The 57,671-nt window shown below is 54.7% G+C and carries 40 protein-coding genes and 1 tRNA gene (2 of these 41 cut by a window edge); 29 read left to right on the top strand and 12 right to left on the bottom strand.

The window, feature by feature from the left end; translation table 11 throughout:
- The 11 genes from PSR63_RS21065 to acpS all read left to right on the top strand — a co-directional run.
- Nucleotides 1-499 carry the 3' end of an anaerobic glycerol-3-phosphate dehydrogenase subunit C gene (locus PSR63_RS21065; protein WP_274327646.1) on the top strand. The gene continues 2,483 nt to the left of window position 1, outside the view, so only the last 499 of its 2,982 coding nucleotides appear in the window; its start codon lies beyond the left edge, outside the window; the stop codon is at nt 497-499.
- Nucleotides 496-741: a MoaD/ThiS family protein gene (locus PSR63_RS21060; RefSeq protein WP_274327645.1), complete on the top strand. Its 246-nt coding sequence runs from the start codon at nt 496-498 to the stop codon at nt 739-741. Before PSR63_RS21065 ends, PSR63_RS21060 begins: the two co-directional genes overlap by 4 nt.
- A gap of 9 nt (nt 742-750) precedes the next feature.
- The gene (locus tag PSR63_RS21055; protein ID WP_274327644.1) at nt 751-1,194 is read left to right on the top strand and encodes a molybdenum cofactor biosynthesis protein MoaE; all 444 of its coding nucleotides are present in this window, start codon (nt 751-753) and stop codon (nt 1,192-1,194) included.
- A gap of 4 nt (nt 1,195-1,198) precedes the next feature.
- Nucleotides 1,199-2,206, top strand: coding sequence for a GTP 3',8-cyclase MoaA (gene moaA, locus PSR63_RS21050; protein WP_274327643.1), 1,008 nt, complete (start codon nt 1,199-1,201; stop codon nt 2,204-2,206).
- Nucleotides 2,207-2,353: 147 nt separating this feature from the next.
- Entirely contained in the window at nt 2,354-3,514 is a 1,161-nt protein-coding gene (locus PSR63_RS21045; protein ID WP_274327642.1) for an aminotransferase class V-fold PLP-dependent enzyme, read from the top strand.
- A gap of 83 nt (nt 3,515-3,597) precedes the next feature.
- The gene (locus tag PSR63_RS21040; protein ID WP_274327641.1) at nt 3,598-4,029 is read left to right on the top strand and encodes a YkgJ family cysteine cluster protein; all 432 of its coding nucleotides are present in this window, start codon (nt 3,598-3,600) and stop codon (nt 4,027-4,029) included.
- A gap of 338 nt (nt 4,030-4,367) precedes the next feature.
- A complete protein-coding gene (locus tag PSR63_RS21035; RefSeq protein ID WP_207398727.1) occupies nt 4,368-4,808 on the top strand; it encodes an HU family DNA-binding protein in 441 nt (146 codons plus the stop codon).
- A 123-nt stretch (nt 4,809-4,931) separates the two neighbouring features.
- A complete protein-coding gene (locus PSR63_RS21030) occupies nt 4,932-5,150 on the top strand; it encodes a hypothetical protein (RefSeq protein WP_105356031.1) in 219 nt (72 codons plus the stop codon).
- A 196-nt stretch (nt 5,151-5,346) separates the two neighbouring features.
- Nucleotides 5,347-6,264: a dihydroorotate dehydrogenase gene (locus PSR63_RS21025; RefSeq protein ID WP_274327640.1), complete on the top strand. Its 918-nt coding sequence runs from the start codon at nt 5,347-5,349 to the stop codon at nt 6,262-6,264.
- Nucleotides 6,265-6,400: 136 nt separating this feature from the next.
- Nucleotides 6,401-7,384, top strand: a complete 984-nt coding sequence (trpS, locus tag PSR63_RS21020) for a tryptophan--tRNA ligase (RefSeq protein WP_274327639.1) — start codon at nt 6,401-6,403, stop codon at nt 7,382-7,384.
- Nucleotides 7,385-7,400: 16 nt separating this feature from the next.
- On the top strand, nt 7,401-7,811 hold the full coding sequence (acpS, locus tag PSR63_RS21015) for a holo-ACP synthase (RefSeq protein ID WP_144974444.1): 411 nt from the start codon (nt 7,401-7,403) through the stop codon (nt 7,809-7,811).
- Between the two features lie 55 nt (nt 7,812-7,866).
- On the opposite strand, the gene PSR63_RS21010 is transcribed toward acpS, so the two are convergent.
- From PSR63_RS21010 to PSR63_RS21000, 3 genes are all read right to left on the bottom strand, one after another.
- Entirely contained in the window at nt 7,867-10,071 is a 2,205-nt protein-coding gene (locus PSR63_RS21010) for an ABC transporter permease (RefSeq protein ID WP_274327638.1), read from the bottom strand.
- A complete protein-coding gene (locus PSR63_RS21005; RefSeq protein WP_274327637.1) occupies nt 10,068-11,204 on the bottom strand; it encodes an HlyD family secretion protein in 1,137 nt (378 codons plus the stop codon). Before PSR63_RS21005 ends, PSR63_RS21010 begins: the two co-directional genes overlap by 4 nt.
- A 105-nt stretch (nt 11,205-11,309) precedes the next feature.
- Complete coding sequence (locus tag PSR63_RS21000; RefSeq protein ID WP_274327636.1) at nt 11,310-12,734, bottom strand: right-handed parallel beta-helix repeat-containing protein; 1,425 nt, start codon at nt 12,732-12,734, stop codon at nt 11,310-11,312.
- 207 nt (nt 12,735-12,941) lie between these two features.
- On the opposite strand from PSR63_RS21000, the gene PSR63_RS20995 reads away from it, so the two are divergent.
- On the top strand, nt 12,942-17,867 hold the full coding sequence (locus PSR63_RS20995) for a PVC-type heme-binding CxxCH protein (protein ID WP_274327635.1): 4,926 nt from the start codon (nt 12,942-12,944) through the stop codon (nt 17,865-17,867).
- A 3-nt stretch (nt 17,868-17,870) separates the two neighbouring features.
- On the opposite strand, the gene PSR63_RS20990 is transcribed toward PSR63_RS20995, so the two are convergent.
- From PSR63_RS20990 to rpe, 3 genes are read right to left on the bottom strand one after another with little or no spacing between them, the layout of a single operon-like run.
- Nucleotides 17,871-18,974: an alcohol dehydrogenase catalytic domain-containing protein gene (locus PSR63_RS20990; protein WP_274327634.1), complete on the bottom strand. Its 1,104-nt coding sequence runs from the start codon at nt 18,972-18,974 to the stop codon at nt 17,871-17,873.
- A gap of 22 nt (nt 18,975-18,996) precedes the next feature.
- A complete protein-coding gene (locus tag PSR63_RS20985; RefSeq protein WP_274327633.1) occupies nt 18,997-20,073 on the bottom strand; it encodes a galactitol-1-phosphate 5-dehydrogenase in 1,077 nt (358 codons plus the stop codon).
- 60 nt (nt 20,074-20,133) lie between these two features.
- Nucleotides 20,134-21,819 (bottom strand): ribulose-phosphate 3-epimerase, encoded by a 1,686-nt coding sequence (gene rpe, locus PSR63_RS20980; protein WP_274327632.1) that lies wholly within the window; start codon nt 21,817-21,819, stop codon nt 20,134-20,136.
- A 233-nt stretch (nt 21,820-22,052) separates the two neighbouring features.
- Between rpe and PSR63_RS20975 the strand changes: the two genes are divergently transcribed.
- From PSR63_RS20975 to PSR63_RS20965, 3 genes are all read left to right on the top strand, one after another.
- Nucleotides 22,053-22,820 carry a DeoR/GlpR family DNA-binding transcription regulator gene (locus tag PSR63_RS20975; RefSeq protein WP_274327631.1) on the top strand — a complete coding sequence of 256 codons (768 nt, stop codon included), beginning with the start codon at nt 22,053-22,055 and terminating at the stop codon, nt 22,818-22,820.
- A 175-nt stretch (nt 22,821-22,995) separates the two neighbouring features.
- Nucleotides 22,996-23,757 (top strand): glycosyltransferase family 25 protein, encoded by a 762-nt coding sequence (locus PSR63_RS20970; protein WP_274327630.1) that lies wholly within the window; start codon nt 22,996-22,998, stop codon nt 23,755-23,757.
- A gap of 175 nt (nt 23,758-23,932) precedes the next feature.
- The gene (locus PSR63_RS20965; protein WP_274327629.1) at nt 23,933-25,549 is read left to right on the top strand and encodes a right-handed parallel beta-helix repeat-containing protein; all 1,617 of its coding nucleotides are present in this window, start codon (nt 23,933-23,935) and stop codon (nt 25,547-25,549) included.
- Between the two features lie 58 nt (nt 25,550-25,607).
- Here the strand turns inward: PSR63_RS20965 and PSR63_RS20960 are convergent.
- A tRNA-Ser gene (locus PSR63_RS20960) sits at nt 25,608-25,691 on the bottom strand.
- Nucleotides 25,692-25,910: 219 nt separating this feature from the next.
- On the opposite strand from PSR63_RS20960, the gene PSR63_RS20955 reads away from it, so the two are divergent.
- Together PSR63_RS20955 and PSR63_RS20950 are read left to right on the top strand one after the other, a co-directional pair.
- Complete coding sequence (locus PSR63_RS20955; protein ID WP_274327628.1) at nt 25,911-27,191, top strand: hypothetical protein; 1,281 nt, start codon at nt 25,911-25,913, stop codon at nt 27,189-27,191.
- Between the two features lie 667 nt (nt 27,192-27,858).
- Nucleotides 27,859-28,539, top strand: a complete 681-nt coding sequence (locus PSR63_RS20950; protein ID WP_274327627.1) for a hypothetical protein — start codon at nt 27,859-27,861, stop codon at nt 28,537-28,539.
- Between the two features lie 306 nt (nt 28,540-28,845).
- On the opposite strand, the gene PSR63_RS20945 is transcribed toward PSR63_RS20950, so the two are convergent.
- Entirely contained in the window at nt 28,846-29,700 is an 855-nt protein-coding gene (locus tag PSR63_RS20945) for an outer membrane beta-barrel protein (protein WP_274327626.1), read from the bottom strand.
- A gap of 172 nt (nt 29,701-29,872) precedes the next feature.
- On the opposite strand from PSR63_RS20945, the gene PSR63_RS20940 reads away from it, so the two are divergent.
- The 11 genes from PSR63_RS20940 to ychF all read left to right on the top strand — a co-directional run bounded on the left by PSR63_RS20940 (nt 29,873) and on the right by ychF (nt 49,191).
- Nucleotides 29,873-30,526, top strand: a complete 654-nt coding sequence (locus tag PSR63_RS20940; protein WP_274327625.1) for a hypothetical protein — start codon at nt 29,873-29,875, stop codon at nt 30,524-30,526.
- Nucleotides 30,527-30,794: 268 nt separating this feature from the next.
- A complete protein-coding gene (locus PSR63_RS20935) occupies nt 30,795-32,522 on the top strand; it encodes a GspE/PulE family protein (RefSeq protein WP_274327624.1) in 1,728 nt (575 codons plus the stop codon).
- Between the two features lie 342 nt (nt 32,523-32,864).
- Nucleotides 32,865-33,965 carry a type IV pilus twitching motility protein PilT gene (locus PSR63_RS20930; protein WP_274327623.1) on the top strand — a complete coding sequence of 367 codons (1,101 nt, stop codon included), beginning with the start codon at nt 32,865-32,867 and terminating at the stop codon, nt 33,963-33,965.
- Between the two features lie 60 nt (nt 33,966-34,025).
- A complete protein-coding gene (locus tag PSR63_RS20925; RefSeq protein ID WP_274327622.1) occupies nt 34,026-35,750 on the top strand; it encodes a GspE/PulE family protein in 1,725 nt (574 codons plus the stop codon).
- A 72-nt stretch (nt 35,751-35,822) separates the two neighbouring features.
- Entirely contained in the window at nt 35,823-37,217 is a 1,395-nt protein-coding gene (locus tag PSR63_RS20920; RefSeq protein ID WP_274327621.1) for a type II secretion system F family protein, read from the top strand.
- Between the two features lie 162 nt (nt 37,218-37,379).
- Entirely contained in the window at nt 37,380-38,327 is a 948-nt protein-coding gene (locus tag PSR63_RS20915) for a type II secretion system protein (protein WP_274327620.1), read from the top strand.
- Between the two features lie 13 nt (nt 38,328-38,340).
- Nucleotides 38,341-39,312 carry a type II secretion system protein gene (locus PSR63_RS20910; protein WP_274327619.1) on the top strand — a complete coding sequence of 324 codons (972 nt, stop codon included), beginning with the start codon at nt 38,341-38,343 and terminating at the stop codon, nt 39,310-39,312.
- Nucleotides 39,309-40,490, top strand: coding sequence for a prepilin-type N-terminal cleavage/methylation domain-containing protein (locus PSR63_RS20905; protein ID WP_274327618.1), 1,182 nt, complete (start codon nt 39,309-39,311; stop codon nt 40,488-40,490). Before PSR63_RS20910 ends, PSR63_RS20905 begins: the two co-directional genes overlap by 4 nt.
- A gap of 27 nt (nt 40,491-40,517) precedes the next feature.
- Nucleotides 40,518-41,840: a type IV pilus modification PilV family protein gene (locus tag PSR63_RS20900; protein WP_274327617.1), complete on the top strand. Its 1,323-nt coding sequence runs from the start codon at nt 40,518-40,520 to the stop codon at nt 41,838-41,840.
- 136 nt (nt 41,841-41,976) lie between these two features.
- Complete coding sequence (locus PSR63_RS20895) at nt 41,977-47,901, top strand: hypothetical protein (protein WP_274327616.1); 5,925 nt, start codon at nt 41,977-41,979, stop codon at nt 47,899-47,901.
- A gap of 198 nt (nt 47,902-48,099) precedes the next feature.
- Nucleotides 48,100-49,191: a redox-regulated ATPase YchF gene (ychF, locus tag PSR63_RS20890; protein WP_274327615.1), complete on the top strand. Its 1,092-nt coding sequence runs from the start codon at nt 48,100-48,102 to the stop codon at nt 49,189-49,191.
- Here ychF and PSR63_RS20885 read toward each other — a convergent pair.
- The 3 genes from PSR63_RS20885 to PSR63_RS20875 form a co-directional block, all read right to left on the bottom strand.
- Nucleotides 49,181-51,646: a transglutaminase TgpA family protein gene (locus PSR63_RS20885; protein WP_274327614.1), complete on the bottom strand. Its 2,466-nt coding sequence runs from the start codon at nt 51,644-51,646 to the stop codon at nt 49,181-49,183. The genes ychF and PSR63_RS20885 overlap by 11 nt on opposite strands.
- Nucleotides 51,643-52,890: a DUF58 domain-containing protein gene (locus PSR63_RS20880; RefSeq protein WP_274327613.1), complete on the bottom strand. Its 1,248-nt coding sequence runs from the start codon at nt 52,888-52,890 to the stop codon at nt 51,643-51,645. Before PSR63_RS20880 ends, PSR63_RS20885 begins: the two co-directional genes overlap by 4 nt.
- Nucleotides 52,891-52,956: 66 nt before the next feature.
- On the bottom strand, nt 52,957-53,898 hold the full coding sequence (locus PSR63_RS20875; RefSeq protein WP_274327612.1) for an AAA family ATPase: 942 nt from the start codon (nt 53,896-53,898) through the stop codon (nt 52,957-52,959).
- A gap of 501 nt (nt 53,899-54,399) precedes the next feature.
- Between PSR63_RS20875 and PSR63_RS20870 the strand changes: the two genes are divergently transcribed.
- On the top strand, nt 54,400-55,500 hold the full coding sequence (locus PSR63_RS20870) for a GNAT family N-acetyltransferase (RefSeq protein WP_274327611.1): 1,101 nt from the start codon (nt 54,400-54,402) through the stop codon (nt 55,498-55,500).
- 2 nt (nt 55,501-55,502) lie between these two features.
- Here the strand turns inward: PSR63_RS20870 and PSR63_RS20865 are convergent, their stop codons facing one another.
- Nucleotides 55,503-57,671 carry the 3' portion of a tetratricopeptide repeat protein gene (locus PSR63_RS20865; protein ID WP_274327610.1) on the bottom strand. It continues 840 nt past the right edge of the window, so only the last 2,169 of its 3,009 coding nucleotides appear in the window; its start codon lies off the right edge, out of view; its stop codon occupies nt 55,503-55,505.

Raw genomic sequence — 57,671 nt, 5'->3', positions numbered from 1 at the left:
TTTGAACCTGTTAGATTCGGATGACGCCAAGATCGTCGCCGAGAATACCCGCGAAGCGTGTGAATTCCTGTGGGACCTCCACCACCATGGCGAGTTAGAACTCGACTTGAAACCCATGAATCTTACGGTTGGTTTCCACGTCCCCTGTCACTTGCGAGCGATGCACGACGCCTCGTACGGTCAACGAATTCTGCAATTGATTCCCGGCCTCTCCGTACGTCCGATCGAAAAAGGTTGCTCAGGCATGGCTGGTACCTTTGGGCTGACACGCAACAATTTCCGTAGCAGTTTGAGAATCGGCTGGGATCTCATCGTTGCGATGCGCGGGAAGCAGATACAAATCGGCTCCACTGAGTGCAGCGCCTGTAAGATGCAAATCGAACAGGCCGGTAACAAGGCGGTGGTTCATCCGATCAAACTTTTGGCCAAGTCATATGGCGTTCTTGAGCCAGATACCGATCTGTTCTCTCCCTCCTCGCAAGACTTGTTTGTGACATGAGAATACGCGTCAAACTATTTGCCTTGACCCAAGATCTGGCAGGATGCGAGGAAGTATCACTTGACCTGGAAGAACCCGTCACGGTTGGTGCAATTCGCAAAAACCTGGGTGAATCGATTTCTGCCTTGGAACCAGTCCTCCCCAGCTGCGCTTTCGCGGTGAACAATGAATATGCCGGCAATGCCGTCGAGGTTCAGGAAACCGACGAAGTCGCCTGCCTGCCTCCGGTAAGTGGAGGGTAACTTTCCAAAATGGTTGAACTTACCCAGCAGTCGATTGACGCCTCGGCGGTCACCCAGACAGTGACTTCGCCCAACTCAGGTGCCGTGGTCTTGTTTCTGGGAACGACACGGCAGTTTACCGATGCCAAGGAAACGGTCACGCTGACCTACACGGCTTATGTTCCCATGGCCACCAGCGAGATGGAAAAGCTCGAGGCCGAGGCCAAAGCGCGCTGGCCCATTGACCAATGCGTCCTCATCCATCGACTCGGCGAAGTCCCCATCGGCGAAGCTAGCGTGGCGGTGGCAGTTTCGACACCCCACCGGCGAGATGCATTTGAGGCGGCAAGCTGGCTGATGGATCGCCTCAAGGAGCTCGTCCCGGTCTGGAAAAAAGAGCATTGGGCCAGCGGTTCGACCGATTGGGTTCACCCCGGATTGGTTCAGCGGTCGGACGAAAATACGTTACAATAGAAGCATGTCTATCGAACCGAACACACCGCTGATCGACCGCTTCGGGCGCGTGCATACCAGCCTGCGAATTAGCGTAACCGATCGCTGTAATATTCGCTGCTTCTACTGCATGCCGCTGGAGAATGCTCGCTTTAAGCCTCGTGACGAGTTGCTGACCTTTGAGGAAATGACGCGTGTTGTACGTGTCGCAGCAGGTCACGGAATCAGCAAGTTGCGACTGACCGGTGGAGAACCACTGGTTCGGTCGAACCTTTCGCAGCTCATCCAAATGCTCAAGGCGGTACCTGGAATCCAGGAAATTGCCCTGACAACCAATGGCATTCTTTTGCCGGATCAGGCCGCGGACCTCAAGTCAGCCGGCCTTGACCGATTGAATATCAGTCTGGATGCCCTCAGTGAGGAACTCTTCGAGCGAATCACACGCCGCCAAGGCGTGCAGAAGGTACTCGATGGAATTGCCGCCGCGAAATCGGTCGGTTTTGAAAATGTACGCTTAAACGCGGTAGCGATTCAGAATCTCACAGAGTGCGAAATTGTCCCGCTGGCCAATTTTGCGCGTGAAAACGACCTCCATTTACGCTTTATTGAATTCATGCCGTTAGATGCGGATCGAGCCTGGGACAAAAGCCAGGTCCTTTCCGGTCGACAGTTGCGTGAGATGATTGCCCAGGAAGTCGCGCCGCTGCATGATCTCGACCGTGAGGACAAAAGCCAACCGGCAGTCGACTATGAATATGCCGATGGTCGACAACGCGTGGGATTTATTAACAGCGTGACCGAACCCTTCTGCGGCACGTGCAACCGACTGCGAATCACAGCAGAAGGGCAATTGAGAAACTGCCTGTTCGGAAGCGAAGAGTGGGATGCTCGACAAGTTCTACGCACAGGGGGAACCGATGCCGACTTGTCAGCACGACTACATTCCTGTGTCCAGGCCAAGAAACCATCACACGGAATGGACTCCCCCGAGTTTGTTCCGCCAGAGCGAGCTATGTACCAAATCGGGGGATAGGAAGACACTCTCGGATTTCACGAGTCGCAATGCGGCAAATGCAGGATGCGATTTCCACGGATGACCGAGTTTTGAAAACGTCACACGGCCTCCCCAACATTGCGAAGCAATCGGGGGTTCACGGGCCAATAAGGAAATGAAAACACGGTGGCAAGAGAACGAATCTACCTTGATAACGCAGCAACAAGTTGGCCCAAGCCTGCCAGCGTTGTGGAAGCCGTACAGCATCACATGACGGAATTGGGAGCTTGTGCCGGCAGAAGCGGCTATCGTGAGGCCAATGAGGTCGAACGACTGATCGGGGATACGCGTAAACAGATCGCATACTTATTTGGAACCCATTCCCAAGAACACGTCATCTTCGGCTACAACGGCACCGACATGCTGAACCTGGCCTTGCACGGGTTCCTGAAACGCGGCGATCACGTTATCACCACCACGGTCGAACACAACTCGATCCTGCGTCCCCTTTCGACCATGCGCAAGACGCTCGAAATCGAGCTCACCCATGTCGAGGCTGGCGAAGATGGCCGCGTGTCCGTAGAAGCCATCGAAAACGCGATCCAAGGCAACACGCGTTTGATCGCCATCACGCATGTTTCCAACGTGACTGGCGCGATTCAGCCAGTCGAGGGAATCTATCACGTCGCCAAGAATCGCGGTGTACGCATGCTTGTCGATGCAGCCCAGTCGGCGGGTCATCTCGACCTGAACCTGGGAGAGACACCGATCGACATGGTGGCTTTTTCCGGGCACAAGGGACTGCTGGGTCCGCTAGGGACAGGCGCCATGATCCTCCAACCGGAAGTGGCAGAGTTGTTGCAATGCCAACGCCAAGGCGGGACTGGCACCAAAAGTGAATCGGACGAGCAGCCCAACGAACTACCTGCCAAGTTCGAAAGTGGCAATGCCAACGTCACCGGTATTCTGGGACTTCGTGCCGGGGTCGAATACATCCGCGAGCAAACGGTTACAGCCCTGCATCGCCATACGATGCAAAATGTCAGCCGCCTGATCGAAGGTCTGCAATCGATGCCCCAGGTACGCATTCTGGGGCCGCAGAACCTGGAACATCGCACGGGCGTTGTAAGCATTCAGGTCGAATCGTTTGACCCGCACGAACTCGCCACAGCACTCGATTCGGCCTTCGGCGTGCAGTGTCGAGCAGGACTACACTGTGCCCCTCTCATGCACCAGCACCTGGGCACGTTGGGCTCGGGCGGTACACTGAGATTCAGCCTGAGTATCTTCACCACGGCCGAACAAATTGATCGCACGCTGGAAGCAATGCAGGCAATCGTGCGATAGCAGTTCGGCAAAATAATGGCCGACCCAAGGTCGCATGCCGGCCAAGCCACCCACGGACGACTTTCAAAACAGCACCAATCGCCATGAGTAAGAAACCCGATCAAAGTAAACCTTGGTACCAGGATGGGCTTCAATTCGAGTGCACCCAGTGCGGTGGATGCTGCACCGGCGGCCCGGGTTATGTCTGGGTGAATGCGGCCGAAATCCAAGCCATGGCAGACTTTGCAGGCATGACCGTCGAGCAATTCGAGTCGGTTTATGTCCGAGAAGTCGGTCTACGAAAGAGTTTGAAGGAATACTCAACTGGCGACTGTGTTTTTCTCGATACCGAAAGCAAGGGCTGTACCGTTTATTCCGCACGGCCCCGACAGTGCCGTACTTGGCCATTTTGGGACTCAAATATCAAGACGCCGGAGGATTGGCAGGCTACCTGCGATTTCTGCCCCGGCAGCGGTAAGGGGCGTCTCTACAGCCTCGAAGAGATCCAGGACCGAGCGAGCGAGATCCGAATTTGAGGAATTTTCGGGTCCAACTGGCCAGTTTGGATTGAAGATTTACCGATTATTCCGTCGATAACGATTGCACGGAGACCGGTACGTTCGAACGGCAGGGGCTGAAAAGTCTTGATTTACGCTTGAAATTACGGTCTCCGAGACCTTGGATCTTTGAAAATTGGATAGTTCGGAGAAGCCTGAAAAAGGGCAGAAGTCAAGTTGCTTGCGTCGCGTTAAATCTGCGCAAGTCCAGAATGAGCTTGACTCTAGTGCTTGTGGCACTTACACTTGGAGCAATTGCTGACGGAAGTCTGGAAAACTTACGACAACTCAATTCATCCTCGTGTGGGAGTCGCCTCGTGACCAAAAAAGAGATTGTGAAGACGATTTCTGAAGAGATCGGGCTCACACAACTCAAGACGAAAGAAATCGTCCAGAAGACATTCGATGCTATCGTGACTACCCTCGTCGAGGATGGTCGCATCGAGCTACGAAACTTTGGCGTTTTCGAGGTCAAGAAGCGTGCCGCTCGCAAGGCCCGCAATCCGCGTACGGGTGCAAAGGTTGATGTCGACGAAAAGTACGTCGTCACCTTCAAGCCTGGCAAGGAGATGGAAGAACGGGTTCGACAGCTGGAAGAGAAGGACCGACAGGGCCGACTCGAAGCCGAGCAACAATCGGCACCACCCCAGCAGCAGCCCTACTCCCCTCCCCAGTCGAATGACTCGCCCGGTTACCCATCGGCTTATCCTAGCCCGCCGAACCCACCGAGCTCTGGCCCGGGTGATTACGGTAGCTAAGCTGGGTGGCCGCTACGCGAAGTTAGGCCTCTCCGAACTCTCCAAGATTCAATCCTTGGTCGATGGACAAATGAACGCAAACGGTCAGGATGACCGCTTCATAAGTTTCACGGAGGAAATGAGATGCGTAACTTCATCATCGCTTTGCTGCTTGGATTCGCCTTGATGAGCAACACTGGTTGCTTCTTGCCCATTTACTCGGCCGACCCAAGCGTTCGTACGACCGAATTGATCTACACTTCGGAAAATCTGCGACACGTTCTGGAAGAATGGCAACGCATCTGGTTCCTCGACCAGCCTAGCCACTTGGCTCCATATCGTACCCACGGCGGCATCATCTAACGCTGCCCTGCACCGAACACTCCGAAACCGTGAAACGAGACACCACCGGTCTGCCGCTGCGCAGGTTGGTGGTGTCTTTTCGTTTACGCTCTGCCGATTCGCCCTCGTTGCGAGATCCTTCCTACCCCGATACGATTGGCTTAGCTTTCCGCGGTAAAATCCGCTTTCGATTGAAATCCTTCGCCAGCGAAAACGCATGTCTGTTGATCTTGCCGTTCAGTTGGGGCGACTGACGCTCCCCAATCCTGTTTTGGTCGCCTCCGGTACATTTGGCTACGCGAAGGAAATGGCGGGCATCGTCGACTTGGCCAAGCTCGGCGGAATCTTGCCGAAAACGATCACTAGCAGCCCTCGTCCTGGCAATAAGCCCTGGCGTACGGTCGAAACCACGGGCGGGATGCTCAACAGCATCGGGCTCGATAACGACGGTATCGACTATTTCATCGCCAATCACTTGCCCTACTTAGGTTCGCTCGGCTCTCCGTTGGTCGTCAGTATCGCTGGCAAAACGAAGGAAGACTTCGTCAGTATGGCTTCCCAACTGGGGGAACACGCCCAGGTCGCCGCCATCGAATTGAACATCTCGTGCCCCAACGTCAGTGGTGGTATCGACTTTGGAACCGACCCCGCCACCTGCGAGAAACTCGTAGCGGAAGTCCGAGCAGCTTGCCCTCATCCGATCATCGCCAAGCTAACGCCCAATGTCACCAGTATCGCCGCAGTCGCCAAGGCAGCCGAAGCTGGTGGGGCCGATGCTGTTTCAGCAATCAATACCGTGCAAGGGATGGCGATCGACTGGAAACGTAAGAAGCCCATGCTGGGCAACGTGATCGGTGGCCTTTCAGGACCAGCCATCAAACCGGTCGCCCTGCGATGCGTCTTTCAGATCGCGAAAGCCACGAGTGTGCCGATCATTGGCATCGGCGGCATCAGTTCGTTGGACGATGTGATGGAATTTCTGGTTGCCGGAGCCACGGCGGTACAGATTGGTACAGCCAATTACTTCGATCCGACGCTCTGCAATCGGGTCGTGACCGAATTGCCGGGGGCACTCAGCACCCTGGGAGCATCGAGCGTGAAAGAAGTGATCGGTACGATACAACTGCCTTCGTAGCTCACACACGCATTTCTCCGGATCCGTGATAACTGCGGTCCCCTTCTCCGGCCCCCGGGGTGACACTTTCCCCATTTGTCCGTCATAATAACCCGCTGGTTTTGACTTTGTTCCTTCCAGTAATCTGACAAGATCCATGCGTGTTCTTTCCGGTATTCAGCCGACAGGACGTCCCCACTGGGGCAATTATTTTGGTGCGATTCGGCAGTATATCGAGCTGCAAGGAAACGAGCAGTCGTTCTACTTTATCGCCAACCTGCATGCCCTGACGACGGTTCGCGACCGCGAGAAGCTCGAGCAGGCCACCATCGATATGGCTCTCGATATTCTGGCTCTCGGCTTAGATCCCGATCAGGCAACGCTGTTCGTGCAGTCGGATGTGCCGGAAATCAGCGAGCTATGCTGGATCCTTATGACCGGTACCGGTATGGGCCTCTTGGAACGCTGTGTCAGCTACAAGGATAAGAAGGATAAAGGGCTCAAAGCCGACGCGGGCCTCTTCACTTACCCTGTGCTGCAAGCTGCGGACATCTTGGGCTACGACTCCGATGTCGTCCCGGTCGGGCAAGACCAGGTTCAACATATCGAGGTCACGCGAGACATCGCCCAGAGTTTCAATCATCAGTTCGGCGAAGTCTTCGTGCTACCAAAGCCACAGGTGCTGGATGCCTCGGCGAAGGTCCCTGGCACCGATGGCGAGAAAATGTCTAAGAGCTATGACAACACCATCGAGTTGTTCGAGCCGCCAAAGCAGGCCCGCAAAAAGATCATGCGGATCGTGACTGATTCGCGGCCGATGGAAGATCCGAAAGACCCTGAAACGGATCACCTGTACCAGCTGTACTCGCTGTTTGCCGAGCCAGAACCGCTGCAGGAAATGGCCGATCTCTACCGCAAGGGCGGCTTCGGCTACGGACATGTGAAGAAGGCCTTGGCGGAAGCAGCGGAAGCCTACTTTGCTGAAGCCCATGAGCGCCGCGCCGAGTTGGTTGCCAACCCAGCTCGCTTAAAGGAAATTCTCGGGGATGGTGCCCAGGTCGCACGAAAGAAAGCCCGCGAAGTACTTACCCGGGCTCAAGAGGCCTCTGGCATTTCTAGCTGGCACGCGAAACTGAAGTAGGCAGGCAACAATACCCATGGAAATCATCGGAATCGGAACCGACATCATCGAGTGCCTGCGGATCGCCCAAATGATTGAGCGTCATGGTGAGATGTTCATCAACCGGGTCTACACTCAGCATGAGATTGAATACTGTAGCGAGCGCAAGGCGGCTACCCAGCACTACGCTGGCCGCTGGGCTGCTAAGGAGGCGGTTCTCAAAGCGATTGGCACCGGCTGGATCAAAGGGATCACCTGGCGCGACGTAGAAGTTGCCAATCAGTTCGGCGGCAAGCCGATCATTCACCTGTATGGCGGAGCGTTGGATTCTGCCAAGCGACGCGGGATTGAAGAAGTTCAAATCAGCATCAGCCATTGCCGCACGCATGCGGTTGCCTATGCCCTGGCCCTGGGTGACACCTCTCAGCTGAGCAATCCGCGGCCCTAAGATTCTCAGAGACATCTGATAGAACCCGTTGCACACGACTGAGCACTTGTATGCATTACAGTCGTTTTTGGAATCTCATGACACTTCCTGAAATGACGGCCAGCCCGCAGAGGGTTAATCCCAACACGGAAGGAATCAGGTCCCAAAAATCAGCGGCCCGCAGGACGATGCCGCGAAGTATTTCTATGAAGTACGTTACGGGAATCGCGAACGTGATGATGTAGATGGGCAGCGGCATTTCACTCCGCGGAAACATGAACCCCGACAATAGAACCGAGGGTAGCATGATAATGAACGCAAACTGAACGGCTTCCAACTGCGTCGTTGCCACGGTGGAAACAAACAGCCCTAGGCCCAGCGAGCACACCATAAATAGCATCGACAATACAAGCAAAAGAATAATGCTGCCGTTCACGGGGACCCCAAACGCATAAATCATCACGGATAGCACGATCAGCAGTTCGACGAAGCCGATCATTGCATAGGGGAAGAGCTTTCCCAGCAATAGTCCCATGCGACCGACAGGCGTAACGAAGAGCTGTTCCAGTGTTCCATGCTCGCGTTCCCTTACGATCGCGAATGATGTCAAAAACAACGTCACCAATTGCAAAATGATCCCGATCAATCCCGGTACGAAAAAGTGGGCACTGTCGAGATCCGGGTTATAGAGCAGTCGCGTGCGAGTATCGATCGGCAATGCGATCTGACCGTTTTCGTCGCGAGCCGGCGCAACACTGAGGGTCTCGGCAACGTTCTTTGCCCTTCCCATGGAAAGGTTGAGCCCGAGTAGCTGAGCGGTGCTTTGGGCCGTGGTTGCGACCTGCGAATCGCTTCCGTCGATCAGGACCTGAAGTTGAACCTGCTCTCCACGCAATAATCGGTCGGAGAAGTTTGGAGGGATCTTCAACCCAACCTTCGCTCTTCCCGACGTGAGTGCTCGATGAAATGACTCGACATCGTACACCCGCCGTTCAAGTTGAAACTTGCGTGTATTTAGAAACGCCGCGACGACCTCGCGAGCTTGCTGTCGACCATCGAGATCCAGCACCACCATGGGGATGTTTTCAATTTCCGTGTCGATCGCATACCCAAAAATAATGGTCTGCATCACCGGAACAACCAACATGAAAAACAGAGTGATCGGTTGTCGGCGGATGTGAAAGAACTCTTTCATCAAGATTGCCCACAGCCCAAATAAGGTCTTCCCGGGCTTTCGTTTCACCGACGGCTTAGCTCCGGAAGAGGCTTTGACTTTGGCTTCACTTGGTTCACTTGAGAGTCCTTCTTCAATTTCTTCCTTTAACTCATCTGCCCCCTCCTTCTCCGCATTGGCTGTTAGCGTAACGAAAACATCTTCCAGTGAAGGGGGAATCGGTCGCAGTTCAACTTCCTGATCGGCTAGACCAAGATGCCCCTTGAGCTCGTCAGGCGATACACTTTCGTCGATCAACACATGTAGCGTCTCACCGAAGAGGGTTGCATCCCGAACACCTTGCTGTTGTCGTAAATTGGCCAGGTGTTCAGTTGCGCGAGGCACACGCAATTCGTACCTTTTTGTCCCCTCGGGTGTGATCTGCGGCAGTGTCTTTAACTCATCAGGCTTCCCGAGCACCAACAATCGCGAAAGGTAGAGATACCCAACCTCAGTGCAGCGTTCCGCTTCATCCATGTAGTGCGTAGTGACAACCAGCGTGACGCCACGACCCGAGAGTTCAAAGAGCAAATCCCATAGGTGCCGCCGAGCCACCGGATCGATCCCAGCGGTCGGTTCATCCAGGAACAACAGGTCAGGCTCGTGAATCAAGGAACATGCCAGCGCGAGTCGTTGTTTCCAACCACCCGAAAGCGTCCCGGCTAATTGATTCACGAAGTCGTTGATGCCGGTCAGGTCCATGACCGCCTTCTTCCGCTGTTCGAGTCGCTCGGAGCTGAGCCCATAGATACGGCCGTAGAACTCAAGATTCTCTCGAACGGTCAGGTCGGCATACAAGCTGAAATGCTGGGACATGTATCCGACCCGCGGCTTGATGCTCTCCGAATCGATGTAGGCATCTTTACCAAGGACCATCGCCCCGCCATCACTCGGCGGCAAAATCCCCAGAAGCATGCGGATAATTGTCGACTTGCCGCTTCCATTAGGGCCTAGGAGACCAAAAATGGCTCCTCGTTTGACCGCAAAACTGACATTCCGCACCGCGGTAAAATCGCCAAATCGACGTGTCAGCTCTTGGACATCGATGACCACATCCGTGTCGTTCATTGAGCATCCTCAATCGGAGCGAGCGACACATTAACGGTCATCCCAGGACGAAGTCGACCGACCTTCTCGTCCAGTTCTACCTTCGTGCGAAACACGAGTTTCGAGCGATCTTCCAGCGTTTGAACGTTGCTCGGTGTAAACTCGGCCTGACGCGAGACGAAGACAACCTCACCGAGGTACTCCTCGTCCGGCAATCCATCGACGGTCACACGCAGCTTTTCGCCAACTTCTACTGCGTGCCGGTTCTGTGGAACGTAGCAACGCACCCAGAGATTCTCTTGATCGAGGACCGAAAGCACCGGAGCGCTGGCCCCGACGAGATCGCCTGGTTGCAGATCGAGTGCTTCGACAAATCCATTGACGGAACTAACAATCTGCAATTCCTTCTTCTGCTCACGAATCACTTCGACCGATGCCTGGGCCGCGTCGCGAGCTGCCTTTGCCTCGGCAATGTCTTCCTTGCGAGAGCCATTCTTAACCAGTTCGTAGGCAGCCTTCGCTTCGGCCAGTTGCCCTTCTGCTTCGCGGATTTCTTCTTCCCGCGTTCCAGCCTCAAGCAGGTCGAGTTCTTGAGTACGAACACCAGCTTCGGCAATTGCCGCTTCCAATTCCTTGCTGGCCGAATCGAATTCCTCCCGTGAGATGGTATTCTTTTCAAACAATTCATTGCGGCGGGTAAAGTTCTGCTTCGCGAGAACCAATGCCGCATCCGCGACTTCTACGCGTCCACGAGCCGCTTTGATCTCTTGCTCTCTTGGGCCTGCTTTCAGTTTGTCGAGATATGCTTGAGATTGCTGGTATCGTGCTTCAGCCTGGGCAATTTCCTCGACGCGAAACCCAGCCTTCAAGCGTTGGTAATCGGCGTCTCGCTGAGCAAGCACATCAATCGCCTCTTGCTCTCGCTGAAGCAGATCAAACGGCTCGAGCTCGACAAGAAGCTGCCCTTTCGAGACAGGGTCTCCCTCTTCCACGAGTACCGACTTCACGCGGCCGCCGATACGAGACCCAATTCTTATCTCGTCGGCTTCTAGAAAGCCTGAGACTACGTTCGGCTCAGGCACAAACTTGCTATACGCGACCAATCCGCCCAGGACGATAATCACCAGACCAATCACCAGGAAGCGGTATATCATCGATACCCATCTTTTGTGCGTAGGAAGTTAACTCATGGAGACCACTAGGCTTTCCTACCATTCTACCGAGTCCTACGCGCCGGTCACGCGGACAGTATCGAAGCATCAAGGAACGATCTTAACTTCGCGTCCACCGACAACGACCATTGGCTCCCATTTTTTGTCGCCCGTATCCCGATGACGCAGCAGATTGCCGGAAATCAAGCAATCTTCCAGGTTCTTCAAGAAGATCCCCGCATTAGCGCAATCAAGCACTGTACAGCCCGTTACATGAAATCGCCGACATGCGTCCAGCATGATTCCGGCCTCTGCGCGAAGCGTTTGATGAACATGCAGACCGGTAACCGTACCGCCATCACAGTTGCGAAACAGAACCGCGTTATCGCACGTGTCTACATCCCGGTACGGTGGATTCCGACCCAGGACGTTGGGGCCGACCACCACATTCATGCTATCTTCCACGCGAAGATTGAACTTGTAACCGCTGGAAATCGTGTTTCCGTTGATGATAACATCACGGGCTTTCTGGATGTCGATATTCGTTTCGACATCACTCAGAATATTGTTGGCAATCGTCACCAACCCCCAGCAAGACTCGCCTTCTGGGCTGGCACCAACAAAGCGAACATTAGCGGAACCTGGTCCACCAGAATGCTGGATCGTGCAACCGGTAACCGAAACTTCGGCCGTTCCATACTTCGATCCGTCACTGTCGATCAAGACATTCTGAACGTTTGCCTCGATGTCACAGCCACTGATGTGGATATTGCGAACATTTCCACCTTTCGAGACAAACCCACCGCCATCGTTATAGCTAATGTGGCATGCCGAAAGGTTGATCTGATGAAGGTTGACGTTGTCTAGAAATACGCCCGCGCCGTGGTTTTTATAAATGTGACAGTCGGAGAGGATCACGTTTCGGTTACGGTCGACTAGATGAATCGCGTGGCGAGTTTGACGAATGACGACACGCGAAATCGTCAACTTCATCGTTCGCACGGCCTCGATTCCGTCGGCCTCATCGTGGGTGCCGATGATTTCGATCCCATCGACAAGCGGCATGCGTTGATTTTGCCACACGTTAGGCTTAACGGTCTTAGGCGATGCCGTCCCCTCATGCGTTCCCACGAACCGAATAGCCGGCCCCGGTCCGGTCATCATGATGCGTGCTGTTCCGTCACCAACAATCGAGGTCACACCTACTTTATCCAAGTCGACGATCAGCGGTTTGCTAATCCGATACGTCCCTCGCGGCAAACGAATCGCGGTCGAACCAGCGTTGATCGCATTTTGAATTGCTTCGGTGTCATCGTTCACACCATCGCCACCGGCGCCAAATGCGCGAACCGTCGTGTCGACGTCCACCGTCGTCGCCGGGATTGCCTCCGGTTCATCCGCAACGGCAAAGCTTGCATTCATCGTGCTGGCGACGAGCAGGATCAGACCGAGAGGCGAAAATGGATGGAACGAGTGCTCTCGACTCGTACGATTCCAACTGATCGTGCTCGTGCGAGACTTGGTAAGTGACATCAATCCACCCCTCTTGTGAACGGTTAAAGTAGCGCCATTTGACGCCAAAACTGTAAAAACATACCACGAGACATCATATTTCGTCATTTTTTGTTCTGCAAACGCTTTCAAAGCTAAAAGAATGTTTGCGTCATCGTCAGTGAAGTGGCATATTGACTTCGCATCCCTCCTTCCGCCGATTCGGTATCCTCGACCGGAGATCTGACTATGCGACTTCGTTGTTGTGTTGTTTTTGCGTTGCTGATCCTTCTCATGTCTCCGCTTGCGCTTCAAGCCGAACTTAAGGTAGGTGCTGCGTCAATCGACATTACGCCGCAGTCTTTTCCTGTCTTGATTAATGGTGGCTTCTATTCCCGCCAGGGGGAACCCAAGAATATTCACGCCCGAGCGATCGTGCTGGACGATGGTGAGACCCGGATCGCAATTGTTGTCACCGATAGCTGCATGCTTCCCAAGGATCTTGCTGACAGCGCCAAGCAACTAGCCGCACAACGGGCCAAGATTCGTCCTGATCATATGCTCATTTCAGCAACGCACACCCACACGGCCCCGTCGTCGATGGGTGCGTTGGGAACGGACGCTGATCCGACGTATGTCCCCTACCTGCGTATCAAGTTGGCCGAAGCAATTCTGGAAGCAGAAAAGAACTTGCGACCTGCCCAAGTGGGCTGGGGCTCGACCGATGCCAACGAGTTTACCGCCCTCCGCCGCTGGATCCTTCGCCCTGGCCAAGAACGGGAAGATCCCTTCGGAGAGTTGACCGTGCGTGCCAGCATGCACACAGCAAAGAACAATCTTGAAAACGTCACCGGCGAATCGGGTCCTGAAGACCCGGAACTCTCGATCATTTCGTTCCAATCGCTCGACGGTGAGCCAATTGCCTTGCTGGCGAATTTTTCGATGCATTACTTCAGCGGCGGCGGCGCGGCTGACTACTTTGGAGCCTATTGCGAAAAACTTGAAGAAGCGTTGGGGAAGAACGATAAGGGGGAGCCAAAGTTTGTTGCTGTGATGTCGCATGGCTGTAGCGGCGACATCTGGCGCGTCGATTACCGCACCGGGACCAACCAGACCTTCGATGGTTTCGTCGATGGAATGGTCGCCAAAACGCATCAAGCGTTGGAGGGGATCGAGTACCAACGGGAAGCGCCGTTGGCTATGGCAGAAACGCGTATGCGATTGAACTACCGAGTTCCTACTGCCGAGCGACTCACGTGGGCCCAAGAGATTGTCACTGAGATGGGAGATCGCAACCCCAAGACACCGGCCGAAGTCTATGCCCGCGAGCAGGTTATTCTCAACGAACGGCAGTCAACGGAGATCGTCCTCCAGGCACTACGGATTGGCTCAATTGCCATTGCGACTACCCCGAACGAAACCTATGCACTGACCGGCCTTAAGCTCAAACGTCGCAGTCCTCTGCCGCAGACCATGGTGATTGAGTTGGCCAACGGAGGCGATGGCTATATTCCACCACCGGAACAACATGTTCTCGGGGGGTACAACACCTGGGCAGCCCGCTCCGCAGGCCTCGAAACCACCGCAGAGCCCAAGATCGTCGAGGCGGATCTAGCGCTATTGGAAAAAGTTACCGGCCAACCTCGCCGGGAATCGCTGCCCCCTGAAAGCAAGATGGCGGCTTCGATCCATAAGCTGGGACCGATTCGCTACTTTCCCTTGCACGACATGGAAGGCCCCAATGCCCGTGACTTTTCCCCCAATGCCAAACCGGCAGCCATCGAAGACGGAGTCGTCTTCTTTCTGGAGGGCGCCGATGGACCATCTCTGGCGACAGAGACCGAGCTAAACCGGGCCGCGCACTTTGCAGACGGGCGGATCGTCGCCGACGCGCCTGAGCTTGGCGAAACATATTCGATCAGCCAATGGATCTGGAATGGTCACGATCTGAACGCACGTCCGATCGCGGGATGGTTCCTCTCCAACGGTGTGTCGCTTGGGATCGCTGGAAAGGGAGACCACGCAGGCAAGCTCGTCCTGGAAACCGCGGACGCGACACTGACGTACGGCAAGACGCCTATCGAACGTTGGGAGTGGGCCAACGTCGTGCTGGTTCACACAGACGACATGGTGCGTATCTATCTGAACGGACAACTGGAAATCGAAGCCCAGGCCGACTCCACCGCGGCAACCGACCAGGTTTACATCGGGGGACATGCCAATGACACCAGCAACTGGGAAGGACGTTTGGACGAAGTGGCGATTTTCAATCGAGCGTTATCCCTTGAAGAAATCGCCACCCTTGCTGACGACGGCCGAACGAAACCCAGCGACACAACCGCCAAGCTGAGTGAGGAAGAAAAAAACAAAGGAGGACGCCACTGGGTCAACGAGGCAACACCGCCCCCCAAGTCAGCTGCTGAGCAACTTAAGACATTTCAGGTCGAGCCAGGTTACCACTTGCAACTGGTAGCGGCGGAACCGTTGGTAATGGACCCTGTCGCCATAGCCTTCGATCCCAACGGACGCATGTTCGTTGCCGAATATGGGGATTACCCCATTGGACCGTCCGAGGAAGGAGCGGCCCCACTATCGCGCATCGTGCTTGTCGAAGATACCGATAACGACGGGCAGATGGACAAGCGAACCGTCTTCGCCGACAAGCTGAACTTCTGTCATAGCTTAATGCCGCTGAGTGGTGGAATCTTGGCATGTGCTCAAACCGAATTGATCCTGCTTAAGGATAAGAACGGCGACGATGTTGCCGACTCTCGGGAAATTCTCTTTCGCGGATTCCAGCCAGCGCATCCTCAGATGCAAATTGGTTGCCCTCGCTGGGGATTGGACAATCGCATTTACTTCAACTACGGCATCGGAAAGATTTTAGGTCCAGGCCAGAAGGAACCGACGACGATAGGGCGTACGGAATTCTGGATCGATCCACTGACCTATGAATTCGGTTCCGCCAGCGGCACAGGACAATATGGCAACACCTTCACGGCCTGGGGAGATCGACTATTCAGCACCAACCGTAATCCGATTATTGCCACGACCATGTCGACCGAAGAAGCTGCCCGCAATCGCTATGCTCCACTGCATCGCGTGCAATACGATGTCGCTCCATCTGGCGGCGACTCAAAGGTATTCCCCCTGGTAGCGATGAAAAGCAACTGGCTTTCTCACGCTGGTACGCACACATCGGCTTGTGGTACCACTGCGTACGTCGGGGCTGGTTTAGGTCCGACAATGGAAAGTAGTGTCTTCGCATGCGAACCAATTGGGCATCTGGTCACCAGGGCAATTGTGACGCGTGATGGAGCCACACTTTCATCGCAGCGTGCCCGGGAAGACGCCGACTTTATCGCTTCGACCGACACGTGGTTCCGCCCTGCGAGCCTGGCCAATGGTCCCGATGGCATGCTGTATCTGGCCGATATGTATCGACTTTGGGTCGAGCATCCCAAATTCCTTCCACCCGAGATCGCTGCCCAACTCGACTGGCGAGCCGGTGACGACCGTGGGCGAATCTGGCGAGTCGTGCCTGATCAAAGGACGACCCAACAAACATACATGCTGCCGAAAACGACCGACGGACTTGTTCAGATGTTGGAAGATGCCAACGGTTGGCGGCGTCGCACTGCCCAGCAAATTCTTGTGGAAGGTCAGAAGACCGAAGCGGCCGATGCACTAGTCGCATTGGCTACCACCTCGAAATTCCCCCTCGCACGTCTGCATGCGATTTGGACGCTGGAAGGCCTAAACCAACTTGATAATGGAACCATCGAAAAGGCTCTCGGTGATGACCATAGCGAAGTCCGTGCTGCCGCTATTCGACTTGCTTCTCGACACTGGCCCAAACAACAAAAGACACTGAAGAGCGTCTTTGGGATGACCGGCGATGCTTCTCCCTGGGTTCGCTACCAACTTGCCCTGGCGATGGGATTGACCGAGGATTCGGGCAAGGTCACCGTACTCAGTGACTTGATTTCAAGCGACGGAGATGACCCTGCGTTTGCCGATGCGATCGTGGCTGCGACCCAAGAATGTGCCGCTTCGCTTCTTGCTCAAAACAAAATCAAGAGCACGAGCGATCTCACCTATCGGCTGGCAAAAGTGGTAGGCGCCAGGTCGAACGACGAGGAACTGGGATCAACGTTCAAAAAGGCAATGGCGCAGCAAGATGCGTCTCAGCAACTGGCAATTCTCCGAGGAATAGCCGACGGGCTTGCCCAAGGGAAGCGATTCCAGGCCTTCATTTCCAAGATCCCCAATGGCAAGCAGGATCTCACTGAGAAGCTTCTTGATTTGGCAAAAGCGGAAGATGAATCTCCACAGACACGTGGCGATGCGATCGTCCTACTGCGATCGGCATCATTGGCCGAAGACGACTTCTTTGCCAGCCTATGCTCACCTCGCGAGCCTCCTTTGGTACAGCAGGCGGCCATAACCGCACTCGCCGGTTCGCTAACCGATAACCGAGAACTGCTTCTTGCCGACCTCTGGCCCGAGCTAGAGCCATCGGTACGTCAAACGGCCCTGTCACTGCTGTTGAAGAACACCCGTGGAGTCGACTTCATCCTGGGCGGCATTCAAAAAGGCACAGTAAGCGTCACCGCTTTGAGCCTTGATCAACAGACGCAACTTCGTCAGCATCGCAGTGATTCGATTCGCAAACTTGCCGAACAATTGCTCGGACGCGGAGCCAGTGCAGATCGAGCTGCTGTCCTGAAGCAATACGAAACGGCTACGCATACGATCGGCAGTCCTTTGGCTGGTCGTGCTGTTTTCTTGAAGCAGTGCGCCAAGTGCCATGTGCCTGCCGAAGCGGGACAGCCAAGCGTTGGCCCGGACTTGGCCGATTCTTCCAATCGACCGCGGGAAGCGATCCTGTTCGACATTCTCAACCCAAGCGGAAAGGTCGAACCGAAGTATGCTGCGAGCCAAATCTTGACCGTGGATGGCCAAGCCTTCAGCGGGATCGTCACGCACCAGTCGCCGCAATCCATTGTTTTGCAAATGGCCGACGGCAAAATGCAGGAGATCCCGCGAAGCGAGATTGAACTATTCCAAACGAGCGATCGGTCACTCATGCCCGATGGAATGGAAAAGGAGATTCCGCTCGACCAAATGGCTAACTTGCTCGAGTTTTTGAAATCTCCCTTGCCGAAGAAGTAACAGCTAATCCCAGTGCACGATCACCTTGAGGCTGTCCGAGTCGGCAGCTCGGGCAATGGCAGCTTGAATGTCGTCGCTGCCAAATCGTTCGGTGTCGTTGGTCATCAAATCAATCTTCGGCAGCCTTCCTTCCGAAAGAAACTCGTGTGCCAGCCGAATCCCACGCATGCTCGAACCGTGCGTGGCCTGGTAACATTGCAGGCGGTAGTGGATGTCGTTGTTTAGGTCAACTTCATGAGCCAGCCGCGGCTTGCCACTGGCTCCCTTAACACCGGCATGGGCATCCATCACCGTCCCGTAGCCCATCAGTTTTGGGGCGAGTTCGTAGGCAGCTGCGACGGGTGCGTTCACCATGACGAAGTGTGGTTCGTTGAATGGCTGACATTCCTTGTAAACGTTCTCGACGACGTTCTCGTCCCAGCGAATCCCCACAACGTTGTCATCCCCAAAATCTCGCATGACACGTTCGAGCCGTTCCTGCCCACGATTGATCATGATGATTTTGCGAGCGTTCATGGCCTGGGCACATTGCAAGGCGTACGTACTTTGCGAGCCAGCTCCGATCAGTACCACGATCCGGTTCTCGATACAGTGATTGACGCGGGTCATCCCTTCCAGGCAGCACGCCAGGGGTTCCAGCTGGCAGGCATGTGAAGGATTGAAGCCCTTGGGGAATTTGACAATTGGCCCATATTTGACAAACCAATCCGGCAACACGGCATGCGAACGAGCAAAGCCATCGAACTCGTGACCGGTCGCCCAGGTATTAGGGCAGCTGGTCCAATCGCCGGTTCCGTTTTCTCCGCAGTAGATGCACTCGGCATCACCACAGGGAATGTCGCAGCCAAGGCCGACCAGATCCCCTGGTTCAAACTGAGTGACTCCTTCACCGACTTCATCCACGACACATGCAGCCTCGTGAAGTAGAATTGCCGGCCATTTCTTAATTCGCGGCAGCCCTTGCTTATAGATCACCACGTCGGACTGACACACCGAAGTCGTTACCGTGCGAAGACGGATTTCGCCCGGGGCTGGGGATGCCATCTCTTGCGAAGTGGTAGTGAACGTCCCGCCTGGCTGATCGAGATATTGAACTTGAGCATTCATGGTATTTACGTGCTGATAGGGGCTATTTTGCTTCGGGATGAATGAGAACCTTGGTGAAGAACTCGGACTGCTGGTGCATCATTTCCAACGCGGCGATTCCTTCGACCAGAGGTACACGGTGCGTGATAAGTGGTTTGAGATTCAGGATTCCGCTGCTCATCGCTGCGAGAACCGTTCGCCAGTCGTCGTCATCGCTGTAGACACTGAAGTCGGAGTTCCAGACGCCGAGCATATCGATCTCGCGTCGCATTGCCTGGGAAATGAGTGGTGCCGGCAAGGTGACGTCGGCTGCCGGATTTCCCAGCAGAACAACCCGGCCTGATCTTCGGACGACTTCGATCGCCGCCAGCATCGTTGGCGGCACACCGGCCGCTTCGATTGCGACATGGACACCATGCCCATCGGTATGCTGCTTGACGATATCATTCACGTTACCGTCGCGGCTATCGAAGGTATGCTCGAAGCCAAGATTCCTGGCGATTTCCAGTTTTTCTGGCTGGATATCGAACAGCAGAATGGGACCTGCTCCGGATGCTTTCAACCACTGGGCAACCATTAAGCCAATTGGGCCAAGGCCAAACACGGCAACCGAGTCACCCAGACGAACGTTAGCTCGACGAACCGCATGCAGCGCCACCGCCGCTGGTTCGGTCATGGCCGCTTCTTCCAACGAAACGTTATCCGGCACTCGAATCAAGTTCCGCTCAGGAGCGATCACATATTCGGTGAAACCACCATCACTGCGCGACCCAAGGTAGTCGTACCCGTCTGACTGGGCATATTTCCCTTGTTCACAGGCAGCGTGATCGTCTTTCCACAATAGAGGAAAAACAGCCACGCGGTCCCCGGGCTGGAAGTCCTGAACACCATCGCCGCAAGCTTCCACAGTGCCGGCAAATTCGTGCCCGCAAATCGTGGGGAAGCTATACGTCCCCTTCGAGAAACAGCGAGGAATATCAGATCCGCATACGCCGCAGAAACCAATGCGTACTCGCACTTTGCCAGGCTCCACTTCGGGAACCGAGACTTGTTCGTACCGCAGGTCACCCACGGCGTGCAGAACAATGGCTTCCATCTTCTTGTCTTCAGTTGAACTCATAGCACGTCACATAGGGGCAGAATGTCTGGAAATTTCGAGAACGCTTGCGAGGCAGTAAGACTACACGGCCGCGAGTTCTGGCTTCTTGCGTGCCGCCAGACCTTCCTCGATCGCTTCAAGCATGCGCCGCTTGTTCTCTTGCATCGAACCCGATTTATGGAAGATGCTACTGGTACCAGCAACAAGATTCGTGGCCCCGGCGGCAACCATTCCAGGGATATTCTCGAAACTGACATTGCCGTCGACCTGAATCGGCAAATCGAAACCGCGAGTCGCGAGAAGCTCGTGACAATCAGCAATCTTCCGCAGTGATGCAGGCGTCATCTTTTGCCCCGCATAACCAGGATTCACGGTCATCACCAACACGTAATCAATCCGTTCGAGCACGTAATCAATCGCCGACAACGGCGTGCCCGGATTGATCGCAACGCCGGCCTTGATCCCCAGGTCACGGATGTGTGAGAGTGTTCGATCGAGATGAAGGGCCGACTCCAAATGAACAGAGATCTGACTAACCCGCAAATTGGCCAACTGCTGAACGAAGAAGTCGTTATTCGAAACCATCAGGTGCACATCGAGCGGCAACTGCGTGGCATCCTGCAGACGCTCAAGCACCGCCAATCCCATTGGCATGTTGGGGACGAAGTGCCCGTCCATGATATCCATGTGCAGCATATCAACGCCCAACGCTTCTACCTGCCGGAGAGCCGATTCGAAGTTAAGGGCATCGACGCACATCATCGATGGTGAGATCTCGACCGGGTTCTTCGCCGTCGTGGCATCGCCTGCCCCATGGACCGCATGAACCGCAGGTGCTGCTTCGGTTTCTCCCAGGAATGCATCTTTCAAATAGCGAAGCGAGCTACGTAGCTGGTCTTGCAGCTGATGGTCGCTGTAGTCGCGACCAAGCTTCGGGCCGCCAATTTCCAAGTAGCCGGTCATCTCTTGAACGGGCAACTTATCAGCATTCTTCTTCAATAGATCTCGGAAGTGAGGAACGTCGACAATTCCCTTTTCGCGTTCCTCGGGTCCGAAGCCGAACGTCGAATTGAACCGCGTATCGGTGTTCTTTAAGTGAACTTCATAGAGCCAAGGATAGGTGGCTTCAAAGAGCTGGATGTGGTCGTAGCCGACCTGGTCCTGCTGATCGATATAGCCATGAGCAATGTCCGCACAGTAGCCGATCGCAGCGGTCGAGTCGGCATGCTGACGATGGTAATCCATCAGCTCACGCCCCATATCGGCAACTTCTTCAGGCAAGGTTGGCGGCTCAGCCAGACAAGACATGGGCTCGATCGTCAGCCACGACACGCCTTTCTCGTGTGCCAGATGCATCAACTCCTTCATGTGGCGAACATAACAGTTCACTCCGTCAGTCTTGGTACCCATCTGATCCCGCAGCACGGCACCAGGGTTCGACCCGACCGACGTTGCCCCCAACAATGCCCCTACTTCGATCAGTCGCTCGAAATTCCGCCGAGCCACTTGCTCGAATCCCGCTTCACTACGGAAGAAGCCTCCCAGTTCACGATGAGCGGTGAACATGCTGTCGATTTGAATGCCGTGATCCTCTGCTTCGCGACGAAGGTTCACAAAGAACTCGTCCGGCAGCTGATATAGCTCGAACCAGGTGCCCAGCTGAACGAGCTGAATGCCTTCTTCGGCCAGTAAGCGGAATAGCCAAGGAAACGAATACCGATACTCAATCGGGTCAGTTTTAACGCCAAGATTCAGCTTGAGAGACATGTTGGGGTGCTCCGAAATACGGGCATGCAGGGGTAACGAAGCTTCTTAAAGGAACGCCTGTATCGTACCGATCAATCACAATCAATCAACTACGATCACTATCCACCACGAACCAATTCGCCTATATTGCGGAAAATTTAAAATTGTGCCGTATTTACCGATTCAACTACAATCAGAAACAACAACACGCGATGATCGTTTATGACTACAATTGATCACAAACTCTTTGACGCATGAAACCTACTCGCCAAGAACAGATTCTTCGATTGCTATCGGAGCATGGCCAATTGCATGTAGAGGAAGCCGTGACCCGTCTGGAAGCGAGCCCCGCAACCATTCGCCGGGACTTCAACCAGATGGCAGAAGCCGGGCTGGTCGAACGCATACGCGGTGGCATCAAGCTGGTGAATCAAGTCGACCTGCTTCCATTTCGTGCCCGGGAGGTGAAGCACTCCAACGAGAAATTGGAAATCGCACGACGAGCGACAGCGTTTTTAAGCGAAGGAGACGTGGTCTTCGTCGATGGAGGCACCACAACCCTTCAATTGGCCGATAGCCTCCCGCCGATCAAACTTCGCATCATTACGAATTCACTGACCCTGGCAGCCGCGATCGAACGGCGCATGATGGGGCGTGGCCCCTGGGAAGTGTTCCTGACCGGTGGCTATCTTTTTCCGGGCACAGGACTTCTCGTGGGACCTAGCGCGCAGTACTCCATTGCCCAGTACCACGCCGACTGGGCACTTCTCTCGACAGGCGGCATTACCGAGGCCGGCATTTTCAATGACAACGAGCATGTGGTTGAAAGTGAGCGGCTCATGATCAAGCACGCCGATCGCGTTGCCGTGCTGGCAGACGAATCCAAGTTCGGGCATCACGCCATGCGACATATCGCGAGCTTGGATCAGCTGGATTACCTGGTGACCAATCGACAAACTGAAGAATCTCGGCCGTTTGAGAATCGCCAAGGCACGAAACTCAAATTGATCTATACCAGCTAAGCCCTTTAGATCACGGGAAATCTACACGCGGCCTGCGGACGTGAACTATTGAACTGCGACTTTCAAGTTCGCGTTGACGCAAGTCCGGGTTTTTCAGTACAACCCCCAGCCGAAGGAGTATCCGGTATTCGCTCGGAATGATTGACCTGCCAACTCAACGCAGAAAGTCGAATAGATGCCTCGGAATCCAATTTTCTCGAAGGTCGTATGCATCAACCTGAATAGCCGACCAGATCGCTGGGACCGCTTTTCCGAGAATGTGGAAAAGATCGATTGGCCCTTTGTCCAAGTCGAGCGAGTCCGAGCCGTGGACGGCCGGGTCTGTCCTCCACCTTCCTGGGTGCGGAACCGCTATCGCGAATGCCCTGGTGCTTGGGGATGCTATCAATCGCACCTTCGTATCCTTGAGGATGCACTACTCGACCAACACGAATCGATCTTAATCCTGGAAGACGATGCCCTGCTCAATGCGAGATCACTCGAGGGAATCGTTCAATTTTTGAATCACGTGCCAGAGGACTGGGATCATCTCTACTTTGGTGGCGAGCACATGAAGTCGCCGGTTGCTATCAACGATCATGTCGTCCGTGGAACTCAAGTGCATCGCACCCATGCCCATGCCTTGCGTGGTGACTACATCCGAGAGGCCTACGATTACCTGATTTCCTATCCAACCATCGATCAATACCAGCAGAGAAACGCGAGCCCGGTTGCACGCTACGCCAAGCGAGTTCTCGCGCGTCCCAAAAGCCTGTGGTCAAAGTCGAATAGCGAACAATCAATTCACGTCGACCATCACTTCGGCGCGATCCATCGCCTGCAGCAGGCAAATGTTTATGCTCCTGCAACCTGGCTCGTTGGCCAGGCAGCTGACCATAGCGACATCATGAATGAGAGCTACGAAGAGCGGTTCTGGCATGAACTGCAAGCGGCTTGATTAAACGAGCCTTCCCAACGATTGACCTGGCCCCCCAATCCTTCCACCAGGCGGCTAAATCCATCGCATCGCAAAGCAAGTGACATTTCTAATTGGAAAAGTCAGCGTGGGCCGTTTATCGTAAAAGCTTCCTGCCCGACGCCATCCGTCCTCTTGCCATGCGAAAGCTCCTGCGATGTTTTCTCGCTTTACGATATGCGGCATCCTCTTGCTCATATGCACCACCGCCGCTGCTGCTGGCGACCGTGAAACGCTGGAATCCCTATTCTCTCAGACGCTACCTGGAGACACGGTAAAAATCGCGCCACGGCGATACTTCCTCGACGGATCGCAGGCAATTCAACTGCCATCGCAAATCCGCGTAGAAGCCTACGGCGCGGAGTTCCACTTCCCCGAAAAGATGACGACACCAAAAGCCGTGATGTTTTCTGGCGTCGACCTGTATGATTTCACTTGGAACGGAGGCAAGTTTGTTGGGCACGTCTTCGATCCGGATAAGCCCCAAAACGTCTGGCCGCCTAATACGAATTCACGCGGGATCGTCATCAGCACAAGCAGCGACGGCACATGCCGAAACCTTCGCTTTCGCGAGATCCAATCCCAAGACTTGGCCGGCGCGGCCATTACTGTTACCGGACGCCTCACCCCAGGCAGCCAGCATGATGTTGATTCCTACGTCGAAGGAGTTCGGCTCGACGAATGCCGACTGCTCCGTACCGGCAAGTTTATGTGGGACTACGGATATCTATGGCAAATCATTGTTTGGCCTGAAGAAGCAACTCCCCGCGAACGCGAACTAGCCAAGACCTATTTTCGACATGACCTCATACGCGAGGGGCTCTCTGCCAAAAAGGGAGAAACGAAAATTGACCTGGGTGGTAATACGACGTTAAAGACCACGCCACGAGATTATCGTGGCCAAGGATGTGTCTGTTTTTTCGGCCAGGGAGTTCCCAGCCCCATCTTGCGTGGCAAGAAGTACTTCGTCGTCGAAAGCGACGAGCACTCGATTGCAGTGTCTGAGACTTATCGTGGTGAACCGATCCGACTCGAGGAAGATTCCGGTCCAGACTTAAAACTGATCACCGATGTCTTTCAGGCCCACTTGGCACTTTACGCACCGACAGGCAGCGGCCCCGGCAAAGGTTCGTTTGACTTGGTTGGCTGTCAGGATGTAATCGTTCAGGGAAGCCAATTCAGCGCCCTGGGTGATACGATGCACATCCAGCGTTGCAAGAATATCACCTTTTCCAACAACCAGATTCTCGGCTCTCGGATGGGTGCGTTCTTCCTTGCCGAGTATTGCCAGAACGCCGTCATCGTCGGCAACACCGTCGACGGCAGCAACGGGTCGCGCGTGGTGAGCGTTGAAAAGTCCTGCCAAGATGTCGTTATCGTCGGCAACACGTTTCGTAATGGCGGACGGGGAAGCTGGATCAATCAGCCCAGAAACTTTGTGCTTGCCAACAACGTGTTCGTCAACAACACGACCAAGTGCGAACCCCAGCCAGGTCGTGGTCGCAAGTCCTTCGAAACAGGCGACTACGAGGATTACCCCGAACTCTACTTCACAATCCATGAACCCAACGGTCGCTATGGCAACGTGATTGTGCGGGACAATGTATTCGTCAGCGGGGAGCACGCCGCATTCGCCATCGAGTGCCAGCCAGGCGGCCAGAACATCACGATCCGAGGCAACACGTTCTCCGGCGCTGTCCAGTCGATTGAGCATCACGGATGCAAAGATTTGATCCTAGAAGACAATCAATTCACCGCATCTGAGCAGAACTAAGATCAGGTGCGACCAACAAAAAAGCCACGCAGCCGAAAAGGCGACGTGGCTTTTTGAGCGGAGGCGACAGGACTCGAACCTGCAACCGGCGTAACCGGCGACGGATTTCAAATCCGCTCCCTAACCAATTCGGCTCGCCTCCATCTATCTTCGTTAACGCTAACGAGCCTCGGGATTTATGTCAACGGGACGAAGGCCATTCTGCTCGGGTTACAACGGTTGCCCGGCCCCGCGGGGCCATTCGATACTCCGCGAATTTCGTTTTTTTGTGCGCTTCACTCAATAATCGAATTCCGCAGCACAATAACGTTATGATAGGCCAGAGGAAGACTAACCATGATGTGAAACCAAGCCAACTCGCATGACTTATCTCACGCATCGCCTGCCCACCAACTGGATTGCTTGCCTGCTACTTCTCGTAGCTGGCTGGGGCCTTTCTGACCAATTACCCAGTGCCGCTGCTCAAGACGCCTTGGCTCCTGGCGACGAAGGCTATTCGGCGCCAATCGAATCTCTGGATGAGGACTCGCGCGACAAGGTTTATACGTCTCCACAAAGCATCCTGGCCGATTTCTTCGGAAGACGTAGGGCGGGCATGCTCGTCAACGGCCTGGAAGACTTGGTGGGGATTACCGCCACAGGCCTATCACCACTGATGGTTCTTTCGATTGCGTCGCCGGTTGTTTACTTCCTAACCGAACCAGATCGGCGTGGCGAACTGATTTTCCTTTACCAGCCGTGGTTCTTTATTCCCATCATCCTGGTCACGCTGTTGATGGCATTTAAGGACACGGTTCTGACCTTTGCCAGTTACCTGAAGATGCCGTTGGACATACTAGGCATCCTGTTTCACCTGATCGGTTTTCTACTTGGCTTCCGACTCATTTATCACTTCCTAGATATCAATCTCGGAGCAGAAGGAGGCCCGCTGGGTACGGTCTTGACGGTTGCCATCATCATCCTGATGTTCGCTTTTTACACGAGTGTTTGGGTGCTGAGTAACGTCTTCGAAGTAATGATCCTGATCAACCCATTTCCGTTAGTCGACACGTTTTTGCGTGTCAGCCGGATCTGCGTCTTACTCGTCATGTACTTGGCTTGCTGGATCCACCCGGCACTTGGCGGACTCATTGCTCTTCCCATTTTGATCATATCCCTGATTACCTTTGAGCGATCGTTGAGGACCATGCTTCTCGGCTTCCGCCTGGCTGTCGATGTCATTCTCTTTCGCTCGGACAAAGTCGAAGAAGATGCAAAGCAACTCACAGCATTTGCATCCTTAGGTGGAACGCTCCCTTGGATGACCCTGGGCAAACTGATCAAGAAGGACGATACCTGGACCTTCGCCTATCGACGGTTCTCGATTGGGCCAACCCACCACATCGCAATCACACCTGGACCGTATGTCATTGCCAAGGGCTCGCTATTTCCTGGGCTTCTAACCCAAACCGAAAAGGGCGCTCAGCTAGTGGTTCGCTTCCCTGCTTCCTATCGCGGACGAGAAGAGGCCTTGGCCGCTGTATTCAAGACGAGCGAAATCCAAGACTTTCGATTGAGCACGATGGCCAAGTCTGCCTGGAACACCGTCTGGAAGAGCTTCTTTGGCCGATCACCTAAGCCAGATGATCTCGCGTCGGAATAATCCGTACATTCCGAACGCGCGGATTGCTCACGCAATTAACTTGGCCGGCACATAAGTAAAACGTAATTCTGACGCTTTTCCGATTTTCAGAATCTGCAGTAAATCAGCCAGTAAATAGCTTCACGTTGCCTCAGAAAAGCTAAGCTTTGACACCGCTTTAAATTGCCATCGTTTCTTTCGAGACGATGGCCGATCAACATTCAAATGGACGCTGTCCATTCACCTTAATCATGACTGGCAACTCCGGTTGCCTGGTCAAGGCCGTCGAGTACCTGCCCCACTTGACGGCCTTTTTTCTGCGCGCGTTCGATCGGATTGTTAAACCCCTCACATTGGCATGATGCGGTTCCCCGAATTCTACGGCAACTTGTTCCGCGTCTGCTATCAGATCGACCGATGCTCTTAAATACCGAAATGCCACGATACTAATCGTGGGCAGGAAGCCGTTGTGTATCTGGGGGCGGATCACAACGGTTTTTTTATGCGCTGACAGAGATGCATTCATTGGTGGCATCGGCGCCTTTTTGTGGCAAACTTTGCCGATTACGGCAATTCTCTCGATTATGCCGACTTTCTGGCCGATATCCGTTCTTGAGTCACGTTCCCACTCCCCCCTGCCCTGTCGTATCAGGGTGGTTCGTTTGATGTGAACCAGGAAAGTCTCGACATGATGTCACGCCACTTGATCCTCAGTCTATTCGCCGCCGCGCTGCTGGCTGCGGTTGGATGTCGAACCGTCCCCAGCTGCAACTCATGTCACATCGGACATGTTGCCCCAACTTCCGGATGCGCCTGCGACGATTGCGGTGCCACCTGCGGAGACTCGTGCGGTTGCGGCACAACATGTACAACTTGCTGCGGTCCCAGCTACCCAGTCTGTCTGCCCAAGCCACCGTTTGCAGAGATTCGCCAACACCTCCGCAACAACCTGACCTGCACGGCAGGATGTTCAGATGAAGTGTACTGGGGTGAATGGATCTCCCATCCACCGACATGCGATCCTTGCGACTGCTTCGGCAACTACGTTGGCCCTGTCGGCGGCCGCTGTCGCCCTGGCATCACTGGCATTCGTCGAGGCGATGAATGTTGCTCGAGCATGTGCGATCAAGGCATCCCATGTAACAGCTGTGCCTGCCAAGCCCAGTCACAAATGGTGAGCTACGAAGAAATGGTCCCAGGCGAATCGACGATTCTGTACGACTCGGAATCTTCGATGCAGTACAGCACGCCCACGCCGGCATCACCATCCGATCAGATGATGTACGAAATGAACTCTGGATCGATGCGAAGCTACCCCACCTCCACGACCGGACGCCATCCGCACAACCTCGGTCGCGGAAGCATGTAACCAATCTAATAGCCAGGGGGGCTTTTGAAAGAGACGCGGTCACATTGCGACCGCGTCTCTTTTTTTCTTGGCTCAGGCAATCGCGCAGTCAATGCGTTACAACGAGTTGCCTTCGACAGAGATCGGGAGAAGAGACGCCGGATGGTGGGGTCAATCACCGATGAACAACTCGCGTCTGCGGCGCCTGAGAGCGTTCTTAGAACATCTGCGTGAAGCGGTGTGCATCGTTGGTTCGATACGCCTGCTTTGCACAACAGGGCTGACCAACGTGGAGACGACCTCGCTTGAATTGGGCCGCAGCCGAGGTCAGCGGTAGTAACCAGGGGCGCTGCCGCCAAACCGGTATTCAAATCCGCCGGTGACCGAGAAGTTGCTTGCGGACATTGCATCGGTACCGCCAAGGGTCATGTTGTCGAGCAGTTCAAACCGCAGAGCGAGACGCTTGTGCACAAAGTACTTGAGCCCTAAGCCAAACGGCATAGAAACCTGAGCCTGACCTCGATCGCGGCCCAGAGCGTCTTCGTATTGGAACATGGCCGCCCCTAACCCGAGCATCGCGTAGGGTCGCCAGGCAGCGTCACCCCAAGGATAAAACTGCACGCTGTAGTCGAGAATGATCAGCTGACTCTTTCCAGAAAAATGAGCATTCGTCGGATAGTTCAAACGCCCTTCGGCAAAGCCTAATCGAACTTCAGCTCCCCAGTAGTGATCGAAGTCGTAACCCAATCGCAGTCCATCAAAGAACGAACCTTCCTGCTCGACTTCGCCAGGAATCAGATTCTGCAACATGATCGCGCCGGCAAACACGTCTGCATGAATCGGGCGATTGCGCCAGCTCATCCCTGTTAGCGGCTGACCAAACCCGATATGCCGGGAGGGATCGTCCGGATGACTATGTACCAAATCGAATCGGTGAGCGAACTGACCGTGACCATGCTTACCTCCGAACCAGTTCTCCGTTGATCCTGGCTGCTCGAAGGTTTGCTTGGAATCGACGTCGATTGTTTCCGCATCGAGAATTGATTTCGGGAGTGGCTCGATCTCTTCATACGCAGGAGCTTGAGAAGAGCTCAGGTCCTGGGCGTTTGCCATAGGCGCAACACAAGCCATAACGCCGAGCGTCAGAAGCATTGAGCAACCATGGCTGAACTTAAGACCCATCCACCATCCTTCGCGGACTTCACTGATAGCTACCCCAAATCGGGCAGCGGATTATCGAAACGTCTCCCCTTGGCGTCAATGCAGATTCTTAAGTCAAAGTTGGTGAACTTTACCGGATTTGCTAGTTTTAGGAATCCTCGCTGGTTGTTCACCCCTCAACGCATGGAACGGAATGATGCAGAACCAATTATTCATGGCAGCGATCCTGGTGCTTTTCACGACCCAACTCTCGCTAGCAGACGACAAGCAACCTACGCCCCCGGCCGAAGACAACCAGGAACACGAGGAAGCCGCCATCCCGATTCTCGAGGCGGTCGAAGAAATCCGACAGCAACTTGGGCCAGAGTTTTCGATCGAGTCCGAAGAATTCGGAATTGAGCGAGACGAAGCGATCGAGAAACCCACGGACGGCGAGTGGCATGCCACGGAAGAATGGCCCGGCACCAAGTTGTATCAAGAGGTTCGTGAGTTAGTCGGCAAGTTCCGCCAGAATGCACGTCATCTGGAAGAATTAGCCGGCCAAGCCGAGCAAATGTCAGAGTACGGCCTCGCGGATCAGCTAAGAGAAATGGCTCGCCATCAGTGGGAACATGCTCGTGAACTGTCGAAACCCCGCTCAACTCGGCCGTATTACAGCCCTTCGCCCACGAATCCGCCCCAGCCTTACGGAGCTCCGCCCGCTATGGCAACTCCACATTGGGGCACGCCATACTATCAGCCTCCGACGACCGACAGCCCGACCCAGGCCAAGCCTCCCTACGGTGCTCCCTCAGCCCCCAGCCAGCGTTTTAGTGTGCCAGACGCAACTAAGCCGAAAACACGCTGATCTCTTTCGATGATCATGAAGAATCGGGATCCACACCGCTGGCGTACTAATCTGCGCCAGCCATGCTATAGCGCCGTATCCCCCCTAGAAGAGCAGGAGCTTGACGAAGCCCCTGCGTTTTAAGGATGATGAGATTGCGTAGATAGACGTAAAATTCACGCACAAAAGGCTTAACGGCATTCTCAGCCTCATGGTAGGCTAGTAATGCACTTATCTTTTTTCTCTAGATCACGACTCCCTTTCTCTATTCCGCTCGGAGGATAGCGCTTTGGCTGGAACCCTGGGAAATTTTGCGGACATTCTGATTCGACGTGGCCTCGTCGGACCTGACCAATTGCGCGAGGCCGAAACCATGGCCGATGCCCAGGGAATCCCGGTTCCCGAGGCACTGATCCGTTCCGGCTACGTCGGAGCCAACGACGTGATGCGAGCGGTCGCGGAAGAGCACGGCCTCGAGTTCATTGATCTGGACGAAGTTCGGATCCCCATGTCGGCCGTGGAACTGGTACCGGAATCGGTCGCTCGTGAAAACGTGGTGATGCCGATGGCCGAAGATGACGGTGCTCTGAAAGTCATCATCGCCGATCCACTCGACCTGGAAACGATCGATAAACTTCGATTTATCCTCAACCGAAAGGTCGAAATCGCGTTGGCCCCACGCGAAAACATCCTCGAAGCGATCAACCGCTACTACGGGCAACAAGAAGGTGAATCCGCGGATACGATGCTGCAGGAATTCACCGATACGGCGATCGACTTCACCGACACCATGGAACAAGACACCATGACGATGGCCGGTGACGAAACCGTCGACGAGACGAGTGCCCCGGTCGTTCGCCTGGTTCAGTTGATGATCAATGAGGCGGTTCAGCTTCGGGCCTCAGATATTCACGTTGAGCCGTTTGAAGATCGCGTTCGTATTCGCTATCGCATCGACGGTCGTTTAATTGAACGTGACAGCCCCCCCAGACGTATGCTTGGGGCGATCTTGTCCCGCCTCAAGATTTTGGGGGGTATCGATATCGCCGAGCGGCGTCGTTGCCAGGACGGACGTATCAAGGCCGACGTCGGAACCAAAACCATCGACCTTCGCGTGAGCGTTATCCCCACTAATCACGGTCAATCGATCGTGATGCGGATTCTGGATAAAGACAGTATCAAGGTGGGTATTCGCCAGCTTGGCCTTTCCGACTCGAACTTCATCAAGTTCAACAATCTCATCAAACGTCCCAATGGGATCGTCCTGGTGACCGGACCCACCGGTTCGGGGAAGACGACCACCCTCTATGCGGCACTCAACGAACTGAACCGCCCAGACACCAAAATCATCACCGCCGAAGACCCGGTCGAGTACTACCTGCCTGGCATCAACCAGACCCAGGTTCGTCACAGCATTGGGCTCGATTTCGCGAAGATTATTAAGGCCATGCTGCGTCAGGCACCTAATATCATCCTCGTCGGTGAAATGCGCGATACTGAAACAGCTTCCATGGGGATCCAAGCCTCACTTACTGGACACTTGGTTTTCAGTACACTACACACGAACGATGCGCCCGGTGCCATTACACGTTTGATCGACATGGGTGTTCCCTCTTATCTCGTTTCCAGTACAATTATTGGTATTCTCGCACAGCGCTTGGTCCGGGTGATTTGCGAGAAGTGCAAGGCTCCCGTTAAGCCAACTAAGGAGTCATTGGCGGCTGCTGGCATTACGCCTGAGATGGCCGAAGGCGCGACCTTCATGAAGGGTCGCGGTTGCGGTAATTGCCAGCGTAGTGGTTACAGGGGACGTATGGGTATTTTTGAGTTAATGCCTATGAATGCACGACTTAGAGAGTTGGCATTCCAAGGGGCGGCAACTCAGGATATTCGTCGAGCCGCTGTGGCGACCGGCATGGATACCCTGTTCGATGACGGGGTGAAAAAAGCCATGCAGGGCAAGACAACCCTGGAGGAAGTCTTCCGCGTAGCCAAGGTTGTCGAGAAAGACTCCTAAGCCACCCTTGCCAGCAAAAACGACAAACCAAGATCAAACAAGCGTTTACGCGCGGCAGGCCCGTAAACGCGAAAATGACACGACTTATTTGAGTCTTCGACCGCAGACCCCAACAATTCTGCCATCGGGACAGCTTTTCAAACGCTTTTCAACCTAATTTCATCAGCAGTTCACGGTCGGGTCGGCACACTGAGCGTTTTGATGCGTGCCTTGGATGGGCAACGCCAGAACTAAGGACAACTCAGCGACCGCGATCCTTAAGAGGCTGGATCTTCTTCCTCAGCAGGGCTCATTCACAATGCCCCGCCAAGGTGGTAAATCCTTCAGCGGTAAAGGGAGCCAATGGCCACGATTCTCATTGACAAGTTGTTGCAGGCCGCTGTGAAGCAGGGCGCAAGCGATATCCATATCACGGTGGGACAACCGCCAGTGTTTCGTTTGCACGGTCGCATGCGTCAACTCGACACGAAATCGTTGGAACCCGACGATACTGTCTCGCTGATGAAAAGCATCACGCCGGAACGCTGCCAACGAGAACTTCAGGAAACGGGTGGTTCCGACTTTGGTTTTGCCTTCTCGGACTTGGCCCGTTTCCGTGTGTCGATTTTCCGACAACGTGGAAACATCTCGATGGTGTTGCGTCAGATTCCCAATGACATGCTCACCCCCGAGCAGTTGGGGCTGCCAGCCAAAGTCCTTGAGCTCTGCCATCGACCGCGTGGCTTGTTCCTAGTGACCGGGCCTACCGGTTCGGGTAAGTCCACCACGCTGGCCTCGGTGATCAACCACCTCAACGAAACCGTTGACCACCATATCATCACGATCGAAGACCCGATCGAATTTTATCACTACCACAAGAAGTCGACGGTCAATCAGCGCGAAATCGGTGTTGATGTGCCCTCCTTCTCGGAAGCCATTCGTCGTGCGTTGCGTCAGGACCCTGACGTGATCCTCGTGGGCGAAATGCGTGACTTGGAAACGATTGAAGCAGCCATTTCCGCGGCGGAAACCGGGCACGTGGTGTTCGGGACGTTGCATACCAACAGTGCCGCCAGTACCGTCGACCGTATCATCGACGTGTTCCCGGCTGGCCAGCAGGATCAGATTCGTACGCAGTTGGGTTCGGCCCTCCTGGGCGTGCTGGCCCAGACGTTGTGCCCCAAGATTGGCGGCGGACGTGTGGCAGCCTACGAGCTACTGAACGTGACCTCAGGTATTTCCAACCTGATCCGTGAAAACAAGACATTCCGTATTCCATCGATGATTCAAACCGGCTCGAAGCACGGGATGATCCTGATGGACGACTCCCTTTTCAATCACTGGCGGGCCGAACGAGTCACCATGGAAGACGCGTTGGCCAAAGCCCAAAACCCGAATGACCTGGCAAAGCGTATCGCCGACGCCCGACGTGGCAATGTCGACGATCGAGAAGGTGCCGCGTAACCACTCGCTTCTCCTCTCTCCTTTTCCTTTTCAATTCCTGACGGACAACGAGACAAATTCATGGCAGTTCGCCGACTTGGACAGATTCTGGTCGACCTTGGCTTCATCAGCGACGAACAACTCGTGCTGCTGCTAGAAGAGCAAGAAGCCCAGGCCGAACATCAGCCCCTTGGCAAGATCGCCGAGGACATGAATCTGATTACCGACGACCAGCTGGCCCAAGCTTTGGCCGAACAGCTGCACATGCAGGTGATCAGCCTCGACGATGTTTCGATTGCTCCTGACCTGCTGCGCCGCATCACCGAACCGATGGCCCAGCTGTATAAGGTCATTCCGGTTTCGTACGAGGAAGACCTCAACCGCTTGACGGTGGCAACCTGTGAACCGCAGAACCTTTCGACGCAGGACGAACTGCGGCAGTTTCTGGGTTACGAAGTCAAAACAGTTGTCTCCACCGAACGCGACATTCAGAAAACACTCGATCGTTACTATTCGGAAGACTCCGAAAGTTTCGAGGGTCTTGTCCGCGACTTAGAAGACGACAACGATCTCGCGAAAGCGGCCGCTGCCCTGGAAGGGGATGGGCCGATCGATATTACCGATGCGGAAGCTCTCGCAGATAGCGCCCCGGTTCGCAAGCTGCTGAACATGGTGCTCTTGATGGCCATTAAAGACCACGCGAGCGATATCCACTTCGAGCCCTTCGAAGAAGAGTTCCGTATCCGCATCAAAGCGGACGGCGTCCTCTTCGAGATGGTTCCCCCGCCGCGTCACTTGGCCTTCGCGATTACCACGCGTATCAAAGTGATGGCGAACCTCGACATCGCCGAACGTCGTATGCCGCAGGACGGTCGTATCGAACTGACGGTGGGTGGTCACCCGGTCGATCTTCGTGTGAGCGTGCTGCCGACCATGTTTGGCGAAAGCGTCGTTATGCGGCTTTTGGACCGCAGCGTGGTTTCGCTCAACATCGAGAAGGTGGGCATGGGGGACGAGACCCTCAAGGAATTCCGCCAGGTGATGCACAAGCCGAACGGAATTGTCTTGGTGACCGGTCCAACGGGCTCCGGCAAGACCACGACCCTCTATTCGGCACTGAGCGAACTCAACTCCATCAACGAAAAGCTGATCACGACCGAAGACCCGGTCGAGTATGATATCGATGGCATCATTCAAATCCCTATCGATTCAGACATCGGCAATACGTTCGCGAACTGCCTGCGAGCCATTTTGCGACAAGATCCTGATGTGATTCTGGTGGGTGAGATTCGTGACCTGGAGACGGGCGAAATCGCTATTCAAGCCTCTCTCACCGGGCACTTGGTATTCAGCACGCTGCACACCAACGACGCCCCATCCACCATCACGCGACTCAAGGACATGGGGATCCCCACGTTCATGATCACGGCAACCGTCGAAGCCATTTTGGCCCAGCGTTTGGTACGCCGTGTTTGTAGCCAATGCCGTCAAGAACACGAGCCCTCGAAAGACGCCATCTTCCTCTTGGAAATGAAAGAAGAAGAGTTGGCAGGCCGCAAGTTCTTTAAAGGTGCCGGCTGCGAAAACTGCAACGGAACCGGATACAAAGGCCGTATCGGCATTTTTGAATTGATGATCATGAACGACGACCTTCGTTCGATGATCATGCAAAACACCTCCACGGACGAACTGCGAGACGAAGCCAGAAAGTTTGGTATGACGCCCCTCCGCGACGCCGGACTGCAGCTCGCTTTCGACGGGCTGACTACCCTGGACGAAGTGCTTCGCGAAACGGTCGTCGACTAACAAACAATTATTGCTGGCCAGCAATCAACCTACACCCAAATTTGACCCCAAAAGCAAGAGCCGGACGTAGCCATGCCAACCTATCAATTTGAAGCGATGGACGCTCAAGGTCAGGAGATCCGCGACGTCATCGAGGCCCCGACCGAAGACGATGCACAAGCTACTATTCGGCAGATGGGCTACTTCGTTACCCGCATCAACGAAAAGAAATCGCGGGAAAAGGCCGGAGCAAAAGCCAAAGGGAAGAATCGAGGCTTCACGATCGGTGGCGTCAGTCACCGTCAGCTGACCACCTTCACGCGTCAGCTAGCCATTCTGCAAAATGCCGGTCTACCCATTTTGCGTAGCCTCAAGATTCTCGAGCAGCAGTGTAAGCCTGGTCGCCTCAAAAACAGCTTGATGGATGTCTGCGAAGACATCGAATCGGGTGCCGGCCTCTCGGAAGCGATGGCCAAGTGCCCTAAATGCTTCAACCGTTTGTACGTGAACATGATTCGCGCTGGTGAAGCGGGTGGTGCATTGGAAGTCATTTTGATGCGTCTGGCTGACTTCATGGAACGCGACGCCGACCTTCGCCGTAAGGTGCAAGGTGCGATGATCTATCCGTGTGTGGTCATCACCGTGGCCGTCGGTATCTTGACGTTCATCATGATCAAGATCGTTCCGACGTTCCGCCAGATCTTCGAGGAATTCGGGCTCGACTTGCCGCCCGTCACCGAGCTGCTCATCACCATCAGTAACGGTGTGGTCAACTACTGGTACTGCATCCCGCTGATTCCGGTGGCGGTGTTCCTGTTCGTCAAACTACTTAGAAAATTCAAACACGGCCGCATGGGTTGGGACTTGTTCTTCTTGAACATTCCGATCTTCGGCGGCCTGGTCGAAAAGAACGTCCTTGCCCGTACCACGCGTACGCTGGGCACGCTGATTTCCTCGGGTGTTCCCATTCTGGAATGCCTGAACATCGCCCGTGACACGAGCGGCAACGCCATGTTCGAGCGGATGTATCACAACGTTTCGGAATCGGTGAAAGAGGGTGAATCGATTTTTAAACCGATGGAAGAGAACTGCCGAGCACCCTTCCATCCGATCTCGCTTTTCCTGTGGATCATCTTCCCGGTGGCCCCATTTGTTTCATTCTTCTTTATTCCTGCGATGCAGCCGTTTGCCTGGCAGGCAGTCGGCGTAGTCGGTGCCCTTGGGGCAGGCTGGTACTTCCTCACACTGCGGCGACGAATGGTGGAACTGTTCGTTACCAACATGATCGACGTGGGCGAAGAAACGGGTGAACTCGACACCATGTTGTACAAGGTGGCCGATACCTACGACGAAGACGTCAAGGTCCTTACCGACTCACTCACCAAAATTATGGAACCGCTGCTGATCGTGTTCCTCGGCTTCTCAGTCGGGTTCATCGTGATCGCGTTGTTCCTTCCGCTGGTCGACTTGATTCAGAACCTGAGTTAAGAGCACCCGGCGACCATTGCGGCGTCCCGGTTTCAGGGGTTTCGGGACGCCAGAATTTGGGAAACCAAAATCTTGAAATCCAACAGCCAGACCGGTGCCTTAGCACCAGTCCATTTACCAACAAACGGGCGGAGCTTCGCTTCGCACTAGGAAAGGTCTACCATGACATCCCGTCCACGCGCATGCCATCGTGGCTTTACCCTCGTCGAATTGCTGGTGGTCATCACCATCATCGGCATCCTGGCCGGCCTCGCCCTGGTCGGTATCCGAGTCGCCATTATCGCCGCCCAAAATGCGGCTATGAAGGTCGAGATGGCTCAAATCTCTCAGGCTTTAGACCTTTATAAACAGCAATACGGTTCCTATCCGCCTGACTGCAACAGCGTTGCCTTGCCAACGGTTGCCGCTCGCGAGGCCGCGATCAATACCCACTTACGTAAAAAGTTTGGACAACGAAGTGCGACAGTCGACGTTTTCGACACCAGCAACATGGCAGCGATCAACACCTTCGCGAACGAGACCGGCATCATCCGTGCCGGGGCAACCGCCGCGAACGCTTACACGCTTGAAGCTTTGGATCCGACCGAGACCTATGTCTTGTTCCTGATGGGCTTCAGCCCTGACGTCGAAAACCCGATCACCGGTACCGGCGAACGCACCCCATTGTTTGAGTTTGACCAGAAGCGTCTGACCGACGAAGACGACGATGGCTGGTGGTCATATCACCCAACCTACACCGAAGCAGAATACGTCTACTTCAATTCCAGGACATACGCCAATAGCTCGAATGATAATGTTGCCCAGTACAATTTCACCAGCTCCCCAGGGCTGGCCGAAGGGATCGCTCGTCCGTACGGAACGATCAACGCCAACGGCGCCGCGGACTGGGCGGAACCAGGTAAGTTCCAACTGTTGTGTGCCGGGCTCGATGGTGATTTCGGCGCTGGCTTCAGTGGCGCCCCAACGCCTGCTCAAGCAGTAAAGCTCTATCCTTCCGGGGTCCAAGATACCTCCCTGGCCGCGAATAGCGTCAATTACACCTTGGAAGACAACGACAACCTCGTGAACTTCGGCGAGGCATCCACACTCGAAAGCGACCTCGATCTGTAAGAGGAATTTTCCTATGCCAATCATGGCAACACACTTCGCTCGGCGTCCGCTGCGTCCTGCTTTCACCTTGGTGGAACTGCTGGTCGTGATGGGAGTGCTCGCGATGCTCAGCAGCATGGTCCTGGTCGGCCTCTCATCCGCCGCCGAACAGGCCCGCGCCAATCGCACTCGCAGCCAGGTCCAGAAAATCCACGAGCTGCTGATGCCGCGGTGGGACGAGTACCGGTATCGCCGCGTGGAAGCAAACAAGTCTGGGGATGTCCGCGCTCGTCAGGGGGCGCGGGTTGATAAAATCCGGCAACTCATGCGAATGGAAATGCCATGCCATCGGCAAGACGTACAGTTCGGTCTTACCAATAATGCTGTTGCATTTGGAAGTGAAACGACTGAGCCCGCTCTTTGGCGTCGCTATCGACGAGCGGTCATCAATCGGGCTGGAAGTTTTGCAGCATGGTCCAGTGACAACGATGACGCCGAGTGCTTGTACATGATTCTGGAATCAATCCAGGTCGGCGAGACGAATGGGCTGGATTTCTTCAAGAAATCGGAAATTGGCGACACGGATGATGATGGTATGCCAGAAATACTGGATGGATGGGGAAATCCGATTCACTTCATCCGCTGGGCGCCTGGCTTCATTGGCCCACGCTCAAACCTCCATCACAACGACTCTCCTGACCCATTTGATCCTCTAGGCGTTCGCAATGGCCGTCTCCAGACTGCGGGGACGGGAATCTACGATCATTTCCCACTTTTCCCATTAATTGTCTCTGAGGGACCAGATGGTGCTCTCGACATTCGGGTGAAATATGGAACGGTCGCACTAACGGAAGCCACGATCAATGGCTCTCCACCGAACAATCCGTATTATGAAAACGCGGGAGCCCGACTGGGTGACGAGACAGACACGAACGGCAACTCTGTAGATGAGTTCTTCGACAATGTTTCCAACCATCAACTCGTAATCGCGGGGAATAGTCAATGAGCTTGTTCAAGCAAAACTACCGCGATGTCCGCCGCGGCATGACGATCGTCGAATTGCTGGTCGTGCTCGGGGTGCTCTCCATTCTGCTGGGTATCGCCGCCACAGCAGTTAAGACAGGCACACGTGGCAAGAAGCAGCGTGAAGCGGCCCGCCAGGTGAATGCCTATATTGCTGCTGCCCAGGCCAAGGCCGTTCAGGTCAATCGCCCCGTGGGGATCGAGATCGCTCGCAACCTGACCGATGTCGATGGGGACAATGTCTATACTTCTGGCACCGATACCGGGATCGGCAACGCTTCGCTGCTGATGTACACCATCGAAACGCCACCGCCGTATGCAGGAGATGATGTATCGGCACGGATTGGTATTTCAGTTCCCGTTGGCTATGGGCCTGGAAGCACGGTCACGTTGACCGATACGACGCCGTTCTTCTATGCAGCCGCTGCCAACTTGATGAACGCTGGCGACTTGGTCGGCGTGAAGCTGAACTATCGGGGCACGATCTACTCGGCGACCGTAATTGACAACGCTCCACTTCAAATTCAATTTCAGATTCCGGCATATGATCGAACGATTTTTGATCTCGGTACCGTTCCCTGCCAGATCTTCCTGCCGCCCGTTCGCACCAGCGCCACACCGCTTCAATTGCCGAGCGACATGTGCATTGACCTGACGTGTTCAGGGGTAGCGAATACGGGTAACGAATTCGCCAACTGGGCGGCCGGGACGAATGATCTTTCCATCCGCTTCCTGTTCAGTCCGCGCGGCAACGTGCAGAGCGTGAACTACAACGGCCTTTGGCTTGCTCCCACGGGTAATATCCACATGTTGGTCGGCAAGTACGACCAGGCCGTCGACGCCTTGGAAGTGATGGGAACCGACGGTATCAACGAAGTGGCCACGTTCCCGCCCGGCACACCGGTCAACTATGTCAACTACCTCACTCCGTCCGACCCGGATTTAGACACCAACCTTGCTGACGCCACGGCCATGTGGGTTTCGGTGAATTTCCTGACGGGGCAGATCACGACCACGCGAAACAAACTGATCCAAGATTCCTTCCTGACCGACACCGCGTTCACCGCATTGTCCCAAGCCGCAAAGAACCAAGCCATCCTGGCCGAAGCTCGCGACTTTGCCCGCCGTGTCTTGATCGTGAAGGGGCAAGGGGATAACTAACCTATGTTTTGTTTACCGCATCCCAACATGACGCGCCACCGCACCCATCTCGGCATTACGCTGATCGAGGTGATGATGTCCACCATGGTGGTCAGCCTGGGCATTTTGGGCTTGGTTGCCCTGATCCCGCTGGGGACTCACCTGACCGAGCGTGGCGTACGTGCCGACCGGATCGCGAGTGTTGGTCCACGAGCCTTCCATGAAGCGCGGGCAAGGGGAGCATTCGCTCCAGCAAATTGGGTCATACCAACAGCAGCCTTAGCCTCGACGAATTCCCCTTTCTGGCTCGCACAACCAACAGGTCTTCCCGTTCGACAGCCATACTTGATCGATCCGATGTTTTTCGGAGCCAACGGGTTTGATTCGACAAGAAGGTACTTCCCTTACCCAACACAACTCTACGGATCAGGTGCCCCCAATTATCGACAAACCACTAGCAAGGAAATGCAGATGTGGCGGGTCGGACTTCGACGTAGCGGCGGGAACGCACCTTTGTCCGCACCACAAGCGATAGCCGCATTTCGATCTGATGACGATCTAGCATTCGAGCGCCCTGATGATGGCGAACTGCCCTCATTCCAGCGTTTTTATGAGCGGAGCGCAACGCCAGTCAAACGCCAAGCTCTTGGTGAATATTCATGGATGATAATGCTGACACCTTCGGCTGTGGACCAAAGCAACTTCAGCACAACAGGACTTGCTGCAACGCCGAATGTCGAATCGGAATGGTTTCAACCACCCGTAACGATAAGTGATGTTGCCGCGGCAACTGGCGCACCAGGCAACCGCCCCGAGCGACTGCTCGCAGCGATGCAGACCGCAGCCACCGACGAATACATGGCCTCCGTTATCATCTTAAAGAATCGCCAGATTCCAGGCCTTGTCTCAACGCCATTGGCAACGCCATCTCTAACAGATGGCGATGATGAACTCGAAGTTACCAGTGAACGTGTGGTAGGCGTCGATACGACGTCATTCCTAGCTCCAGGCGGCTATTCGACTGGTGAAGTCCGGCTTATCCAATCAGGCGGTTCTCGAGAAGATGCCGAAGAACGCATCCTTAAGCTAAGCAACGGTGACTGGATATGCCTCGTCAGAAGACTTCCAGAAGATGCTGATTTTCCACTAGGCGACATCTACCAGTGGTACAAGGTCGTTATGGTGGATGACGTTGTCGACAGCACAGACTCGATAACGGGAAATTCATTGCCGTTTTCACGTCGAGTGACGATCAATGGTCCCGATTGGAATTCGAACGTACCCCCAACTCATGCCATCATCGTTGACGGCGTGGTAGGCGTGTATACGAAACGGGTCCGTTTGGAAACACAATCACCCTGGTCACCTTGATCAGGCAACTCATCAGGGCTCCTTTTCCCAATTAAAACCCAAAACTCGGCGAGCCAGGCCGAGCCTGACATAACAAGCGAACTCGGAAACTTTGCGGGGGCTGGTTTCCTTACGAGCGAGCAAGGATAGACGACTTATGAAACGCACCCAGAGCATTATGAAAACCAAGCAGCCGCGCCGCGGTGCCTTGCTACTGGTGGTTCTCAGCATTCTGGTTCTCTTCGCACTCGTCGGACTGACCTTCGTGGTGTCGGCGTTGGCCTTCAACACCGGTGCTCAGGCGAACCTGGAACGCGACCTCCAGATCGGCGAAGCCCCTGACGAAGCCGATGCAGTCGTGATGCAGCTGCTCCGCGGACCCCGAGCAGGAACGCGCAGCGTGATCCTCGGCAACGAGATCCTCCGCGACATGTGGGGCAATCAATCGGTAATCGTGAACGACGATTCCGCCGGCTCCTCGAATGCGACAACGATCTCGCGTCCGCGCGATAGCGCAAACACACCGATCAAACAGCTCTGGGAAATTGAAGTCTCGGAAAGCGTCGTCAACAGCACCGGGCTTTACCGTATCGAACAATACTACGCCGGTTCGGTCCTGACGTTCATGTCAGGCGAACTCAAAGGTCAATCGCATCGGATTCTGCAGTATCGCATGAAGTTCGTTACGACGATGAGTGGCACCGAGCAAAAAGTGGTGTTCGTGATCGACCAGGACCCGATCGTTGCCCGCTCGAATTTGGTCGACCTGGATGGAAATGGTGGGATCAATCCTGCCAACGGCGATGACTTCGTCGTGAACGACCCTCCGTTCAACGGTACCGGCTACGGATACAACCCAATACAGCCAACTGGGTCGGCCAAGCGGACGTTGAATCTACGCGACGGCGTCGGTGACCCGGTCGCACTCTTGCCGAATGTGCTCAATAGCTTTCCTACCGGCTTGGCAAGTGGTTACTCCATTGAAGCTGGTGGCGCGGACGAATCGTACGACGCCCCCGATTATCAAAACATGTACTTGAGCTTCGTCCCACCTGGCGGAACGACAACCAACGGAATCTTGCCGTCGTTCCACCGTCAGGACTTAATCCGGTACTGGGTTGAGTACCTAGAGGACGAAGATTCGGCCGGATTTGGTATGTTAACCAAAAATGACCAGATCGCTCTGTTTCGAGATCCTGACGCGCCGTCATTGCCTGATGCAGGCTCTCCGGCGACGGCCGTTCGTGACCGCGTGAAAGCGATCCGCAGAAAAATCATTCTGCGACCACTCAAGGAAACCCATCCGAACTTTACCGGCAGCAATCCGAACTTTGATATCTTCGGGACCGCAACGAATGCCCGATGGGACATCGACAACGATCTTGATGGACTGCCCGATAGTATTTGGATTGATGTCGGCCTGCCACTGAAGACCGATCGTCAGGGACGCCGCTACAAGCCACTGGCCGCAATCCTGATCAAGGACATGGACGGCTTGATCAATTTGAACGCGCATGGGTTCTATACCCAGCTCGATTCCTTCGAGAATGGCACCTTTACCACTTCAGCCACGCAGAACCCAGCCGAGACATTGCTGCTGGCATCCAACGGCATGGGTGGGCCGGCCCATAGCCAGTTTTCTCCGTCGTGGAATTCAAGTGCAACTCCTCAAAACATGGTGCTTCCGCTGGGAAGTGGCTATGGTCCGGCCGACGTGAGCTTGCTCCAGATCTTTAGTGCCCAGGAAGCGTTCGACCTAATGCACGAACGATATTACGGCCTGGTTGGCTCTCCATCGGGAACGGATCCGGCAACTCCGGGTGCCTATAACGTCGACGACTCGCGAAGCCAGATGGACACGCTGGGCTTGATCGGGACTTATGGTGCGAATGGCCTGCCCAATACCGTTACTCAGAACCTATTTGCTGTCCCCACCGATCGCATGGGCATGGGACGCATGTATTTCGACTACACCGGTCGCCCACGTTATCAGCCAGAAGTTGCAGGGACGCGTTTCGGAAAACAATCCCCTCCGGCCGTTATAACAGAGCGCAAGGACGACCCTTACGAATTTGACCTGGTTCATTCGAATCCCTTCGACTCGCCGTTCACTTATCAGGAACTCGAACGCATCGTGCGTTACGAGGAATACGACTCTGGCCAGATCAGTGCAGGTTTCAAGAATGATGCCAAGGAAGACCGCCTGTTGACCCTGGCGACTTCCGCACTCACGACCAGTGCGGACGCGGCCAAGAATCGTCGGCTGGTCACCACATCCAGTTTCCAGGTTCCAACGGCAAACCGCGTCGACATTCCGTTCGATCAACGTAGCGAGGATTCCGGCAGCGGCACACCGCTCAACATGATGATGGGCCAACGCGCTGCCACAGCCCGCCGTCCTGCTCCGACACTCGTTACGCTGCTACAGGAGCGTCTGCGAGATGCCAACGGTTGGGACCCCACGACCGTTTCCGGCAAGGTGCTTTTGCAAGAAAAGATCCATCAACTGTTGCCGCCTGAAGTCATCCGAGGCGAACCGTTCGATTTGAACCGTCTGTTGGAAGCCCCTGCCGATGGTATCGACGACGATAGCAATTCGTTTACCGACGACATTTTTGAACTTCAGCGGTACGCCAAAATCACATTGATGACGCAGTTCAACGGAACGACGTCAACGCAGACTCCCGGCTCTCAGTTCGTCAATTGGTTCCATTCTTCGACCGGCGTGGGGGCTTCGGCAAATATTCCCACACCACCGAACTGGAATAGCGCCAACTCAAATAATCCAACATCCTACAGCATGACACGCCAGCTAACGGCGCGCTACTTGTACGTCATGACGCTGTTGTTGATGGAACCTGGCTATAAGTTCCCTCGCTATGACTCCACCACGATTCCGGGCACATTCACCGGAGATGCCGACGAGGAACTAACGCGTCGCCGCATCGCCCAATGGGCAATCAACGTGGTCGACTTCCGTGATCGCGATGGTGTGATGACACCTTTCGAATACGATTACGATCCATTCACCGTCGACGTCGGCACGAACAACGACCCTTGGAACGTCGACGGCAATCTGACGACCAACACTTCCGCGCAGGAACCAACCCGCCGTGTGGTCTGGGGAGCGGAAGCTCCTGAATTGGTCATGACCGAATCGCTTGCATTCCACGATAAACGCTTGAAGGACACCACGTGGGAGTTGGCGACCAACGGCAAGAAAACGACCGACCCAATGACCACGGATTCGAACACCGATCAATACAAGATCCCACAAGGGTCGTTGTTCCTCGAGTTCTACAACCCACGTAATCTAGTGAGCAACACGGGTTTACCCGGCTTGCCTTCGGATCTTTACCTAAGCGACGGACGTCTGCACTTAAATAAGCTGACGCCTGCGGACTCTAGCGGAACCGCCGGCTCGCAGCGGCCTGTGTGGCGTGTCGTGATCACGACATCAGAATCGGCCGACGTCAACGTCTTGGACGAGGTACGAACTCGGACCGACCTGATTAACTTCCAACCACAAATTGACTCGGCAAGTGCCAGCCAGGTGGAAGGAGGAGCCGCGGGCTTTGACATGCTTGGTCAAACCGCATCGGACGAGAATTACAAGATTGAGCGGGTGATCTATTTCGCCAACTTTGAATCCTCCGGTTTCGATGCCGATACGTTCAATAAGGAATTCCGCTTCCGTGGAAGCGGAGCTATCGGTGTGTTCCCCAACCAATACCTGGTGGTGGGGCCGCGTGAGAAGACCTTTATCGGTTCTCGCCCATTCCAGGGCCAAGGCATGTTGGCTGCTGATCCGGAAATCAACCAGGATGGACGGCAGTACCTGGAGTTCACCGGACTTCAAGCCAACGGCACTTACACCGGCTTTTCCCATGTCAAGAATTTGGCCGGCGGCCCGACGGTGCTTGGGCAAACCGCCATTCAACCCATCTTGGGTCTCGCGGTTTCGGCAGATCTGCCCGACGCAACCTCCTGGACTTACCGTGGCAGCTACGCTGCTGACGGTTCAGACGATCCAGACGGTGCACCTTGGGGGATTGGTCTTAATATTACCGAACCTCTTCGGAACAATTACTACGATGAGCCGATGTTTCAAAACGCCGTAAATGGAGCGCCTGGAACTCGCTTCGAGCTCTATACCAATGCCGATTCCACGACTGGCAACCCGGTATCCACTACCGATCCGCCAGATCCGCGTACGTCGAATGCCCTCACGCCGGATGATCCGTTCGATACCGATCCATCCAACCCGCTTGGGTCGGATACCATCGGCGGTAACTCGATCTACGAAACCGACTCGTATCCGGATAAGACCTCGCAAACCACACCTAGTTTTGCCAAGGGCTATAAGACGGCGATTCTGCAGCGGGTTGCTAATCCACTCTCCCATTACGATCCCGTTCTCAATCCCTACATCACGGTCGACTCCCTGGCCATCGATGTGACGGTTTTCAATGGCGAGGACAGCAGTACCGCCAACACGCCACCTACCAACTGGGCTGACTGGACAGAATCCCAGAACCCGCTTTCGGGGACCTATCATTTCGGTAGCCGGGAACGAGGTCGACGGGCAGGTGCTGATCTGACCAACGGCGTGTCCAACGGAAATCTGGTTGGCACCGTGAAGCAAATGGAAGACTTGGCGACCGACGCCACGTTCGCCGCCAGTCTCTCCAACACTCCTCCCTTCATCGCACAGTCAAAAGACACGGACTTATCCGGGAGTGCGACGCCCACGGAGGATGATCACTTCCCATTCGTGCCTAGACATTCCCTGGGTTATGTGAATGACGCGTTCGGTCGTCCAATGAATTCCAATGCTGGCAGCACGGCGGTCGCCGATGGAACTTACCTGGGCAGCCCAGACCCGACCGAACAGCGAAACTCACAACTGTCCAACAATCCGTTCACTTGGCTTCAATGGTCGAATAGCCCATTCGTAAGCAAGTATGACTTGATGCAAGTCCCGAGCAGTTCGCCTCAGCGACTACTCTTCGAGTACTCGACGGCGTTGGCAATTTCGCAAGATGCCTTCAACTTTAATCCGTTGAATGGCGCCAACCCAGGTGCCGCTCCGGGATATACGGGTGATGCGGCTGCACTTGCCTTCTTTGGACCATTCCGCCACCAACTGAATTTCTTCCACAGCTCGAAAACGAATGGGGTGAGCTCAGCAAACTCGGCTCAGCTTGTCCGATTGTTTGATGTGGTCCATGTTCCTTCCCGATTCAACGGAACAAACAAGTGGTTCAACATTTCCGACTTCAATCCAGGCTCGACCGATCTGCGGGTAACCAGCAGTAAGATCGATGATGCCCGATTGGGATATGTGTTCCCCTTCAATCGCCGTTCCGAATTCCGCGAACCAGGGAAGATCAACCTGAACACCATCCCTTCGAGCGACGTCTATAACTCGATTTTCGTACAGGAGTTTTGGAATCGCGCGGAGACAGCAGCTGGAGCCGACATTGTCGACTTCGCTGGCTGGTCCGACTTCGATGCAAGCCGCCGTGGATATACGGGGTCCATCAACAACTCGGACTATCCATCGCGGTTCTCAAACCCGTTCCGTTCCGCAGGTGCTTCGGAAATGATGGCCGAGTTGGGACCGAGTTCCGCTACCACGTCAGAGAAGCAGAAACTACAAGTGCCGCCCATCCAGGCAACCATTCTTCGAGCAGGCGATCCCAATGCTTCGTCGAAGAGGCCATTGTTCGACCTGAAGGTTTCCGGTTCGGCCGGCGCGGGAACGATGCGGCATTTCCCTGCCGACAACAACCCGATGCTTCGTTACCAGGCTTACCAGCGTCTGGGCAACATTGCCGGTACCCAGTCGAACGTCTTTGCTACCTGGATCACCATTGGCTACTTTGAAGTGGAACCCACGACGGTGGATGCCACTCACCCGGATGGCTGGCAACTGGGACAAGAACTGGGGAACGACACTGGCGAAGTCAATCGTCACCGTGCGTTCTACATCATCGACCGCTCGATCCCCGTGGGTTATGTGCCCGGCGAGGACTTGAACGTCGAAGATACGATCATGCTGAAGCGATTCATCGAGTAAGCTTCGGGCGTTTCCCGCCCTTCCCAGGCCTTTACGGGAAGGACTAATCTGAACACCACGCGAAGGCGGCCGGTCATGACGACTAGTCGCCTTTTTCATTTCGGTTAAAATCACCGGTTTAGATCCCACGTCATGCAGGCGTATTCCCGTCGAATACGCCTCGAAAAGCGAATCTTTTGCCAAATCAAGCGAGAGTTCATGGAAGCCGGAATCGTCGGGCTGCCGAATGTCGGTAAATCGACCCTATTCAACGCGTTAACCGCTGCAGGCATCGCCAGCGAGAATTATCCTTTCTGCACGATCGAACCCAACGTGGGGATTGTGTCTGTCCCGGACCCTCGCCTGGACGTGATCCAGAGTTACATTAAGACCCAGAAGGTGATTCCTGCCATTCTGCGTCTGGTCGATATTGCCGGGATCGTGCGGGGTGCCTCGGAAGGGGAAGGCCTGGGCAACAAGTTCCTGTCGCATATCCGTGAAGTCGACGCCATTATTCACGTCGTCCGCTGCTTCCAAGAGCCCAACGTCGTACACGTGGATGGAAGTGTCGACCCGATTCGTGATATCGAAACGATCGACACCGAGTTGCTTCTGGCCGACTTGCAAACCGTGGAATCGGCTCGCGACAAGGCCGCCAGAACGGCTCGCTCCGGTGATAAGGACGCCAAGGCCCGGGTCGAGATCTTGAATCAATGCCAGACCCTCCTCGCGGAAGGCACGCCGCTGCGTTCGGCCGGTTGGCACGATCCGGAAATGTTCAATATCGTGCGGAACTACGGGCTGCTTACGGCCAAGAAGGTTCTGTACCTCGCCAATGTCGACGAAGACAACCTGAGCGGTGAAGGCGAGATCGTCGACCGTGTTCGTGCACGAGCCGCGGCAGAAGGGGGAGAGGTCGTTCCCGTTTGTGCCAAGATCGAGTCTGAACTGATCGAACTGGACGATGACGATCGCAAGGAAATGTTGGAAAGCGTTGGCCTGGAAGAACCCGCTTTGGCGGTTGTTGCTCGGGCGGCCTACAAACTGCTAGGCCTGCAAAGCTATTTCACCGCTGGCGAGAAAGAAGTTCGTGCGTGGACGATTCCAATCGGAGCAACCGCGCCTCAAGCAGCCGGCGTGATTCACTCCGACTTCGAACGGGGCTTCATTCGAGCAGAATGCTATTCACTCGAAGACCTGGAAGCGTTGAAAAGCGAAAAGGCTATTCGCGAAGCCGGTAAGCTTCGCGTCGAAGGCAAAGGCTACGTCATGAAAGATGGCGACATCGTCCACTTTCTGTTTAACGTTTAGCCTTCTGAAGAGCGAGCGTCTGCTGCTCGATCAGCAGCAGATGTTCGCTGATGGACTCTTGCTGAGCTGGTGCCAGTTCTTTGCCGCCATAGCGGATTTGATAGTACCAATCGGTCAGATCGGATAGCGGGGAAAGCATCTCACTTCCAATCCCGCGCGTCTTACAATCGGTGATGACCGACGCGATAAACTCACGTGGCGTATCTGAATCTTTACGCTGCCATCCAGCTTTGGATAGCAGTTTCTCGACTTTAAAGTAGAAGCCAGTGCGGTGTGACTTACTGGGGAACCAGCGCAAGAACATGCGTTTTATGCTGGTCCAGTAGCGTCGGATCAGGGTCCGTATCAACTCGAAGATAACGACAAGCAACAGCAAAATTAACATCGTAAAGATCGATGCGAATCCACTGAACCATTCGTCGCTCATGTGAATGCCCATCGAGGCAAGGCTATCACGGAAGAACTTCGACCACTGTTCGCGGCTCACCCAACCTTCGAACGGTTTGACCAGGTTATCGGTCAGTGGCTTGTAGATATCCTTCTCTTGGCGTTCGCTGTTCATACCCACGACGTAGTCACGCCACGCCAGCTCGACATAGTCGAACCAATCGAGGAACGTATCGAAGACCGTACCACTATCTTTCCTGTTGGGCGAAGGACGAGAAGCTGGCGTGGGGTCCAGTCGCATCCAGGCTCCGTTTGGATAATCTTCCTTGGAAACCCCAACGGGCAAATCATCCGGCCCCAGAAAACACTCGACCCAGGCATGGGCATGCTTCTGTTTGACCGCGTAATAACCACCCACCGAGTTGAACTCGCCCCCTTTGTAGCCAACGACAACCCGAGCCGGAATCTTCTGCGTACGCAGCATGATTGCCAACGCACTGGCAAAAAACTCGCAGTGGCCCGTTCGGTGATTCACCACGAAATCTTCGATCGGATCCAACCGGGTATTCTTCATATGCACGGGAACGTGCAGCGAATAGGTATAGTTGCCATCCAGCACGAAGTGGCGTTCCATCCGCTGGGCAATCGCGAATTGAGTTGGCTCTTCATTGCCGTTGCCTGGAATATCGGCGACCAACTGATCCGCAGTCTCCGTCAATCCGTTAAACAGCGTATCGGCAAACTCCTTATCGAGCGGAACCTGCGTCAAATCGGTTCGGACGTAATGATGAAACTGGCGATCACTGAGAGGATGTCGACTAGGAATCAAGTCCCCATCGGCCCCAAAGGGATTCCAAGGGACGAGCATTTCGTACTGATCGGGCTGGCGAACCTGAGCCTGCGCATCGGTCGCCATCGAGACAATCCCCAGCGTTTGGTTGTCGACAATGTCACGAGCCGTGTTCAGTGACGAGTACGCAGGATAGATGCTGAATAGCAGCACACCTTCATTGGTTCGGTCGAAGTTAATCGACTGATTCGTCGCTACCTGCTGGCGAACCAGGTTCGTTTTCAGGGGCGGTGGTTTGAGTTCGCTAACCCGATAGTTCTTCAGGTTGCCAACAATCCACGTCTTGCTGTTGGGAAAGTACGTGCTTAACGAAGTACCGCGGAAGTAAGGCTCGTACTCGGTGTCGATAACCGTTCCGGTATTCAAATCGGACAGTCGAACCCGCATCACGAATCGATCGCTTTGCAGGATATTGCCCATATCGTTTAACGAGATCTGGTCCTTGAAGCCGGTCGTCGCACCAAATTCACCACCAAGCGACTGCGACAACTGCCCCTGATCGAAACGGGGGAAGCAGTAGAACAGCACGACTGTCGCACAAAGCGTGAAGAAACCCATCTTCAACACTTGGGCAAACATCTTGCCACTGGAAAAGACCGATGCCAGGTTGCCGGGCAGTTGCCCCGATAGCGTTATCACCGGCGCCGAGACTACCGTGGAATCATTGGACTCCACCGGTTTCTTGGACAGGAACGAAAACAGCGGACGATTCTCAACGGCATCATGAGCCGCTTTCAGTTCAGGATCGACACGTAGTGTCTCGCGATAGACAAAGAACAGACAAAGAGTCGTCAGCGCCGTGAACATGTAAGGAATCAGCATCAGACCGAATGTGACCCCAAAATCAAGTGCGGCAGCTACCACCACCTGCAGCAGACTCAAGACGGCCAAATGCCAATACACGCGGGTTGTCTTCGGCTGGAAGAGCAACACGACTTGCAGATAAATGAGCAACTTGGCGATCGCAACCAGCTTAGAACTGCCATCGTCCCAGAAGTCGAAAAAGGAAAACACGACCGCAATCAGGGCCGCGAAGTTTGCCAGATTGCGATTCAGCGTAATCCATCCCTTGATATCGGTCAGGTAAACCGACAGGAACGCCCCGATGGTCGCCAAAAGGGGAAGCGCGGAATTACTGCCTTGCCCGAATGCGAGAAAGAGGGAACCAAGGGCCGCCAATAGGGCGACGCTGATTTGGAGAAGCCGCTCGACTTTCATAACAAGCTCTCCGCTTTCTTAATGCTGGGCGGCGTGGGCATGTGGAAGAACATGGCATCGTCCCCCCTCCCCGCCGAGACAGTCTTCACTCGGCCCAATTCACTACGCAGTCTTGCGTCATTCCAGACAGGAGCAAACATCTCGGTATCCGACAAATCGGCCTTACGCGTGGTAAGCAAAATCACACGCGAACCAGGTCGAGAGGTCCGTAGGCAGTTGGCCATCGTATCACCGATGTCGTGCTCGCTTGTTGGCACCAAAACAGCAAGGTCATGCATCGCTTGGGTGACAAATGCCTGGGAAACATTCCCCACGATGCTCTCGGACTCTTCACCGCAACTGATCAGTTGCAGCTGACAACCTCCGACGACCGCTAATTCGCGAACCGCCGTCGCAGCCATGCTGATGATGCGTTCTGCGCGATCGATGTCTTCTTCTGTCGGCAGATCGGGAAGCCAGGCATCGACGATCAGAACAAAGTCCTGCTGGTTCTGCTTTTCGAATTGCCGCACAACCAGCTCTCCCTGCTTGGCACTGCTCCGCCAATGGATCCACTGCTTGGGGTCACCGTTTCGCCATTCTCGCAAACCGTAGAAGTCCCCTTCCAGCAAACCATGCTGGCGGCGTGACGAAGCGAAACCCGACTTCTCTTGCTGGATCATCCTTCGCCACGCAGGCGTCATCTGTCCGAGTCGGGGCATGACGACGATGGTGGTAACCAGCGTGTCTAAACGCGTGCTACGCATCAGCCCAAGCGGAAATGCAGTCGTGGCCGAAAGCGGACCCAGGTGGTACTTACCCCGTTTGCGAATCACGGCCTTGTAGGAAATGGCCGCTTCGTCTTTATTGCCGATCTTGGCGAGGAAGACATCCACCTCCTGGGCAGGCTCCGGGTCATAGCCTTCCACTTGGATAAGCTTATCTTCGATCACGACGGCGTAGGTAGCATGTCGACTCGAATTCTTCGCCGTTAGTTCGACAAAAAAGGGTTCATCGCACGAAAGTAGCGAAGGCACCCGTCGCGAGAATTTCAGGTTACGAAGACTGCTGGTAACAACCCAAAGATTGAACAGCAGAGGCCCTAACAACATGCAGGCCAAGATCATCAGCAACTGGATGTTGCTGCGTACGATCGCCCCAGCCAGGATGAAGATGAAGACCAGAAAATAGTACGTTCCTTCCTGCGTAATAGAAACACCACGCAAGCGAAACCACGAGAACATCCTCGAACCGGCTTCCGACATAAGCCTGCTGCTTAGCCCTTTCAGTGCGGAAACGATTGGCCGCGAAAATCAACGGCCCCAACATCCCTACACAGGTATCGAAATCTCTTCCACAATTCGGCCGACCATCGATTCGACCGCTTCTCGCTGCCCGGCATGGAGGAATCCCTTCGGGATCACTCGGTGGGCAAGCACGGAGACAGCAAGATGCTTCACGTCATCAGGAACCACGTACTCACGACCTTCAAGCAGGGCTTGGCTCTGAGCAGCCCGGAACAAGCTTAGACCGGCCCGGGTACTCGCCCCGACTTCCAGATCATCGCTCGTTCGTGTGCCGTCGATGATGTCCAACAAGTACTCACTGATGGCTTCACTCACTTCGATCTTTCGCACCGTGTCTTGGAGCTGTGCGATCTGATCACACGTCACGACCGGCGACAAGTCTTCCACTGGTTCGCCAATACGGTGCGATTCGAGAATCGTGCGTTCAGCAGCTCGGTCAGGGTAGCCCATCGAAATCCGCATCAAGAAGCGGTCCAACTGGCTTTCGGGAAGCGGATAGGTTCCCTCGAACTCAAATGGGTTCTGCGTGGCGATCACCATGAACGGGCGTGGCAGGTTATGCGTATCGCCGTCGATCGAAACCTGGCGGTCACTCATGGCTTCCAGCAAAGCACTTTGCGTTCGCGGGGAAGAACGATTGATTTCGTCCGCGATCACAATGTTCGAGAAAATGGGGCCCGAGTGGAACACGAACTCGTTAGTCTTCGTGTTGAAGATGTTCGAGCCAACAATGTCACTCGGAAGAAGGTCAGGCGTGAACTGCAATCGGCAGAAATGACCAGAAAGGCTACGAGCTAACGCCTTGCCTACCAAGGTCTTGCCCACTCCGGGAACGTCCTCAAGTAGAATATGCTCGCCTGCCAGTAAAGCCACGAGACATTTCCGTACAACGTCCGGCTTTCCCACCACTACCTGATTTATATTCGCTTCCAACTCGGATACGAGGCTTAAGAGCTCGGCTGGCATTCAACATCCCTTGCGCGTGCTGATCTTCACTTGTGATTCATCGGTGTCGCTTCGTGGCAGGCAAACCCGGCGAACGCTGACGCGGCGTCGACTTGGTAAGACACGTCACCATTCGTCTGAGCTGACTCATTATAGCGAATCGATGTGGAAAAGTAGTGTTCCAAGATTCGTTTCGCCACGAGACTCAGCGAAAAGATTCTCAGGACAAATCGCAATACCGATAGCAACCCCGCAAAGTTTCAAATGTTACTATCGCACGAAATATCAGAGCCTCTTATCCTCTCACGCTTCTCTCAGGATGTTGCCGTAGCGAAACAGCGTTGCTTTTCTGAAACATTCTCCAAGCTTTTACCTTACAACGTTCCTGTCTACGTAAAGCACATGGCAACAATGGCTTAGGCCGTTTCCAGCTGACAATTCCTTGCTTCCCCCCAGGTGTGGCATCTACCTTGCAAGTTACTCCCTAGGGTCCTTGCTAATGCTTCAACCGGGGAAAGAGCCATGTCAGAAGTGATTGAAATCAACCAAATCGAAGATTTGCGGGCTTACGCTTGCTTCTGGAATCGACTGCATGCCAAGACACCCAATGCGACGTTCTTTCAAACCCTGCCTTGGCTGGAAACTTACTGGAAGTTTTTTGGCCACGGCAAGAAGTTGCGGGTACTACTAGTCCAGGTAGACTGCCAAATCCAAGGAATCCTACCGCTCGTCGAACAAACCGAACGCACCAAGGCTGGGTCGGTGCGTATCCTGACCTACCCGCTTGATGGCTGGGGGCCTTTCTATGGCCCCATTGGCAGTGATCAAACCGCCACACTCTATGCCGCCATGCAGTACTTACAAGCGACGCCACGCACTTGGGACCTGTTGGACCTCCGCTATGTCGACCCGACCGTCGACCGCGGTCGAATCTTCAATACGATGCGATGTCATGGCATGTCCCCGAGGGTATTGCCGTGGAATCCCTCTTACGCGATCGCGTTACCTGGCGACTTCGAAGAGTTTGTCTCGACGCGTAGTTCCAAGTTTCGGGCGACGATCCGAAGAACGCTTCGCAAGGCGGACGAAGCCGGAGTAACAAGTGAACGCTACCGGCCAGTTCCCTGTCCAACCGAGAATGGCGAGCCCAATTTTAGTCTGTATGACGAGTGCGTGCTCCTTGCACGACGAACATGGCAGGCGTGCAGCACTACGGGAACGACCATCTCGCACCCAGAAGCGGCCGATTACTTTCGAGAATGTTTCGTCCAAGCATCGCGGCTAGGGATGATCGACATCATGACGCTACGGCATGAAAACCGCATGATTGCGTTCAGCTACAACTTCCATCATCAGGGAAATCTTCTGGGCATGAGAATGGGCTACGAGCGAGATAGCAAGCAACTCAACCCGGGAACCGTGATGATGTCCCACCAGATTCGCGATTCGATTGCTCGCGGCGATAAGATCATCGACCTCGGTCCAGAACACTTGGAGATCAAATCACGCTGGATCAATCGAACGCTCGAAGCGGAGCGGATTTGCCACTACTCCCGGCTCTCTATCCCGGCCAACGTGCTGCGAATGGGGCACTGGTGGAAATACCATCGCAGTGCCGCTTGATGCTACGGCATCTCCCTCTTGGGATCGATGCCGGTGTCGATCAACATCATATCGGCCCAGAAGTAAGGGTGATCCAGCGTCTGCGGAATGCTTGCCCCGCTCCCCTTCAGACGCGGTTCCTTCTTAGGATCAAGCGATAACTTCCGGACATCCGCCATCGTTTCCTGCCATGCAGTGCTTGCCGGCATGTCGGCGATTCGCCTGGCAATTCCTTCTACCGTTGCCACGCTGGCTGCACCCGCCGAATGCCAGCGACTGAGCACCACCGTTTCCGAACCGGTTGCCATGAGCCCCAGTGTTGTCAAGAAGATGTCACTGCCGGTCGTGTTTCCCTTTAAAGCATCTTCCGCACCGGTGTGGAACCCAGGAAGGTAGATCACTTCCGGTCCACCCAAGGGAGATCGCAGCCACGCAGCCAATTCGCTGCCAGGCTTACTTCGATCGGCTTGTGCTGGAGACCAGTTCCAAACATCGCCCCGGTTGGCATCTTCACTGTCATCAATCACCACCAACTGATCCCAGACCTTCGCCAACAAGCTCGAAGGGCCAACCGGCGGTCGATCGATCCGATCCGGAGCGACGAAAGCGTCCTTCAACTGGTCGAATTGCTCGACGGTAATATCGGATTCGTCCGAGTTAAACAAACGCCCCACGACAATCGCCGTATTCTGTGGTCGCGGTCGGGCATCCTTTTGCGGGACGGCCAAGCTGGCCGTCGGTGCATATCGAATCGGAATCACTTCGGATACCGGTACCGTGTGCCCGGCTCCAAGACCATCGTCGGTGTGAAGTGCTTCAAATGGGACGTACCACAACACATCGTCTGGAACGATCACCAACTCGGAATACGTATTCCAGAACCCGGGCTTCAACGTGGGAATGAACCGCTTGAGCAGTTCTGCCGACGTGGTTTTCCACTCGGTTTCGGCCAAGTCCTTTGCTTGAACCGGGGCGTCTCGTTTCACCAAGCCAATCTGCTTCAGCAGATCTCCAATCTGGCCCTTGATCTCGCGTGGGTTATCGAGTGTCCAGTGCACGTAGTCCTTCTTGGTAAACAAGAACGCATGCACGGCGCGAGAGGTTGAGAAGAACGTTAGCACGAGCTGTGTGTCTTCCAACTTCTCGCGAATCTCGGCGGTCGACTTCAGCGGCGGAAAGAGAAACTGGCTAGGCGTCCGCCGGAGAGCGATCGCCCCCAACAGCACTTCGTAGCCATCGGAAACGTTCTGCAACTTCTCGACCAGATCTCGTTGCTTCACATAGGTTTCTTTTTCGTCAGGTTGCAGGTCAATTTGTAGAAGCTCTCCTTTGAGCCGCTTCGCTTCGTCCTGAAATGTTTTCAGCTCAGGATGTTTGGCTAACAAATCCTGCCGCTGCAATTTCCCTTTGGTATCGAGTGCGGCATCGGGGGATTCGAGAACCCAACGCAGCGCCAGCAAACGTCCCCCTAAAGGAAGCGTGGCGAAGAACCGCATGCGACGAACACGATCAGCCAGTTCGAGAGCCAGTTCCGGTTGCTTCCGCATGACGGCCGTGTTGAACCAATTCTCCATTGCCGTCGGATTAGGGGTCAGCAGGACAGTGAGCGTCTCGAACGGTTCAGAGATCCAGTCCGCGTCGGTTGGCTCGCGCAAGAGTTCGTCATAGAGAAGCTGAGCCGAACGCTCGGTGATCGTGTTCGACACGAACAATTGGTTCGTCATTTCGGTCTGATAGACTCGCGTCGAAGCAGACCGATTGGCTGCCACCGCCGAGACAAAGTTGCTAGTGCCAGCGGAGGCGTTACCCCCCTGAAAAGCCAACAAAGCCGACAGGTATCCATAGCGGATACCCACGCGTCCTTTGCTCATCGATCGACGGTTCATCGCCCGTCGGGCATCTTCCAACGCACCATTGGCCGCAGGAAGGTTCCCCATGTAGGCATTTGCCTCGGCGAGTGCCAGGCTCAGCTTGGCCCGTAACGCATCGAGCCTGCGAAGCTCGTTCCAGTTGCTCATCGCCAGCAGTCCCTGCGGCATTTGGCCTGCCTTGGTGATCATACTGACCTTAGTCAGACCATCGAGGGCGTCTTCAATTTGCTGATACTGCTGAAATGCTGCCGCTGAGTAGGTTGCTTCCAAAAAGTAAGTCTGCGCGGCAGGGAAGTCTTGCTGCTGGAGAGCGATTCGCCC

It is taken from the genome of Bremerella sp. P1 (genome assembly GCF_028748185.1).
Classification (GTDB): Bacteria; Planctomycetota; Planctomycetia; order Pirellulales; family Pirellulaceae; genus Bremerella.
This window is presented reverse-complemented; position numbering and strand designations above follow the sequence as displayed.

Excerpts from the sequence above, each read along its gene's own strand:
- PSR63_RS21060 (WP_274327645.1), top strand. The coding sequence starts at position 496 with ATGAGAATACGCGTCAAACTATTTGCCTTGACCCAAGATCTGGCAGGA.
- PSR63_RS21055 (WP_274327644.1), top strand. The coding sequence starts at position 751 with ATGGTTGAACTTACCCAGCAGTCGATTGACGCCTCGGCGGTCACCCAG.
- moaA (WP_274327643.1), top strand. The coding sequence starts at position 1,199 with ATGTCTATCGAACCGAACACACCGCTGATCGACCGCTTCGGGCGCGTG.
- PSR63_RS21040 (WP_274327641.1), top strand. The coding sequence starts at position 3,598 with ATGAGTAAGAAACCCGATCAAAGTAAACCTTGGTACCAGGATGGGCTT.
- PSR63_RS21030 (WP_105356031.1), top strand. The coding sequence starts at position 4,932 with ATGCGTAACTTCATCATCGCTTTGCTGCTTGGATTCGCCTTGATGAGC.
- PSR63_RS21025 (WP_274327640.1), top strand. The coding sequence starts at position 5,347 with ATGTCTGTTGATCTTGCCGTTCAGTTGGGGCGACTGACGCTCCCCAAT.
- trpS (WP_274327639.1), top strand. The coding sequence starts at position 6,401 with ATGCGTGTTCTTTCCGGTATTCAGCCGACAGGACGTCCCCACTGGGGC.
- acpS (WP_144974444.1), top strand. The coding sequence starts at position 7,401 with ATGGAAATCATCGGAATCGGAACCGACATCATCGAGTGCCTGCGGATC.
- PSR63_RS21010 (WP_274327638.1), bottom strand. The coding sequence starts at position 10,071 with ATGAACGACACGGATGTGGTCATCGATGTCCAAGAGCTGACACGTCGA.
- PSR63_RS21005 (WP_274327637.1), bottom strand. The coding sequence starts at position 11,204 with ATGATATACCGCTTCCTGGTGATTGGTCTGGTGATTATCGTCCTGGGC.
- PSR63_RS21000 (WP_274327636.1), bottom strand. The coding sequence starts at position 12,734 with ATGTCACTTACCAAGTCTCGCACGAGCACGATCAGTTGGAATCGTACG.
- PSR63_RS20995 (WP_274327635.1), top strand. The coding sequence starts at position 12,942 with ATGCGACTTCGTTGTTGTGTTGTTTTTGCGTTGCTGATCCTTCTCATG.
- PSR63_RS20990 (WP_274327634.1), bottom strand. The coding sequence starts at position 18,974 with ATGAATGCTCAAGTTCAATATCTCGATCAGCCAGGCGGGACGTTCACT.
- PSR63_RS20985 (WP_274327633.1), bottom strand. The coding sequence starts at position 20,073 with ATGAGTTCAACTGAAGACAAGAAGATGGAAGCCATTGTTCTGCACGCC.
- rpe (WP_274327632.1), bottom strand. The coding sequence starts at position 21,819 with ATGTCTCTCAAGCTGAATCTTGGCGTTAAAACTGACCCGATTGAGTAT.
- PSR63_RS20975 (WP_274327631.1), top strand. The coding sequence starts at position 22,053 with ATGAAACCTACTCGCCAAGAACAGATTCTTCGATTGCTATCGGAGCAT.
- PSR63_RS20970 (WP_274327630.1), top strand. The coding sequence starts at position 22,996 with ATGCCTCGGAATCCAATTTTCTCGAAGGTCGTATGCATCAACCTGAAT.
- PSR63_RS20965 (WP_274327629.1), top strand. The coding sequence starts at position 23,933 with ATGTTTTCTCGCTTTACGATATGCGGCATCCTCTTGCTCATATGCACC.
- PSR63_RS20955 (WP_274327628.1), top strand. The coding sequence starts at position 25,911 with ATGACTTATCTCACGCATCGCCTGCCCACCAACTGGATTGCTTGCCTG.
- PSR63_RS20950 (WP_274327627.1), top strand. The coding sequence starts at position 27,859 with ATGATGTCACGCCACTTGATCCTCAGTCTATTCGCCGCCGCGCTGCTG.
- PSR63_RS20945 (WP_274327626.1), bottom strand. The coding sequence starts at position 29,700 with ATGGGTCTTAAGTTCAGCCATGGTTGCTCAATGCTTCTGACGCTCGGC.
- PSR63_RS20940 (WP_274327625.1), top strand. The coding sequence starts at position 29,873 with ATGATGCAGAACCAATTATTCATGGCAGCGATCCTGGTGCTTTTCACG.
- PSR63_RS20930 (WP_274327623.1), top strand. The coding sequence starts at position 32,865 with ATGGCCACGATTCTCATTGACAAGTTGTTGCAGGCCGCTGTGAAGCAG.
- PSR63_RS20925 (WP_274327622.1), top strand. The coding sequence starts at position 34,026 with ATGGCAGTTCGCCGACTTGGACAGATTCTGGTCGACCTTGGCTTCATC.
- PSR63_RS20920 (WP_274327621.1), top strand. The coding sequence starts at position 35,823 with ATGCCAACCTATCAATTTGAAGCGATGGACGCTCAAGGTCAGGAGATC.
- PSR63_RS20915 (WP_274327620.1), top strand. The coding sequence starts at position 37,380 with ATGACATCCCGTCCACGCGCATGCCATCGTGGCTTTACCCTCGTCGAA.
- PSR63_RS20910 (WP_274327619.1), top strand. The coding sequence starts at position 38,341 with ATGCCAATCATGGCAACACACTTCGCTCGGCGTCCGCTGCGTCCTGCT.
- PSR63_RS20905 (WP_274327618.1), top strand. The coding sequence starts at position 39,309 with ATGAGCTTGTTCAAGCAAAACTACCGCGATGTCCGCCGCGGCATGACG.
- PSR63_RS20900 (WP_274327617.1), top strand. The coding sequence starts at position 40,518 with ATGACGCGCCACCGCACCCATCTCGGCATTACGCTGATCGAGGTGATG.
- PSR63_RS20895 (WP_274327616.1), top strand. The coding sequence starts at position 41,977 with ATGAAACGCACCCAGAGCATTATGAAAACCAAGCAGCCGCGCCGCGGT.
- ychF (WP_274327615.1), top strand. The coding sequence starts at position 48,100 with ATGGAAGCCGGAATCGTCGGGCTGCCGAATGTCGGTAAATCGACCCTA.
- PSR63_RS20885 (WP_274327614.1), bottom strand. The coding sequence starts at position 51,646 with ATGAAAGTCGAGCGGCTTCTCCAAATCAGCGTCGCCCTATTGGCGGCC.
- PSR63_RS20880 (WP_274327613.1), bottom strand. The coding sequence starts at position 52,890 with ATGTCGGAAGCCGGTTCGAGGATGTTCTCGTGGTTTCGCTTGCGTGGT.
- PSR63_RS20875 (WP_274327612.1), bottom strand. The coding sequence starts at position 53,898 with ATGCCAGCCGAGCTCTTAAGCCTCGTATCCGAGTTGGAAGCGAATATA.
- PSR63_RS20870 (WP_274327611.1), top strand. The coding sequence starts at position 54,400 with ATGTCAGAAGTGATTGAAATCAACCAAATCGAAGATTTGCGGGCTTAC.